The 57158-nt window shown below is 59.0% G+C and carries 56 protein-coding genes (1 of these 56 running past the window's edge); 6 read left to right on the top strand and 50 right to left on the bottom strand.

Annotation, left to right across the window (positions count from 1 at the left end):
• The 13 genes from EOM25_00945 to EOM25_01005 form a co-directional block, all read right to left on the bottom strand.
• Positions 1–348: 1-(5-phosphoribosyl)-5-((5-phosphoribosylamino)methylideneamino)imidazole-4-carboxamide isomerase (locus EOM25_00945; GenBank protein NCC23754.1), on the bottom strand; the 348-nt coding region annotated here is incomplete at its 3' end.
• Positions 345–983, bottom strand: a complete 639-nt coding sequence (locus EOM25_00950; GenBank protein NCC23755.1) for a hypothetical protein — start codon at positions 981–983, stop codon at positions 345–347. The genes EOM25_00950 and EOM25_00945, both read right to left, overlap by 4 nt.
• Positions 980–1564: an imidazoleglycerol-phosphate dehydratase HisB gene (gene hisB / locus EOM25_00955; GenBank protein ID NCC23756.1), complete on the bottom strand. Its 585-nt coding sequence runs from the start codon at positions 1562–1564 to the stop codon at positions 980–982. The genes EOM25_00950 and hisB overlap by 4 nt, the downstream gene beginning before the upstream one ends.
• A gap of 7 nt (positions 1565–1571) precedes the next feature.
• Positions 1572–2462 (bottom strand): twin-arginine translocase subunit TatC, encoded by an 891-nt coding sequence (tatC, locus tag EOM25_00960; GenBank protein NCC23757.1) that lies wholly within the window; start codon positions 2460–2462, stop codon positions 1572–1574.
• Positions 2459–2761, bottom strand: coding sequence for a twin-arginine translocase subunit TatB (gene tatB / locus EOM25_00965; protein NCC23758.1), 303 nt, complete (start codon positions 2759–2761; stop codon positions 2459–2461). The genes tatC and tatB overlap by 4 nt, the downstream gene beginning before the upstream one ends.
• 58 nt (positions 2762–2819) lie before the next feature.
• Positions 2820–4367 carry a glutamine-hydrolyzing GMP synthase gene (locus EOM25_00970; GenBank protein NCC23759.1) on the bottom strand — a complete coding sequence of 516 codons (1548 nt, stop codon included), beginning with the start codon at positions 4365–4367 and terminating at the stop codon, positions 2820–2822.
• 37 nt (positions 4368–4404) lie between these two features.
• Complete coding sequence (guaB, locus tag EOM25_00975) at positions 4405–5871, bottom strand: IMP dehydrogenase (GenBank protein NCC23760.1); 1467 nt, start codon at positions 5869–5871, stop codon at positions 4405–4407.
• Between the two features lie 73 nt (positions 5872–5944).
• Positions 5945–6652 (bottom strand): ABC transporter ATP-binding protein, encoded by a 708-nt coding sequence (locus EOM25_00980; GenBank protein NCC23761.1) that lies wholly within the window; start codon positions 6650–6652, stop codon positions 5945–5947.
• Positions 6645–7442, bottom strand: coding sequence for an ABC transporter ATP-binding protein (locus tag EOM25_00985; protein ID NCC23762.1), 798 nt, complete (start codon positions 7440–7442; stop codon positions 6645–6647). The genes EOM25_00980 and EOM25_00985 overlap by 8 nt, the downstream gene beginning before the upstream one ends.
• Before the next feature lie 45 nt (positions 7443–7487).
• Complete coding sequence (locus EOM25_00990) at positions 7488–8708, bottom strand: branched-chain amino acid ABC transporter permease (protein NCC23763.1); 1221 nt, start codon at positions 8706–8708, stop codon at positions 7488–7490.
• Positions 8709–8774: 66 nt separating this feature from the next.
• Complete coding sequence (locus EOM25_00995) at positions 8775–9677, bottom strand: branched-chain amino acid ABC transporter permease LivH (GenBank protein NCC23764.1); 903 nt, start codon at positions 9675–9677, stop codon at positions 8775–8777.
• 129 nt (positions 9678–9806) lie between these two features.
• A complete protein-coding gene (locus EOM25_01000; GenBank protein ID NCC23765.1) occupies positions 9807–10931 on the bottom strand; it encodes a branched-chain amino acid ABC transporter substrate-binding protein in 1125 nt (374 codons plus the stop codon).
• A gap of 139 nt (positions 10932–11070) precedes the next feature.
• A complete protein-coding gene (locus EOM25_01005; GenBank protein ID NCC23766.1) occupies positions 11071–11562 on the bottom strand; it encodes a hypothetical protein in 492 nt (163 codons plus the stop codon).
• A gap of 648 nt (positions 11563–12210) precedes the next feature.
• Between EOM25_01005 and EOM25_01010 the strand changes: the two genes are divergently transcribed.
• Both EOM25_01010 and EOM25_01015 read left to right on the top strand, forming a co-directional pair.
• The gene (locus EOM25_01010; GenBank protein NCC23767.1) at positions 12211–12648 is read left to right on the top strand and encodes a hypothetical protein; all 438 of its coding nucleotides are present in this window, start codon (positions 12211–12213) and stop codon (positions 12646–12648) included.
• Between the two features lie 225 nt (positions 12649–12873).
• Positions 12874–14394 (top strand): peptidase M23, encoded by a 1521-nt coding sequence (locus EOM25_01015; protein ID NCC23768.1) that lies wholly within the window; start codon positions 12874–12876, stop codon positions 14392–14394.
• A 6-nt stretch (positions 14395–14400) separates the two neighbouring features.
• Here EOM25_01015 and radA read toward each other — a convergent pair whose 3' ends face one another.
• The 35 genes from radA to EOM25_01190 all read right to left on the bottom strand — a co-directional run bounded on the left by radA (position 14401) and on the right by EOM25_01190 (position 49594).
• On the bottom strand, positions 14401–15753 hold the full coding sequence (radA, locus tag EOM25_01020) for a DNA repair protein RadA (protein ID NCC23769.1): 1353 nt from the start codon (positions 15751–15753) through the stop codon (positions 14401–14403).
• Between the two features lie 19 nt (positions 15754–15772).
• Positions 15773–18106: a cysteine synthase gene (locus EOM25_01025; GenBank protein NCC23770.1), complete on the bottom strand. Its 2334-nt coding sequence runs from the start codon at positions 18104–18106 to the stop codon at positions 15773–15775.
• An 11-nt stretch (positions 18107–18117) separates the two neighbouring features.
• A complete protein-coding gene (recJ, locus tag EOM25_01030; protein ID NCC23771.1) occupies positions 18118–19812 on the bottom strand; it encodes a single-stranded-DNA-specific exonuclease RecJ in 1695 nt (564 codons plus the stop codon).
• 67 nt (positions 19813–19879) lie between these two features.
• Positions 19880–20725, bottom strand: a complete 846-nt coding sequence (locus EOM25_01035) for an HDOD domain-containing protein (protein ID NCC23772.1) — start codon at positions 20723–20725, stop codon at positions 19880–19882.
• A gap of 2 nt (positions 20726–20727) precedes the next feature.
• Positions 20728–21516: a hypothetical protein gene (locus EOM25_01040; GenBank protein NCC23773.1), complete on the bottom strand. Its 789-nt coding sequence runs from the start codon at positions 21514–21516 to the stop codon at positions 20728–20730.
• Between the two features lie 73 nt (positions 21517–21589).
• Positions 21590–22261, bottom strand: coding sequence for an orotidine-5'-phosphate decarboxylase (locus EOM25_01045; GenBank protein NCC23774.1), 672 nt, complete (start codon positions 22259–22261; stop codon positions 21590–21592).
• On the bottom strand, positions 22254–22910 hold the full coding sequence (locus EOM25_01050) for a guanylate kinase (protein ID NCC23775.1): 657 nt from the start codon (positions 22908–22910) through the stop codon (positions 22254–22256). The genes EOM25_01045 and EOM25_01050 overlap by 8 nt, the downstream gene beginning before the upstream one ends.
• Complete coding sequence (locus tag EOM25_01055) at positions 22882–23160, bottom strand: DUF370 domain-containing protein (GenBank protein ID NCC23776.1); 279 nt, start codon at positions 23158–23160, stop codon at positions 22882–22884. Before EOM25_01055 ends, EOM25_01050 begins: the two co-directional genes overlap by 29 nt.
• Before the next feature lie 25 nt (positions 23161–23185).
• On the bottom strand, positions 23186–24070 hold the full coding sequence (locus tag EOM25_01060) for a YicC family protein (protein ID NCC23777.1): 885 nt from the start codon (positions 24068–24070) through the stop codon (positions 23186–23188).
• A complete protein-coding gene (locus EOM25_01065; GenBank protein ID NCC23778.1) occupies positions 24067–24612 on the bottom strand; it encodes a DUF4416 family protein in 546 nt (181 codons plus the stop codon). Before EOM25_01065 ends, EOM25_01060 begins: the two co-directional genes overlap by 4 nt.
• Positions 24609–25913: a MiaB/RimO family radical SAM methylthiotransferase gene (locus EOM25_01070; protein NCC23779.1), complete on the bottom strand. Its 1305-nt coding sequence runs from the start codon at positions 25911–25913 to the stop codon at positions 24609–24611. Before EOM25_01070 ends, EOM25_01065 begins: the two co-directional genes overlap by 4 nt.
• Positions 25903–26742: an LpxI family protein gene (locus tag EOM25_01075; protein ID NCC23780.1), complete on the bottom strand. Its 840-nt coding sequence runs from the start codon at positions 26740–26742 to the stop codon at positions 25903–25905. The genes EOM25_01070 and EOM25_01075 overlap by 11 nt, the downstream gene beginning before the upstream one ends.
• A gap of 10 nt (positions 26743–26752) precedes the next feature.
• On the bottom strand, positions 26753–27562 hold the full coding sequence (locus EOM25_01080) for an acyl-ACP--UDP-N-acetylglucosamine O-acyltransferase (protein NCC23781.1): 810 nt from the start codon (positions 27560–27562) through the stop codon (positions 26753–26755).
• Positions 27562–28023, bottom strand: a complete 462-nt coding sequence (fabZ, locus tag EOM25_01085) for a 3-hydroxyacyl-ACP dehydratase FabZ (GenBank protein ID NCC23782.1) — start codon at positions 28021–28023, stop codon at positions 27562–27564. Before fabZ ends, EOM25_01080 begins: the two co-directional genes overlap by 1 nt.
• The gene (gene lpxD / locus EOM25_01090; GenBank protein ID NCC23783.1) at positions 28020–29057 is read right to left on the bottom strand and encodes a UDP-3-O-(3-hydroxymyristoyl)glucosamine N-acyltransferase; all 1038 of its coding nucleotides are present in this window, start codon (positions 29055–29057) and stop codon (positions 28020–28022) included. The genes fabZ and lpxD overlap by 4 nt, the downstream gene beginning before the upstream one ends.
• 2 nt (positions 29058–29059) lie before the next feature.
• Positions 29060–29596 carry an OmpH family outer membrane protein gene (locus EOM25_01095; protein ID NCC23784.1) on the bottom strand — a complete coding sequence of 179 codons (537 nt, stop codon included), beginning with the start codon at positions 29594–29596 and terminating at the stop codon, positions 29060–29062.
• An 88-nt stretch (positions 29597–29684) separates the two neighbouring features.
• Positions 29685–32369 (bottom strand): outer membrane protein assembly factor BamA, encoded by a 2685-nt coding sequence (bamA, locus tag EOM25_01100; GenBank protein NCC23785.1) that lies wholly within the window; start codon positions 32367–32369, stop codon positions 29685–29687.
• A 37-nt stretch (positions 32370–32406) separates the two neighbouring features.
• A complete protein-coding gene (locus EOM25_01105) occupies positions 32407–33111 on the bottom strand; it encodes an ABC transporter ATP-binding protein (GenBank protein NCC23786.1) in 705 nt (234 codons plus the stop codon).
• Complete coding sequence (locus EOM25_01110) at positions 33104–34333, bottom strand: lipoprotein-releasing ABC transporter permease subunit (GenBank protein ID NCC23787.1); 1230 nt, start codon at positions 34331–34333, stop codon at positions 33104–33106. Before EOM25_01110 ends, EOM25_01105 begins: the two co-directional genes overlap by 8 nt.
• Positions 34334–34389: 56 nt before the next feature.
• Positions 34390–35988, bottom strand: a complete 1599-nt coding sequence (gene lysS / locus EOM25_01115) for a lysine--tRNA ligase (protein ID NCC23788.1) — start codon at positions 35986–35988, stop codon at positions 34390–34392.
• Positions 35989–36854: 866 nt separating this feature from the next.
• Positions 36855–37202: a hypothetical protein gene (locus EOM25_01120; protein NCC23789.1), complete on the bottom strand. Its 348-nt coding sequence runs from the start codon at positions 37200–37202 to the stop codon at positions 36855–36857.
• An 84-nt stretch (positions 37203–37286) separates the two neighbouring features.
• Complete coding sequence (locus tag EOM25_01125) at positions 37287–38723, bottom strand: cobyrinate a,c-diamide synthase (GenBank protein ID NCC23790.1); 1437 nt, start codon at positions 38721–38723, stop codon at positions 37287–37289.
• Positions 38724–38795: 72 nt separating this feature from the next.
• The gene (locus EOM25_01130) at positions 38796–39038 is read right to left on the bottom strand and encodes a dissimilatory sulfite reductase-asociated protein DsvD (protein NCC23791.1); all 243 of its coding nucleotides are present in this window, start codon (positions 39036–39038) and stop codon (positions 38796–38798) included.
• Positions 39039–39101: 63 nt separating this feature from the next.
• Positions 39102–40262, bottom strand: coding sequence for a dissimilatory-type sulfite reductase subunit beta (dsrB, locus tag EOM25_01135; protein NCC23792.1), 1161 nt, complete (start codon positions 40260–40262; stop codon positions 39102–39104).
• Positions 40263–40276: 14 nt separating this feature from the next.
• Entirely contained in the window at positions 40277–41590 is a 1314-nt protein-coding gene (gene dsrA, locus EOM25_01140) for a dissimilatory-type sulfite reductase subunit alpha (GenBank protein NCC23793.1), read from the bottom strand.
• A gap of 222 nt (positions 41591–41812) precedes the next feature.
• The gene (locus EOM25_01145; protein ID NCC23794.1) at positions 41813–42424 is read right to left on the bottom strand and encodes a tetratricopeptide repeat protein; all 612 of its coding nucleotides are present in this window, start codon (positions 42422–42424) and stop codon (positions 41813–41815) included.
• Between the two features lie 14 nt (positions 42425–42438).
• Positions 42439–42798: a hypothetical protein gene (locus tag EOM25_01150; protein ID NCC23795.1), complete on the bottom strand. Its 360-nt coding sequence runs from the start codon at positions 42796–42798 to the stop codon at positions 42439–42441.
• A gap of 4 nt (positions 42799–42802) precedes the next feature.
• The gene (locus EOM25_01155) at positions 42803–43498 is read right to left on the bottom strand and encodes a YkgJ family cysteine cluster protein (GenBank protein NCC23796.1); all 696 of its coding nucleotides are present in this window, start codon (positions 43496–43498) and stop codon (positions 42803–42805) included.
• A gap of 132 nt (positions 43499–43630) precedes the next feature.
• On the bottom strand, positions 43631–43819 hold the full coding sequence (locus EOM25_01160; GenBank protein ID NCC23797.1) for a 4Fe-4S dicluster domain-containing protein: 189 nt from the start codon (positions 43817–43819) through the stop codon (positions 43631–43633).
• Positions 43820–44035: 216 nt separating this feature from the next.
• Entirely contained in the window at positions 44036–45193 is a 1158-nt protein-coding gene (locus EOM25_01165; GenBank protein ID NCC23798.1) for a menaquinol oxidoreductase, read from the bottom strand.
• Positions 45194–45204: 11 nt separating this feature from the next.
• Complete coding sequence (locus EOM25_01170; GenBank protein ID NCC23799.1) at positions 45205–45999, bottom strand: 4Fe-4S dicluster domain-containing protein; 795 nt, start codon at positions 45997–45999, stop codon at positions 45205–45207.
• Complete coding sequence (locus EOM25_01175; GenBank protein ID NCC23800.1) at positions 45996–46382, bottom strand: cytochrome C; 387 nt, start codon at positions 46380–46382, stop codon at positions 45996–45998. The genes EOM25_01170 and EOM25_01175 overlap by 4 nt, the downstream gene beginning before the upstream one ends.
• Positions 46382–48013: a (Fe-S)-binding protein gene (locus EOM25_01180; GenBank protein NCC23801.1), complete on the bottom strand. Its 1632-nt coding sequence runs from the start codon at positions 48011–48013 to the stop codon at positions 46382–46384. Before EOM25_01180 ends, EOM25_01175 begins: the two co-directional genes overlap by 1 nt.
• Positions 48006–49037, bottom strand: a complete 1032-nt coding sequence (locus EOM25_01185) for a menaquinol oxidoreductase (protein NCC23802.1) — start codon at positions 49035–49037, stop codon at positions 48006–48008. Before EOM25_01185 ends, EOM25_01180 begins: the two co-directional genes overlap by 8 nt.
• Positions 49038–49072: 35 nt before the next feature.
• A complete protein-coding gene (locus EOM25_01190; GenBank protein ID NCC23803.1) occupies positions 49073–49594 on the bottom strand; it encodes a hypothetical protein in 522 nt (173 codons plus the stop codon).
• A gap of 381 nt (positions 49595–49975) precedes the next feature.
• On the opposite strand from EOM25_01190, the gene EOM25_01195 reads away from it, so the two are divergent.
• The 4 genes from EOM25_01195 to purE are packed head-to-tail and all read left to right on the top strand — an operon-like array spanning position 49976 to position 55972.
• The gene (locus EOM25_01195; GenBank protein NCC23804.1) at positions 49976–52336 is read left to right on the top strand and encodes an LPS-assembly protein LptD; all 2361 of its coding nucleotides are present in this window, start codon (positions 49976–49978) and stop codon (positions 52334–52336) included.
• Between the two features lie 2 nt (positions 52337–52338).
• Positions 52339–54138, top strand: a complete 1800-nt coding sequence (mutL, locus tag EOM25_01200; GenBank protein ID NCC23805.1) for a DNA mismatch repair endonuclease MutL — start codon at positions 52339–52341, stop codon at positions 54136–54138.
• A gap of 52 nt (positions 54139–54190) precedes the next feature.
• Complete coding sequence (purD, locus tag EOM25_01205) at positions 54191–55462, top strand: phosphoribosylamine--glycine ligase (GenBank protein ID NCC23806.1); 1272 nt, start codon at positions 54191–54193, stop codon at positions 55460–55462.
• Between the two features lie 24 nt (positions 55463–55486).
• On the top strand, positions 55487–55972 hold the full coding sequence (gene purE / locus EOM25_01210) for a 5-(carboxyamino)imidazole ribonucleotide mutase (GenBank protein ID NCC23807.1): 486 nt from the start codon (positions 55487–55489) through the stop codon (positions 55970–55972).
• A gap of 25 nt (positions 55973–55997) precedes the next feature.
• On the opposite strand, the gene EOM25_01215 is transcribed toward purE, so the two are convergent.
• Entirely contained in the window at positions 55998–57149 is a 1152-nt protein-coding gene (locus tag EOM25_01215; GenBank protein ID NCC23808.1) for a tetratricopeptide repeat protein, read from the bottom strand.
• A 4-nt stretch (positions 57150–57153) separates the two neighbouring features.
• Positions 57154–57158 carry the 3' end of an energy transducer TonB gene (locus EOM25_01220; protein ID NCC23809.1) on the bottom strand. 712 nt of this gene lie beyond the right edge of the window, so 5 of the gene's 717 nt are visible here — the last part of the coding sequence; its start codon lies off the right edge, out of view; the stop codon is at positions 57154–57156.

A 57158-nucleotide genomic window follows, 5' to 3' on the forward strand; every position in this document is an offset into this window, starting at 1 on the left:
GAGGCCTGCGAAGGCATCCCTGTCCTGCAGGGCCAGGGTCCCGATGATCAGCCGTTCCACCCCGCTGTCCATGTAGGCCCGGGCCGTCTCCAGATCCCGAATACCGCCTCCGAGCTGGACCGGGACTCCGGTCCCGGCGCAGATCCTGCCCACGAGGGAGGCGTTCACCGGCTGGCCGTCAAAGGCCCCATCGAGGTCGATGACATGGAGCCACTCGGCCCCCAAATCGACCCAGTGTCTGGCCATGGCCACAGGATCGCTCGAAAACACCGTGACCTGATCTTTGACCCCCTGCCTGAGGCGAACGCATTGGCCACCCTTAATGTCCACCGCCGGAAAGATGATCACAGCCCCAGATCCTCCAGCCCCCTATGGATGCCCTCGCCGGCCAACTCCCTGGCCGTCAGCCATTTGCCGCCTCGGCGGACAAAGGTCGGGGCCTCCAGAATGTTCTGGCTCAGGGCGATCTGGGCCTCGTCGAAATGAAAACGCCGGACCGATTCGTCGGCCATGCCGATCAGGAACATGTCCAGCACGACCTTGGCCGGTTCGGCCGAACCCCATTGTCCACCCGCGCGCTCCCCCCATTCGAAGAGTTGGGGTACGAGCATATAGTCCGCCGACAAACAGCGGCCGACCTGCAACCAATAATCCAAGGCCGAAACCCGGGATGAACTGATATCCCTGTCCACGATCTCCACACATTGGCGGGTTAGGGTCGTACCCAGAAAGTTTCGTCCCAGTCGGGCCAGAAGGAGACTCTCCAAATCCGCGTCGAGATCGGTCAGGACCGTGGGCCCGACCAGAGGCTGATCCTCGGGAACATACCCGGCCAGGAGCTGGCCCATGTGACGGGGCTGAGTGAACGGGGCCACAGCCAGGATCATTCCCTGGGGAACCTTGAACCCTGGTTCCGGCCTCGTAGCGCAGGCTCCCAACAGCAACACGACCACCAAGGGCAGGAGGAAAAGGATTCTGTTCATGCCTGGAGGACGCCCTTTGTGCTGAAGACACCACGCTCGACCCTGGCAACGGCCTGGCGCAGGGCCAAGCCTAGGCCCTTGAAGGACGACTCGAGCAGATGATGTCCGTTCATGCCGTATCGAAAATCCAGATGGACGTTCATGCCCGCCGTGGTCGTCAAAGCCTTGAAGAACTCCCGCCAGACGTCCTTTTCCTCGCCAGCGATCACCTCCGGCAGGCAATCCTCCCGATAGACCAGATACGGCCTTCCTGACAGGTCCACCGTGGCCTCGACCAGGGCCTCGTCCATGGGCACCCGGGCCCAGCCGACCCGGCCGATGCCCTTGCGGTCGCCCAGGGCCTCCTTCAAGGCCGTCCCCAGGGAGAGACCCACGTCTTCGAGGGTGTGGTGGGCGTCCACATGCAGATCGCCGGAACAATTCAGGCGGAGGTTGAACCCGGCCCAATAAGCCATGAGGTCGAGCATGTGGTCGGCCAGACCGAAACCGGTCCGGATGGAGTTCTGCCCGTCCCCGTCCAGTTCCAGATGCAGGCTGATGTCCGTTTCCTTGGTCTTCCGCTCCAGGGTGTGCGTGCGCATGGGGTACCTATGTCTTCTTTTCAGGAGATTTCTTAGACTTCTTGGCCGCTACCTTGGCAGCCTTGGCCGCCGCCTTGGCTTCCCTGGCCGCGAGCTTGGCCGCCGCCCGCTCCTCGGCCTGTTTTTTTCTGCGCTCGATCCGCTCCTTGCCCAGATAATAGGCCACCCAGATACTGGCCTCGTAGAGAATGATCAAGGGACCCGCCATGAACACCTGGGAAACCATATCCGGCGGGGTCAGGATGGCCGAAACGATGAAGGATACCAGAATGGCGTACTTCTGCTTCTTGCGCAGCCCGGCCGAGGTGACCATGCCCATTCGGGCCAGGAAAAAAATGAACAGGGGCAGCTCGAAAACGAGACCGAAGGCGAACAGGAGCTTGACCGAAAAACTGAAATATTCCTTCAGGGAGGGCATGGGCCGGATCATGTCCGTGGCAAAGCCCATAAAAAACTCGAACCCGAAGGGAAAAACCACGAAATAGCCGAACATGGCCCCGGACACGAAAAACAGGGCCGAGAAAAAAGCCACCGGCACCAGGTAGCGGCGCTCCTCCGAGTAGAGGCCCGGGGCGATGAATCGCCACAATTGGAAGAAGATGTAGGGACTGGCCAGAAAGATACCGGCCAGAAAGGCCACCTTGATGTAGGTGAAGAAGCCTTCGGGCAGGCCGGTGTAGATCAGGGCGCTGTCCGGGGGCATGACCGCCACCAGGGGCCGCATGAGTATGTCGAAGAGTTCCTTGGCGAATCCGTAGCAGGCCAGAAAACCAACAAAGGAGGCGATCAGGCAGCGGACAATCCTGTTCCGAAGTTCCTCCAGATGGGCCGTAAAGGGCATGGCCTCCTGGGAATCTTCGGATTCAGGGGCCTTGGCCTGCTCCTGGTCCGTGCTCATTTTGAACCGTCCTTGGTCTCTTCCTGTTTCTCGACCGTCGATGCAGCGGGTGATTCAGCGCTGGTCTCGGGCTCCTTGTCGGCCTTGGCCTCGATCTTGGCCGCCTGGGCCGTGGTCTGTTTCTTCTCTTCTTGGGCCACCTCGTGCTCGATGGTCCTTTTGACGTCGTTGCTCATGCGACGGAACTCGCCCATGGCTTTACCCAGGGTTTTGGCGATTTCCGGAAGTTTTTTCGGGCCGATGACGATGAGAGCCACCAGCAGGATGATCATCAGTTCGGTGGTGCCGATGCCAAACATGTCGTACGCTCGTTGTTGTCTCTGGTTGAAGGGTGTTCCGGGCCGAAAGGATCAGGGATCATTCCCACTCGATGGTACTCGGCGGCTTGGAGGAAATGTCCAGAACCACCCGATTAACGCCCTTGACCTCGTTGATGATCCGGTTCGAAATTCTGGCCAGGACTTCGGACGGGACCCGGCTCCAGTCTGCGGTCATGGCATCCACACTGTCAACGATCCGCAGGGCCACCACATGCTCGTAGGTCCGCTCGTCGCCCATGACCCCCACGGTCTTCAAAGGCAAAAGCACGGCGAATCCCTGCCAGACCTTGTAGTACCAGCCCGATGCCATGAGCTCGTGGTGGACGATCCGATCGGCCTGACGAAGAATCTCAAGCCGCTCCCGGGTCACCTCGCCGACGATTCGGATGGCCAGCCCCGGCCCCGGAAAGGGATGCCTCCAGACGATGTAGTCCGGCAGGCCAAGTTCCTGGGCCACCTTGCGGACCTCGTCCTTGAAGAGCTCCCGCAGGGGCTCCACCAGACGCAGAGCCATCTTTTCCGGCAGCCCGCCCACGTTGTGGTGGCTTTTGATCACCGCCGAAGGGCCCTTGAAGGACACGCTCTCGATGACGTCCGGGTACAGGGTTCCCTGGGCCAGAAACTCCACGTTTTCGATGGCCTTGGCCTCGGCCTCGAAGACCTCGATGAAGGTTCGGCCGATGATCTTGCGCTTTTCCTCCGGGTCTTCGACACCTTCCAGACGATCGAGGAAGAGATCCTGAGCCTGAACCAACTTCAGGTTCAGGTCGAAGTGCTCCCGGAGGTACCCGGCCACTTCCTCGGCCTCGTTCATCCGCAAAAGACCGTTGTCCACGAAGATGCAGTGGAGCCTTGAGCCAATGGCCCGATGCAGGAGCACGGACACCACCGTGGAGTCGATGCCGCCGCTCAGGCCGCAAACCACCCTGGACTCCCCGATCAGGGCCGGAACGTCCCGAAGGACGCCCTCGACAAAGGAGGACATGGACCAGGTCGAACGCAGCCCGGCCACATGAAAGAGGAAATTACGGAGAATCTCGTTGCCATCCTCGGTATGGGCCACCTCGGGGTGAAACTGCAGGGCATGGAGCTTCCTGGACGGATCGGACATGGCCGCCACATCCACTGTCTCGGTCCTGGCCGTGACTGTGAATCCCGGAGGCGGCGACAGGACCTTGTCTCCGTGGGACATCCAAACCTGCAACGCCTTACCTCGGTCCAGGCCCTGCCACAAGGGCGAGTCCCCGGCCAGAGTCAGTTCCGACCGACCGTACTCACGATTATGGGCCGGAGAAACCTGCCCTCCCAGGAGATGGGCCAGAAGCTGCATGCCGTAGCAGATGCCTAGGACCGGAACTCCCCAATTCAGGATTTCCCGATCTAGACTCGGCGAAGTCGTGGCCGTGACGCTGGACGGCCCGCCCGAAAGAATAAGGGCCTTGGGATCCAGTGCCTTGAGTTCGGCCGTGGAGATGGTGCAGGGATGGATTTCGGAATAGATCCCGGCCTCCCGCACCCTGCGGGCGATGAGTTGCGTGTACTGCGACCCGAAATCGAGAATGATCACCCGTTCCTGAACCTGCATGCCTTTTTCACTCCTCGCCCGGATCCGGTCCGCGCTTCTAATTGTTGCCTTCAACCCTGTAGTTGGGGGCTTCCTTGGTGATGATGACGTCATGGACATGGCTTTCCCGGAGTCCGGCCGGGGAAATGCGCACGAACTGGGCGTGTTCCTGGAGATCAGCCAATGTCGGGCAGCCCAAGTAGCCCATGCCCGAACGGAGGCCTCCAAGGATCTGATCCAGAGTATCCATGACCGGGCCCTTGTAGGGTACCCGTCCGACAATACCCTCGGGCACCAGCTTGTGGCTCTCGGTCTTGTCCTGGAAATAGCGGTCACCGCTACCGGCCCTCATGGCGTCGATGGAACCCATGCCCCGATAAATCTTGTAGGTCCGGCCCTGGTAGAGGATGGTCTCTCCCGGACTCTCATCCGTTCCGGCCAGCATGCTGCCCATCATGACCGAATTGGCCCCGGCGGCCAGGGCCTTGACCACATCACCGGAGAACTTGACACCTCCGTCGGCGATGAGGGTCCGACCGAAGCGGCGGCAGACCTTGGCCGACTCCATGATGGCCGTGAGCTGGGGCACTCCCACTCCGGCCACCACCCGGGTCGTGCAGATGGAGCCTGGCCCGATGCCGACCTTGACCCCATCCACCCCGGCCTTGATCAGAGCCTCGGCCCCGTCGGCAGTGGCCACGTTTCCGGCAACCAGCTGACATTGCGGAAAGGCCGACTTGATGGCCTCCGCCGAACGGATAATATTTCGGGAATGGCCATGGGCGGAGTCAAGGACGATCAAATCCACCCCGGCCGACAACAGGGCCGCCACCCGCTCGTCCCGGTCACCGCCGACTCCCACGGCCGCCCCGACTCTGAGCCGTCCGTGGCCGTCCTTGCAGGCGTTTGGGTACTTGCGGACCTTCTCGATGTCTTTGATGGTCAAAAGGCCCTTGAGCTTGCCCGCGTCGTCGACCACGAGCAACTTTTCGATCCTGTTTTCGTGCAGAAGACGCTTAGCCTCTTCCTGGCCGATGCCCACCGGCACGGTCACCAGGTGTTCGCTGGTCATGACCTCGCTGACCTTGATCGAGGGATCCGTCACGAACCGGACGTCCCGGTTGGTGACGATGCCCACGAGGAGATCGCTTTCCACCACCGGCAGACCGGAGATGCGGTAACCCTCCATGAGTTCGAGAACCTTGCCCACCGTGTCCCCCGGAGCGACCACGATGGGGTCGATGATCATCCCGCTCTCGGACTTCTTGACCTTTTCCACCTCCAGACGCTGCCGCTCGATGGACATATTCTTGTGGATGACCCCTATGCCCCCGGCCCGGGCCAGATAGATGGCCATTCTAGACTCGGTCACCGTATCCATGGCCGCGCTCAACAGGGGCACGTTCAGAGAAATCTCGGGCGTGACCAAGGTGGAGATGTTGACTTGGTCCGGCAGGACCTCGGAGTACCTGGGAAGGAGAAGAACGTCATCGAAGGTCAAACCCGTGCCAACAATCTTGTCCATGAAATTGCTCCTGAGTTGACGGATCCGGAGTCAGGCCCCGAAAAAACGGGTGGAGCTCCGATCCGTTGAATTCTTAGAGTCCGAGGTAGGCCTTCTTGACGTCCTCGTTGGCCAGGAGATTTTGGGCCGTGTCGACCATGGTCACCCGGCCGTTCTCCATGACATATCCCCTGTGGGCTACCTTCAGGGCCTGGTTGGCGTTCTGCTCCACGAGGAAGATCGTAGTGCCATGTTCGGTGTTCAATTGGGAGATGATTTCAAAAATCTGCCTGATGACCAGCGGAGCCAGTCCAAGGGACGGTTCGTCCAAGAGGAGGAGCCTCGGCCTGGCCATCAACGCCCTGGATATGGCCAGCATCTGCTGTTCCCCGCCGCTGAGCGTCCCCCCGGCCTGGTGTCTCCGTTTGGCCAGGATGGGGAAGAGGCCAAAAACCATGTCCAGATCCTGCTTGATGCCGATCTTGTCTCGACGCAGATAGGCTCCCATGTCGAGGTTCTCCATGACCGTCAGGTAGGGAAAAATGAGCCTGCCCTCGGGAACCTGGGAAACCCCCATGGCCACGATGGCGTCAGCCGTCTTTCCCGTCAGGGAGCGGCCTTCAAAGACGATATCGCCGGACCGTGGAGGAACCACCCCGCAGATGGACATGAGGGTCGTGGTCTTGCCGGCCCCGTTGGCACCGATCAGGGTGATGATCTCGCCTTGCTCGACGCTGATGGACACGTCTTCAAGGGCCTGGATGTTGCCGTAGAAGGTGTCGATGGATTTGACCTCAAGCATCGGCGTCCTCCCCCAGATAGGCCTTGATCACCCGTGGATCCTTGGCGATCTCCTGCGGGGTGCCGACGGCGATGCCCTGTCCGTACTCCATGACATAGACTCGGTCCGACAGGCTCATAACCACCTTCATGTCGTGTTCAATGAGCAGGATGGAGATGTCCTCTTCGTCCCTGATCTTTCGGATCAGAACATTCAGGCTGGCCGTCTCCTGCGGGTTCATGCCCGCGGCCGGCTCGTCCAGCAGAAGAAGGAATGGGTCCGTGGCCATGGCCCGAGCTATCTCAAGACGGCGCTGAGCCCCATAGGGAAGATTGCAGGCCGTCTCGTTCACGAAGCGCTCCAGGCCGACCTTTTCCAGGAGATGATAGCTGGCGTCCACCGTGGCCTGTTCCTCGCGCATCGTCGTAGGGCCCCGGAGGACCGCACCGAGAATCCCGCTTCTGGTCCGGGAGTGACGGCCGATCATGACGTTCTCCAGGACCGTCATGTTTGGGAACAACCGGATGTTTTGGAAGGTTCTGGCCATGCCCTGGGCAGTGACCAGATTTGGTTTCATCCCGTTGATCCGTTTTCTGTCTCCCTTGCGCGACCGGATAAAGATGTCCCCATCCGTCGGGACATAGATGCCCGTGATGCAGTTAAAGAAGGTAGTCTTGCCGGCTCCGTTGGGCCCGATCAGGGCCACGATCTCCCCACGGTCGACCCGGAGGGAAACCCCGTCCAGGGCCCGAAGGCCTCCAAAGTCCATGGCCAGACCCTGGACGTCCAGCATGGTCGTTGCAGTATTCATGTCCGTGTCTGTCCTTGTTCGCTTTCGTCTCTGTCCTCGACGGACCTAGGCCTTGGCGCCGGTCTCTTTGGCCTGGCCCTTGTAGGTGTAGTGTCGTTTCGGGGTGGAAATGAGGCCCTGGGGTCGAAAGACCATCATCAGGACCATGGCTGCTCCAAAAATGAGCATCCGATATTCGGAAAAAGCCCGCAGATATTCCGGAAGCAGGATCATGATGAATGCCGCCAGGATAACACCGAGGATGGATCCCATGCCGCCCAGAACGACGATTGAGAGGATAATAGCCGATTCCAGAAAGGTGAAGCTGGCCGGATTGATGAACGTCGTCTTGGCGGCGAAGATGACCCCGGCAAAGCCCGCCCAGGTCGCCCCCAGGGAAAAAGCCATCAGCTTGGTCTTCATCTTGTCGATGCCCATGGCCTGACAGGCGATCTCGTCCTCGCGCAAGGCCATCCAGGCCCGGCCGATCCGCGAGTCCTGCAGGCGGTTGACCACGAAGATGGTCACGATGACCATGGCGATCATCAGATAATAGATGTAGACTGAGGCCTGAGTCACGCCCATCTCCATGCCGAAGAAGCCCGGGCGGCTTATGTTGGCGATGCCGCTCGGGCCCTGGGAGAACTCGTTCCAGTTTTCAAGGATCAGGCGGATGATCTCGCCGAAGCCCAGGGTGACGATGGCCAGGTAATCCCCCCGCAGCCTGAGGACCGGAAAGCCCAGCAAGATGCCGAACAGGGCCCCCAGAGCTCCGCCCAGGGGCAGAACCAACCAGAATCCGAGTCCGAAGTGGTAGTTCAGCAGGGCGTAGGTATAGGCCCCCACGGCGTAGAAGGCCACATAGCCCAGATCGAGCAGCCCGGCCAGCCCGACCACGATGTTCAGTCCCAGGCCCAGCATGACGTAGATGAGGGCCGTGATCATGATGTTCACCTGATAGGTTGACGTGATCAGCGGAAAGACCGCGGCCGCGGCCAGAAGAAATGCCCCGGCCGGCAGGAAAAATCTTGGCTGGGTCATGATCTGCCTGATCATCGTCTGGACTTTGCCCCCCTGGTCCCCGTCCGAGGACCCGCCTCGATTCCGGCGCTCCATGAGGTACCGCCAGACAAAGGACAGGACAAAGCTCCCCAGGCCGATCCAAAGGACGTTTTCCCATCGCCACTCGATGGTCTTGTTGACCGTGTTCACCCGAATGACCATTATCGGAAAGGTCAGAAACATGAACCAGATGGAGACGAGAAGGGATTTCTTGAGACCGTTCATGCGATAGTCACCTTGCTTCGCTGTTCGTGATCGTCGGCCCGGCAAAAAGCCCGCCGGGCCAAGCCGTCAGACCTTCTGGGTGGTCGAGCGCCCCAGGATGCCCGCCGGCCTGAAAATGAGGATCAGGACCAGCAGTGAAAAGGCGAAGACATCCTCATAGTCGCTTGAGATGTACCCGGTTCCGAAGCTCTCGGTCCAGCCCAGGACCAGACTGCCCAGAACCGCCCCGGGAATGGATCCGATCCCGCCGAGCACGGCCGCGGTAAAGGCTTTGATGCCGGCGATGAATCCGATGTAGAAATTGATCTGCCCGATGTGCGAGGCGATGAGCACCCCCCCCAAAGCGGCCAGGGCCGAACCGATGATGAAGGTCGTTGAGATGATGCGGTCCACGTTGACCCCCACGAGCATGGCCATCTTCCGGTTCTGGGCCGTGGCCCGCATGGCCTTGCCCATCTTGGTGAACTTGATGAGCATGGTCAGAAGAATCATGGCCACCGCCGCCACCAGGATGATGAGCAGATCCGATTCGGCCATGGTGCTGTAGTAGGGCTTCATGAACTCGAACTTGGGGATCAGCCGAGGAAAGGGCAGGAAGTCGGAGGTCTGGGCCAGCAGGACGTAGTTCTGCAGGAAAATGGACATGCCGATGGCGCTGATCAGGGGGGACAGCCTCGGGGCATGCCGCAGGGGCCGGTAGGCGATCTTTTCCAGGGTGAAGCCGTAGGACATGGAATAGATGACCGCCACCAGTGAGGCCAGGACCAGGATCGATATCCCGCTGAAGCCCATCATGGACAGGACCCCGGCCACGATCAGAGCCGTGAAGGCTCCGATCATGTAGATCTCGCCGTGAGCGAAATTGATCAGTTCGATGATGCCGTAGACCATGGTGTAGCCCAGAGCGATGAGCGCGTAGATGGCTCCCCTGGTCAGACCGCCGAAGAAAAGTTCCCAGAAATAGTCCATTGTCGATCGCCGTGGGCTTGAGCGTGAATCCGCGGGCCAAGGCCGCGGTCAAAATGGCAGGGACAGGCCATGGGCCTGTCCCTGCGGATCGTGACGGAGATGAGGACGGTTGCGGACTCCGTCCCGGAACTAGTTGAGTTCCTTGTAGACCCCATTCTGGACCTGATAGACCGAGAAACCGGCCCCTTCGGCGTCGCCCTTGTCGTCGAACTTGATCTTGCCGATGGGGGTGTCGACGTACTCGGTGCGCAGGGCCGTGACCAGCTTGTCATAGTCGGTACCGCCGGACTTCTCGATGGCGTTCAGCAGGGCCAGGGCCGCAGTGTAGGCCTGGTCGAAAAAGGCGCCCGGCTCGGACCCGAAGGCGGCCTGATGCTCGTCGCGGGCCACTTTGTACAGGGGATTGCTCGAAATGTCCTTGGGACCGGTGGCGTACACGCCCTCGGCATCCGGACCGGCCACCTTGATGAAGGTGTCATCCTTGACGCCGTCGTCGGACAGGAACGGGGTGTCCATGTTCTTCTTGCGCATGGTGCCGACGATCTTGGAGGCCTCGGGATGGTAGCCGCCAAAGACCACGCAGTCTGGCTTGGACCGGCCGACCTTTTGGACTACGGCCGAGTAGTCGACGGCCCCGGGGGTCACGCCTTCAAAAAGAACGACTTCGCCCTTACCGGTCAGATAGTCCTGGACAAAGGTGGCGAATCCCTTGCCGTAGTCACCTTTGTCATGGATGATGGCGATCTTCTTGGCCCCGAGTTTGTCAATAATGAAGTCAACGGCGACCTTGGCCTGGTCATTGTCAGGGGCGATGGTCCGGAAAAAGTTCGGGTACTCGCCACTCTGGGTGAGGGGCGGATTAGTGGCCGAGGGGGACATGCAGACCTTCTTGGCGTCGCGGTAGATGCCCATGGCCGCCTTGGTTGCCCCGCTGCAAATGTGGCCAAGGATGACGTCGGCCTTGTCGGAGACCAGCTTGGTGGCCGCGTTGGTGGCCATCTCGGGCTTGCACTGATCGTCCTGGGCCACGACCACGATTTTCTTGCCCAGCACACCACCCTGAGCATTGTACTTGTCGGCCACAAGCTTGGCGGCATTCAGGGTCGGCAGGCCATAGGAGGCCAGGTCACCGCTGTGGGCTCCGGCAACGCCAAGGATAATCGTGTCCTGGGCCAAAGCCGGACCGGCCAGACACCCGAGGCAGAAGGCGGCCAGGACGAACCTGCCCAGCAAGGCACGCAACGAACTTTTCATGGAACCCTCCCGAAGAAATTGAAAAAAGTTTGAGAAACCATGCCCGCCCCGATAGAACCGAACCTTCGACGCGAAGGACCGGGCGAAAGAAACCGGACCGGGCTCGATACCGCTTTAGAATAAGCGACGTTAGGTATCATCAAGCCTTTTGGGCTGTCAAATCCCGATCCGGTCCGGTCTTCGCATCGGATGAGACAGATTTCCTTCCCGGACGTTTTTTGGAGATCAGACCTTTTAAGTCGTCAGCCGCTTCGTCCTCGGATCCGGCCGGGGCCAGGAAATGCATCACCCCCTTCGGTGAAATCCAATGCCAGCCTTTGGGTTCCTTCAAAAGCTGAGCCCCCCGGCTTTCGAGATACTCGACATTCAGAGCCTCGGCCGCGCCCTGCTCGATCTCCCGCAAAAGATCCTGCCCCTCGAAGACCATGCTCGCCGAACGCTGGATCTCCAGGGCGGCCTGCACGATGTCCAGCAGGGCCACCCCCGGCTCCGCCTTTTTGGCCGTCAGAGCCTTCTCGAGGTTCTTCAGGTCGGAGGCAAGATTTTTTATCTCCCCCAAAGTCAAGACCCTGGCCCGCTCGGCTCGTTCCGTGACTACACGGGTCAACCGCTGCTGCATCTGTCTACCCATGACTTCTCCCGCTGTTCGTGATTGAATTCCTTGCCTAAAAACACGGTCTCGGTCTGGATTTGTCCAGTATTCCCATTTTGGCAGGAGCGACCGGACGATCGTCCCCTTGAGGAATTACGATGATTCCGTGCAAACGATTGGGCATGAACACCCAATCGTCCAATTTGATTGGAAAGCGAATTCTGGACGTCTTCACCAATTTATCCGTCGCCACCATCCTAGCCCAGTCCATAACATCTTTAGCAGGCTACCCGGTCCGGGTATAATCATAGCCGACGGCCAAGGAAACGAACCGGCAGAGATGCATGCGGAAATCGAATCTCGTCGACCCGCCTTTTCATGCATATCAGACTGGGAAAAAAGCTTGTGTGCACAAAATGCCATCAATCTTTCTATAATTGGTGGACCGATCTGACTTCTCGTCAGATGTGCATATTTCCACGAAGCATGGCGGTCAACACCGTAACGCATCGCCAACCGTGGCCGTGATGTCAAATAATTGTCCGAAGACGAGCCTTTCCTCGATTCCGAACCTCCGCACCACATCTTCAAAACCCCACAAGCCCCTTGCCCTGAAAGCCGGATCGTGGAAGAAAGGCCCATGCCCGTTGGGCCGAACCATCCAACTCCAAGCAAGGAGAACCCGCCATGAAACATTGCCTGACCATCCTGACCGTCCTTGTTCTGACTTTGACCCTATCTCTGCCGGCCATGGCCGACGATATCCCGGACCTGACCGGTACATGGGAGGGAACCAGGAGCAGCATGGTCCACCATGGAGACAAGACCGTCTTTGTCGAGGAAAGCCCGGGCATGACCTATGTCATCGAGCGTCAGGAAGGCCGATTGATCATGGGCCGCAAAATCACCGTCCGCAAGGTCGACGGCCAAAAACACGACGAGCCCTTTGTCGGTGTGATCAGCGCCGATGGCTCGGCAATCAGCCTGGCCGACTTTGAGGCTGGATACGCTTTCGGCCGAATCCTCGGACCGGCCGACCTGGAAATAACCTATCTGTCCGACGGCACCAGCCCGACGGACAAGAACATGGTTGCCGGAATCCACCGCCTGAAGCGGACACAATAGAGGAACCGGACGTTGATCGACCACCGAAACGGAAACGACCGGACAAGGGCCAGTGGATTGCGCCTCCCTTGCTTTTTCCACGAGTTGGACCCAACCCTCGAAGCCACCCTCGCTTCGAGGGCGGCCCGTTTTCGGGTTGACATCGGCCCCTGATACCTGTCAGGAAATCAAACCATCTGACCGCAAGACGAAACCTTAACAACACCCGGGGAACGAACACCGCCCATGCACCTTCACGTGAACCCCAAGCCACGGAAGAACCGTTACCGCAGTCGTTCTCGAGCTCCGTTCATTCCGAACCTGAAACGACTGATCAACGGTCTGGGGAAGGTCCGGCCCTCACTTCCGACCTGGCGGCCCCGGCCCTGGTCCGTACCCCGGCTTTCCTGGTCGGCCTTCGACCTGCCCCGATTTCGGCCCCTGACCGCCCGTCTGGTCATGCCTCTGACCGTCGCTGCCTTGATCTTGGCCTTCACGGCCCTGGCCGTGGCACTTCTGACCACAGACCCGACCCAGGAAACGGCCGTGGCCGCCGTACCTCCGATCCCCCCGCCGGCTAGACAGGAAATTCTGACCCAGACCCCTCTCGAACCCCAGCACCCGGTTGTCTCGGGTCCGGAGACCACGACAATTTCAGAAACCGTCCATCCAGGCCAGACCCTATCGGACATTCTGAACCCCTACCTTAATGTTGCCGATATTCACTCCACGGCCGCCCGTTGCGCCGAGGTCTTTCCAGTCACCCGGTTCAGGGTTGGCCAGCCCTATACCATCACCCTTTTGGACGATCTCATCTCCGAATTCATCTACGAGATCGACTCTTCGGAACAGCTTGTCATGAATTTCGGTTCCTCCGGCCTGCAAGGCGTTGAACGCCAGGCCATCGCCTACGACCTGTCGATCAGATCCGTGGCGGGGACCATCACCTCCAGCCTGTTCGGGGCTGTGGACAAATTGGGAGAAAAACCCGAACTGGCCATCAGACTGGCCGACATCTTTGGATGGGACATCGATTTCGTCCGGGACATCAGGGAAGGGGACGGTTTCCGCCTTGTGGTGCAGGAGCGGTTCCGGGAAGGGGAATTTTCGGGCTACGGCCCCATCCTGGCGGCCACCTTCACCAACCAGGGAAAAACTTTCCAGGCCTTTCGCTTCGAGGACCGGGCCGGTCGGGCCGACTACTACGACGAAAACGGCCGCTCCATGCGCAAGGCATTCCTTAAGGCGCCATTGTCCTTCACCCGCATCTCGTCGGGCTATACCAACAGCCGATTTCACCCGATTCTGAAAACTTGGCGGCCCCATCACGGCATCGACTACGCAGCCCCCACGGGCACGCCAATCATGACCGTGGGTGACGGGGTGATCTCGGCCCGAAGCTACGACAACGCCGCTGGCCGTTACGTCAAGGTCCGACACTCCAACGGGTACGAGTCCATCTACAACCACATGTCTAAATTCGCTTCAGGGACGAACCCGGGCTCCCGGGTCAAGCAGGGTCAGGTCATCGGCTACGTCGGGACCACAGGCTACGCCACCGGTCCACATCTGGACTTTCGGGTCAAGAAAAACGGCGAATACGTGAATCCGCTGACAATCAAGTCACCTCCGGCCAATCCGGTCCCTGCCGAGCACATGGCCGCCTTCCAAATGGAGCGGGAACGCCTCCTGGCCCTGATCAACGTCGAGGACTCTCAAGATCTGGCCGCGACCACGGACCGGCCAAGGTCCGGGTCCGGATCCTGACCCACCTCAGCCGAACAGACAGCGACTGACGTCGCCGATTCTGGTCCACCCCGCCTGATCCTGTTGCCCGGCCTTGGGATGAAAAACAGGGGTGTAGCCAAGTCTCCCGGCCTGACGAAGCCGAAGGGCATGGCTGAACACCGGACGGACCTGCCCGTTTAGATCCACTTCCCCCCAGAACACCGCTCCCTCGGGCAGGGCCCGGTCCCGAATGGACGACAGAATGGCCACGGCCAGACCAAGATCCAGGCCTGGATCGGTCAGCTTGAGTCCCCCGCCGATCTTCACGTAGATGTCCATCTGGGACAAATTGAGCTTAAGCCGTTTTTCCATCACCGCCAGGATGAGGTTTAGGCGATTGGCCTCCAGGCCCACTGCCGTCCGGCGGGGAAAGGCCAGGTAGGATTTGCACGCCAGGGCCTGAACCTCCACGGCGAAGGTTCTGTGCCCCTCGGCGGCCATGACCAGAGCCGTGCCGCTCAGGCCAGGATCCCGGGCCTGGAGAAAGAATGTCGCCGGGTCGTCCACTATTTTAAGCCCTTCTTTGGCCATCTCCAGGACCAGAAGCTCGTCCGAGGGTCCGAACCGGTTCTTGATCACCCGCAACAGCCGGTAGAGATGCTGGCGATCCCCTTCCAGATAGAGGACCGTGTCCACCATGTGCTCCAGAATCTTGGGTCCGGCGATCTGGCCGTCCTTGGTCACATGGCCCACGAGGACAACGGCCGTGCCGGTCTCCTTGGCCTTGTCGATAGCCTGCACGGCCACGGACCGGACCTGGCCGACGCTCCCCGGCAAACCCGGAGCCTGGGACGAGGTCATGGTCTGGACCGAATCCAGAATCAGAAGATCGAGACCCGGATTCTGGTCCATAAGCTGCAGAGCCTCGTCCAGCCTGTTCGTGGCCAAGGCCGTCAACCCTGGCCCCAGAAGGCCTAAGCGGTCGGCCCGGCCGCGCAGTTGCGCCAGGGATTCCTCTCCGGAGACATAGGCCGCCCGTCCCTGCCCCCTGGCCAGAGCGTAAGCCAGTTGCAAAAGCAGGGTCGATTTCCCGATACCCGGCTCCCCGCTGAGAAGAATGGCCGCACCAGGTTCCAGTCCACGCCCCAGCACAGCGTCCAGGCCCGACATCCGGGTCGAAATGGCCTCGCTTTCAGGGTCGAGGGCCTCCTCCAAAAGTATGGCCCCGCTCGAACGGCCCTCCTGCCCTCCTGCCGGACCGGCGACTCCAAGCTCCCTGGCCAGGGTATTCCACTCGCCGCAGGCCTTGCACTGGCCCTGCCAGCGGGACGTTCCTTGGCCGCAGGCCGAGCATACATACCATTCCTTTTCCCGTCCTTCTTCGCGGGTCTTGCCCATGTCCGCTCCCTGTCGCCCTTCAGAACAAGGACGGCCCAAAAATTCTCGGCCCGGCCGGGCCGTCCTCGAGTCTGAAACCCAGGCCTTCAATTTCTGCCCGAAGGCCGTCGGCACCCGAAAAATCCCTGCTCTCCCGCAAAAAGCCCCGCCGAACCACCAGATCCCGGACCTCGGCCGGGACGTCGGTCCAGACTAAGGGCAGGGCCCTTCTGTCCAAAATTCCGAGGACCTCGTCCACCTGGAAGAGGGCATCCAGACAGATCCGGGCCTCCCGGTTCCACCCGGCCCGGCCTGCGGATAGGCGGTTGATCTCCCGGCAGAACTCGAACAGGGCCGGCCAGAACTTGAAGATCCCCAGGTCCGCATCCAGGGTCTGACGGAAGGACCGATGCAGATCGAACGCGGCCTGCCTGACTTCAGCTCCGGCCTCTTCACGAAATTCCACGGCCCCAGCCTCTTCATGACCGGAACAGGCCCGAAGCATGGCCGCCGTCTCCTGGACCCGCTTCTGGTTTTTGGCCCACATGGCCAAGGTTTCGTCTCCGGCGTCGAGGCTCCGCCTCCAGGCTGCCGACAAAAGCCACATCCGCAGCGCATGGGCGGACCATCCCTGGGCCAGTAGACCGTCTAGGCCCGAGTCCTGATCGGATCCGCCCCGCACCGGACCGCTGGCGCACCAACACCCCGGAACCAAGCCCAGGGCCCGCCAGATGCCCCCAACATTTTCGATATGGGGAAAGACCTGATCAGACCCGGCCATGAAGAGCCGTATCCGCTTCGGGGCCAAAAGCCCGGCCCAGGCCATCTGCAGATGCCAGGACGGGCGAACATTGCCCCATTTCGTCTTAAAGACCGTGCCCTCTTTCAAATCCTGGAGAGTGGCCCGCTTGAGCAGAGTGAAGTCCCGTGGATCGTCCTTGGCGTAGCGTTCCAGGTCGACGGTCTTGCCCGGGCTCAATTTGTCCGTATCCATTCCGGACAACTCACCGTACCCGGAGTCACGCTGAACGTCGTAGTAGAGGGACCTGAGCTTCTCGTAGGCCAAACCCTTGTTTAAGAGTTCCGTGCAGACCCCTGTCATTCCCTCGGCGTCGCTGCCTCCGAAAATCAGGGCCGAATTCGAGGCCACGCCCATAATCCCGCAAAGCTTAGCGATCCGGTCCCTTTGCCCGTGACAAAAGACCTCCCGGGTCTGTCCGGCAGATCTGGCCGCAGCCACGGCCCGATCGTCGAAATCGGCCAGGCCCACCGCCGTCTGGGCCGTGAAACCCTCACGGCCCAAATACCTGGCCAGCACGTCCAGATGAAGCAGTCGTCGCCAGAACTCCAGATCGCCGGTCCTGTCCAGGCTGGGTCCAGGGGTGTAGAGGACATTGACGTCCCGTGAAGAAAACGGGCGGACCGTCCGGGATTCGTCGAGCCCGCCCAGGGCTGGGCCCTCGTCCTCCCTGCCCGCGTAGAGAGAAGTGCTCAGGTAGCGGTCCCCGGCGTCGGGAAGAATGACCACCACAAGGCCTTTGGCCATGTCGGCGGCCACATCCAGTGCCCCGGCCAGGGCGGCACCTCCGCTCATGCCGATAAACAGCCCTTCCTTGCGTGCCGCATCCCGGCACAACCCGAAGGCCCGCTCATCCTCGACGTGAACGACCTCATCGAGAACGCTCCGGTCGTAGATACCCGGAGGATAGGACTCCTGCATGTTTTTAAGTCCCTGAATCTTGTGGCCGGCAAAAGGCTCAACCCCCACCACCCTCACTGCCGGGTTCAGAGTCTTGAGCCCCCGACACAGGCCCATGGCCGTGCCCGTGGTTCCCAGGCAGGCCACCACGCAGCTAACCCTTCCCTCGGTCTGCTCCCAAATCTCCCTGGCCGTTCCAAGGCAATGGGCTTCGATGCTGGCCGGGTTGTTGTACTGGTCCATGAGCACGTAGCGGTCGGGTTCCTCCCGAGCCAGACGATAGGCCTCCTCAATGGCCCCGTCCGTGCCGAACCGGGCCGGAGTCTGGATGAGTTCGGCCCCGTAGGCTCTCAGGATGCTCTTGCGCTCCTCCGAGGCCGCCTCGGACATGACCAGAGTGATGGCATAGCCTTTCACAGCGCAGACCATGGCCAGACCGATACCCGTGTTCCCTGAAGTGGCCTCGATGACCGTCTTGCCAGGTGCGAGTTCGCCGCTCTTCTCGGCCGCCTCGATCATGGCCAAGGCCACCCGATCCTTGATGGATCCGCCGGGATTAGCGGACTCGAGCTTGGCGGTCAGAGTCACGTCTGGATTCCGGTTCAACCGTCCGATCTTGATCAGCGGAGTGCGCCCGATGGCCCCCAGCACGTTTTCAGCAATGTCCACGCCCATTCCTCCCTGGATCAGTCCCCCGCCCGGACGCCCAAAACGGCCTTGATCGTCAACTGGATCCGCATCAATCCTTCGTAGTTCGATTTCTGGGGACAGAAGGCCACCTGGAGTTCATGTCCCTTCAGGTCTGTGGCCGTCCACTCCGGACCGGCCCTCCAGAACTGGGCCTGCATGGTCGTTCCGCACTCCGGATCCCTCAGTGTCAACCCGAGGTGCAGGCGGTCTCGGCCCAAAAGTCTGGAATCCCGGACCTCCAGCCATCCAGACCTGAAGACCGGTCGGGGATTGCCCGGACCAAAGGGCTGCATCAATTCGATCTCATCCAGAAGCACCGGGGTGATGTCTTGAAACGGCAAAGCCATATCCAAAACGATTTCCGAAGGACCCGGACGGCGACCCAATTGCTCCAGGACGACCTCAGAAAAGAGCCCCTCGAAGGCCTCCAGACGCTCCGGGGGCAGACTGCAGCCAGCCGCGTGTCGATGGCCTCCGAATCTTGTCAAAAGTTCCGAGCACCTGGTCAATCCTTGGAAGAGATCGAAATCGCCTGCGCTGCGGCCAGAGCCCTTGAGACCCTCGTGGTTGGCGGTCAGGACAATGGTCGGAACGTGGAACTCCTCCACGATTCGTGAGGCCACGATGCCGATAACCCCCTGATGCCAATCCGGGCCGTACAGAACAAATCCAGCCCGGCCCAGAGCCGTCTGCCCCATGGCCTGGACCCGGGCCTCGTCCAGGATCCTAGCCTCCTCGGCCCGGCGATTGGAGTTGAGAACGTCGAGCTTCCGGGCCATCCGTCCGGCGGCGGCCTCGTCTTCGGACAAGATCAGGTCCAGAGCCATTTCCGGATCGTCAAGCCGACCGGCCGCATTGAGCCTCGGGGCCAGGCCGAAGCCGATGGAGCCGGTGCCCACGGATGCGTCCGTCTCCATGCCGCAAACCCGCTTCAGGGCCCGGATACCCGGCCTCGGGGAATCCTTGAGCAGGAGCTGGCCATTCTTGACCAGAATCCGGTTTTGGCCCTTCAGACTGACAACGTCGGCCACGGTTCCCAGGGCCACCAGGTCCAGGAATTGACGCATGTCCACGACCGGTCCCGGCAATAGACGATTGAGGGCCGCCGCCAGAAAAAACACCACGCCCACCCCGGCCAGGGACTTGGATGGCCAGTCCAGGACCAGGGGATTGATGAGGACGTCGGCCGGAGGCAGCTCCGGACCCGGGGCATGGTGGTCGGTCACGGCCACGAACAGGCCCAGTTCCTTGGCCCGAGCGATGGGTTCCAACGCATTGGTCCCGCAGTCCACCGTCAGCAGAACCTTGGCCCCGGCCTCGGCCAAATTCTCGATCCCGTGGACGCTCAACCCGTAACCGTCGTCCCGGCAGGGCAGGAAATGCTTAGCAACCACCCCCCGCCTGGCGCAAAAATCCCTGACCAGGGCCGTGGCCGTGACTCCGTCCACGTCATAATCTCCCCAGACGACCAGTGCCCCTCTCTCTTCCAGGGCCATGGCCAGACTCCTGGCTCCTTCAAGGAGCCCCGGCCACTCCTCCAGGGGTTTGAGCAGGGAAAGATTCGGGCAGAGAAAACGACGGATATCCTCCGTCGATGTCAAACCCCGCAGAGAGAGAATCCGGGCCAGGATCGGGGAGATGCCCAAGGTGTCGGCTTGTGGACCATCCATGGCCCTGGACTCTGGCCGCATCGTCCATTTGGTGCATGTGCGAGTCATTTTCTGATACGGGAAGTGGTTGGGGTTTGGCACGTGAAGGCTAGAAAAGAACGCCGTGGACCGAGGCTCCACCGTCCAGACACTCTGCCGCCGCGGCCACGGCCGCGTCCGTTCGGTCCTTGCCAGTCAGGGAAGCCAAGATGCGCCGTTCGTCGTCCACTGCGTCCGGCCCGGTCAGGACCAGACCGTCAGCCAAGCAGAGGATTGCAGACGCCTCCTGAAAGGCCGGAGCCGAGAGCGGGGCGTGGTGCCAGCTGATGGGTTCGGTGATCTCGTCCGGCAGGTTCCAGCTCCGCAGGGCCAAGGCGCCGATCAGGGCGTGGTCGATGCCCCAGTGGGCCTCCTCGGCCTCGAGCAGGGGTACCCCATCCTTGACCGCCAGAACGTTGATGGCCCGCCAATGATCGGGCCGCAGAAGGACCGTGAAGAGCTTACCCATGTCGTGGAGCAGGCCAGCCGTGTAGATGATGGATGGATCCCGGTGTTCCAGGACATTGGCCACGGTTCGGGCCGTCAGGGCCACGGCGAACCCGTGACGCCAGAAACTCTCCAGGTCGAAATCGTTCGGATCGATCCGTTTGTTTACGGAGCGCAGGGCCACGAACAAAACCATGGTCCTAATTTCTTTCATCCCCAGAATCGACACGGCCCGGTCCAGAGTCGATATCTGGGACTGCAACCCGTAGTAGGCCGAGTTGGCCGTCTTCAGAATCGCAGCGCTCAGACCAGGATCCCGGTTCACGGCCCGGGCCACGTCGGCCAGGGAGCCCAGGGAGTCTTCCGCCGTCAGGATGAACAGATCCCTAATCAGGACTGGGGAAAAGGGCAGAATAGATTGGACCTCGGACAGGCCGGCCAGGAAATCCTGCCCCTGCTGAAAATCCACCGCTACTCCTTGGCCTGATCCAAAAGCTCGAGAGCCTTCTTGTAGTCCTTGGGAACCAGGTTGTGCTTCTGGAGGTAGGCCACGAACTGTCTGGCTTCCTTCAGCTCCGGGTTGAGCTTGAGTGCCTGGAGAAGGTGGTCGATGGTCTTGGGAACGTCGTCCTGGGCGAAATGGGCCCTGGCCATGTTGTAATGAAGGTTCTCGTCGTGAGGGGCCAACTCACTGGCCCGGGAGTAATATTCCAGGGCTTGTTCGATCATCTTGTTCTTGCGCAGCTTGATGCCGAACTCGTTGAAGAGGTGCTTGTGCTCGGCCTCGAAGGCCGCATCCAAGTGAACGAGACGGTTGAAGATGTCGTTGCCCTTGTTCGTCTCGCCCCGGTCGAGATAGGTAAGCCCTAGGCCGAAGTTGGCCCTGATGTTCTCCTCGTCCACCTTGATGGCGTTGTTGTACTCGAACTCGGCGCTGAACGACTCCCCTCGGGTCCTGTGGCGGTCGGCCTTGGCAATGGTCTTGGTCAGCTCCCGCATCTTCGGATACACGGTTTGGGTGTAGAACTCGGGTTCCGGGGCAAACTTGTCGAGAAAATCATCCTTAGGCACCAGTTGTTTAGGGCCCGAAGGCACGTAGTTCACGTTCAGGGGCTGAACCTCGACGTTACCGTCCTCGATCTCTTTGACGAACCAATAGGTCTTCTGGACGGTCTTGCGGACCGTGGTCCCGGTCCCGACCTTGGCCACAGCCTCGGTGGAGAAAACCCCGCTCAGAAGTTCCCGGGGCTTTTCCTCCAGCCCATCGCCCTCGTTCGTCCCGCCGCTTTCGACTTCCTGATCCATGTGTCGCTCCTCGATCCTGATGTCCGGATCAAACGCCTCTCATGCTCTCGACAAAGTCTTGAACCGCCCGCGCCGGGTCATCGGCCCCGATGATGGGTCGACCGACCACTAAAAAATCTGATCCCTCTCGGACGGCCTGCTCCGGAGACATGGTTCGGGCCTGGTCTCCGACCTCGTCGCCCGGTCTTCTGATCCCCGGAGTGAGGACTAGATGCCCCGGACCGCAAAGGGCCTTGACCTTCTGGGCCTCGCGGGCCGAACAGACCGATCCGTCCAGCCCCATCCGCAGGCCTTCCCGGGCTAACCCGGCCACCTTCCCTGAATCGGCCGTATCAGGGTCCGCGACGCTGGTCAAAACGGTCACCCCCATGAGCAAAGGCCCTGGCTTTGCTACCTCGTTCCTGGCCGAAACCGCTGCTCTGAGCATGTCAGCCCCCCCCAGGAGATGGAGAGTAAGCATGTCCGCTCCACTAGCCGCCCCGCTGCGGACCGCTCCGGCCACGGTGTTGGGAATGTCCAGGAACTTCAAGTCCAGAAACACCTTGAAGCCCATCACCTTGAGTTCGGCCACGATATCCGGGCCACTTCGCACGAAAAGCTCCAGCCCCACCTTGACCCAAGGGACCAGTCCCCGCAGGGACCGGGCCACGGTCTGGGCTCGGTCCGGCGTCAGATCCAGAGCCACCACAAGTTCAGCCACGACACGCTCCCATCCCGGTCGCCCAGCCCGCAAGGATTCGGTCCATGAGTGTGGGATCGTATACCGGCCTAGTCTTTTCCGCAAGGCAGACGGCCCGCAGTGTGTCGTAAGCCCGGTCCAGATCGTCGTTTACCAGCCAATGGTCGAAGATACCCGCCCCGGAAATCTCCCGGGCAGCGTTCCGGAGCCTGACGGAAACGGCTTCGGGCCGGTCGGTGCCCCGCCCCGAGAGGCGAGCTTCCAAAGCCGCCTTGGATGGAGGAAAAACAAAGACGTAGCATCCCTGATTGAGGCTCTTTTGCAGTTGCCCGGCACCCTGGACGTCGATGTCGAAAATCACGTCCTGACCATTGGCCAGCATGTCCTGAACCTCGGCAAGAGGGGTTCCGTAGAGATTGCCGTGAACCTCGGCCCATTCGGCAAAAAAACCGGATCGCAGCCGAGACTCGAACTTCGTTCTGTCCCAAAAATGGTAGTCTACGCCGTCTGTCTCACCGGCCCTAGGGAGTCTGGTCGTGCAGGAGATGGAGAATCTGAAGGCCGGAAACTCCCCCTTCAATCGCTTGACCAGGGTGCTCTTGCCCGTCCCCGAAGGCCCACTGAGGATTAGGGCCATCCCTCTATGTTTGATCCGGTCCAAGGCTCTCATCCTCGGTCTCAAAACGCTGGGCGATGGTCTCGGTATGAATGGCCGAGAGAATGCAGTGGTTGGAGTCCATGACGATGATCGACCGCGTCTTGCGTCCCTGGGTGGCGTCGATGAGCCGCCCATCCTGACGGGCGTCCTCCCGCAGTCGGCGCATAGGGGACGAATTGGGGTTGACGATGGCTACCACCCTGGAACTTACGGCGGCGTTCCCGAATCCGATGTTCAGCAGTTTACTGTTTTTCATGCCCATGATTGGTGTTTCCCCGTCTTCGATCTTACTCCAGATTCTGAACCTGCTCCCGAATCTTCTCCAGACCGGTTTTAAACTCTACGACCATGACTCCCACGTCCTGACTCTGAATCTTGTTCCCGCATGTGTTTATCTCTCTAAAGCACTCTTGAAGCAGGAAATCAAGCCTGCGACCCAGTTCTCCCCCGGCCTTCATGGTCCTGTCGATTTCCGTGAGATGGACTTCGAGCCTAGTTAGTTCCTCGGAAACGTCGACCCTGTCCGAAATAATCACCAGTTCCTGAACCAGACGGGTATCGTCCATCTCCACCTTGAACCGGTCAAGCATGGACTCGACCCTGATCCGCATGGCTTCAAACCGATCCTGGGCACTGTTTTCGGCCCCGTATCGAATTTTGACCAGCAAACCTTTCAGAGCCTCAATCCTCGCGGCCATGTCCTCGAAAAGGGCCTGTCCCTCCCGAATCCTGGATTCGTCCCAGACGTTCACGGCTCGCCCGAACCAGTCAAGAAGGTCCTTGCGCAGCCCGGGGTCGAGTTCCTTTCTGCTTTCGGACCACAGGGAGGGAATCCTCAAAAAAACGTTCGGGTCCGGCTCCCAAGCCCTCTCCCCGGCCTCGCCGGCAAACTCCCGCAGCCCCTTGACCATGGCCATGGCTTGGACTCGGTCAAACCTGATCTCCACCAGTTCGGGGTCCAGAAGCTGAAGATCGAGATAGACGTCCACCCTCCCCCTGTTGGCCGTCCGCCGCAGGATCGTCTCCAGCTCGGCCTGCAGTCCGTTCAGGGCCTGGGGCAACTTCCATTTGACGTCGAGATGGCGGCCGTTGACGCTCTTGATCTCCCATCGAATGGACCAGGACCGGGAGTGCTCCACGGCCTGGCCGAATCCGGTCATGCTTCTGCTCATCCCTTCCTCCTCACCCAGGCCTTGACCTGGACCGCAAAGACCGCCCTGATGGCGGTCAGTTCGTTCTGGATCACCGCTCCGGCATAGTCGGGAAAAGTCCAGGGCTGAACGATCCAGCCGCCGCGCCCGTAGACGAGGGTCAAATCGGCCCAGACTCCCTTGCCGAGATAAACGCGGTGAGAAAAATTCTTGCCGGTGGCCAAAACTAGACGCTCCAAGGTCAAGAGGCCGGGATCCAGATTGACGGCCCGTTTTCCGTCCTGGCTCCAGGCCATCTCCAGGGCGTTGGTCCAATGTTTGACCTCGACCAGGGAGTCCATCCGTACCAATGGCCGGAAGGAGACCAGGCGGCGAAGGATAGGCTGCCCCAATTCCCGATCGTAGTAGGTCGTCTGGTCAAAGGGTAACGGATCGGAAACATGGTCCATTTCTCCAAACCGGGCCGCGAGGATCTCCTGCAGCTTCGTCCAGATCCGGTCCATCCCGGACGAAAGAATCGACATGCAGATCTTGGCCGGTCCCGGGTCCGCCAAGCTACTCATCCCTCTTCTCCATCACAGCGGACGAGGCACGCGTCATTATGGACTCCGCATGGCCGGACATCGACAAGGCGCCCCTTGGACATGGGACGCTCTCCCTCGTGCAGGACACAGGTCATGTATCGGCCGCAGACCCCCTTGCGCCCGGTTTCCGGCACAACACACATCCGAGGCAAAGAGGAAATCCGTTCCAAAAACGACTGTTTCCGTCCGGCCAGGATCTCCCGCAAAATTTTCGCCCGCTCTTTCTTCATTTTCTCCCCAACCTGCCCCGGCATGGTCGCCGCCGGAGTCCCGGGTCGGGGGGAAAATGGAAAAACATGCCCATAGGTCACGGGAAAAGAAAGGCAAAATTCCCTGGTTCGAGCGAAGTCTTCCTCTGTTTCGCCCGGAAATCCGACCAGAAGATCGACGCCGATTGCCGGACTGGGCCAGAACCGTTCGAGGTTCCGGATGAAATCCCCCACGGTCTCGGCGGTGTAGTGTCCCCGATTCATGGCCTTGAGTACGCGTGGGCTGGCGCTCTGAAGAGAAATATGCAGGTGAGGACAAACTAGGGTATGGCCCTCAAGGGTGTCCAGGGCCTTGGCTCCCAGTTCCGACGGCTCCAGCGATCCAAGACGAATCCTGGCCCGCCCGGCCCATTTCGGACTGAGCATCGAGCCCAGATCTGCCACCAGATCCCAAAAATCGATTCTGGGATGAAGATCCATACCAAACTGTCTGAGATTGATGCCGCTGAGGATGACCTCCGGAACGCCCCGCGAAAAGAGCCGATCCACTTCGTCGATCACTTCGTACGCCGGACGGCTTCGGGACGGACCTCGCGTTTCCGGAATGATGCAATAGCTGCATCGGTGCGAGCACCCATCCTGGACCTTAACCACGCCCCGGGCCCGGACTGATCCCTGCACGGCCAGGGGGGCAAACGTGTCTGCGAACTTCGGCACATCCGACGAATCTTCGTACCCATCCACTCCCCGGAGCAGATCAACCTTGCGGCCCTGGGGGATGGTCAAAACCCGGAAATCATCCCAGGCCCTTTTTGGCAGGGAAGCAGCACACCCTGTGGCCACCACTTTGGCCGTGGTTTTGGCCGCCAGGCTGCGTACCAGACGGGCCGACTCGTCCTCGGCCCGGGCGGTGACCGCGCAGGTGTTGATTAGGATCACGTCAGCCCTGCCGGGATCACGAACCTCATGCCAACCGAGCCCGGCCCAAGCTTCCCTCAAGGCCTGGCTCTCGTATTGGTTGATCTTGCAACCCAGGGTGTGGATATAGAAACGCATCGGCTCATGGTCCAAGAAATGTGGTCACATCTCCCTCTCCGAGCCCGACGATGGAGATGCCGACCTCGTTGGCGAAGGCCAGAGCCTCGGCCGGGTCAAAAAAAAGACTGCGCCCAGACTCCACGGCCAAGCAAGTGGCTCCGGCCCGGTGCATGTGATGCAAGGTACCCAGCCCCACGGCCGGCATGTCCAGACGGTGGTCCTGTCCGGGTTTGAAAACCTTGACCACAACACATCCCGGCCCGGCCAAATTTCCGGCCCGAAGGATGGTCGCGTCCGTGCCGTCTATGCCCTCCACGGCCACGACCATCCGTTCCCGGACGACCAGACACTGGCCGATGTCCAACCGCCCCAGTTCCTTGGCGATGGGCCAACCGTAGATCACGTCGGCCCTTTCCCGGGTTCCTGGAGAAAACTGGGTCAAAATTCCGGGGCGGGTGGCCAGCTCGGGCACGATATCCAGGGCCGAGGCCACGGCCATACCCTCGCCCTCGAACTCTCTGGCCACGGCCCGCAGAATGCTGTCGTCGCTACGTCCGGCCAGACGAAGAAGCAGCCTTGTCGCCCTGAAATCCGGACGGATGTCCAAAGCTCGGGGTTTGTTCACCGGTCCGGCAAAAACCACGGTCTCGACGCGATGTTTCTTGAAGAAAGAGATGATCCGGCCCAGTTGGCCGAGACGAAAAAACCGGAAGACATCCACGTCCTCGGCCAGTTCTGCCCGGGTTTCCCTGACGAATCCGGCGGCGATCACGCCCAGCCCCCGGTCTTTGCCGGCCCGGGCGACCATGGCCGGAAACTGCCCTCCTCCGGCCACGATGCCGAGTCGGCGGGCCCCGGTCATGGATTCAAGCCTATTCAGGATCGCCTTCACCCCGCTTCCCGGGTCCGGCCACCCCCCGCTTGGTAGTTCGCAAAAAATCGAGCAGGGCGACTATGGGGCCAAGATTCCCGAATTCGGCCTCCACGGCCTCCACGGCCGACTCCTTGCGCTGACCGCTCCGCCAGATGGTCTGGTAGGCCTTTTTGAGGGCTGAAATTTCTTCCCGGGTCAATCCGGCCCGCTTCAAACCGACCACATTAGGCCCATGAAGCTTGGCCCGGTCCCCGTTGGCCAGCATGAAGGGCGGGATGTCCTGGCTCACGGCGCTCTTGCCGCCGATGAACGCCATGTCGCCGATCCGCGTATACTGATGCACCGCAGCCAGACCACCGATCACGGTCCGCTGGCCGACATGCACGTGCCCTGCCAAGGTGGCCCCGTTGGCCAGAACCACTCCGTCCGCCAGACGGCAATCGTGGGCGATATGCGCATAGGCCATGACAAAACAGTCGGATCCGATCACGGTCTTGCCGGCTCCGGATGTTGAACCCCTGTTCAGGGTCGTGAACTCCCGGATCCGGTTGCGATCCCCGATCACCAGCCAGGTTTCCTCACCGTCATACTTGAGGTCCTGGGGATCGTCCCCCAGAGATGCGTAAGAGTGGACCTGGTTGTCTTGCCCGAGCCTCGTGTGGTGACGGATCAGGCTGTGGGAACCGATCATGGTCCGGTCGCCGATTTCACTATCCTCCTCGATCAGAGTAAAGGGGCCCACGACCACCCCCTGACCGAGCTTGGCCTTGGGGTGGACGATGGCCGTCGGGTGAATCGTCGTTTTCATCAGTCCTCCCGATCCACGATGGCTGCGGTCAGTATTCCCTGAGCCACGAGGCCTCCGTCCACTTTGGCCTCGGCCTGAATCTTCCAGAGGTTCAGCTTGTGTTTCATGTGCTCGACATGCAGATTGATCACATCTCCGGGAAAAACCGACCTTCGAAACCTAACCTTTTCGATCCCGGTGAACAGAAAGAGTTTTGTGGCGGCCAGATTCGGGATGCTCTTGGCGACAAGAATCGCCCCGGTCTGGGCCATGGCCTCTAGTATCAGTACTCCGGGCATGACCGGATAGTTCGGAAAATGGCCTTGAAAAAAAGGCTCGTTGATCGTCACGGCCTTGATGGCATCGGCGTATTTCAGGGATTCATAGCGGAGAATCCGGTCCACCAAGAGAAACGGATATCGATGAGGTAGCAGCTCGAGTATCTCGGTGCTGACGATTTCCCCGGTCAAATCTCGATTCATGCTCGCTCCTTCCCGTCATCTGTTGTCTGAAGGGTTTCCATCTTCTTTTCCAACTGCCTGACCCGTCGGGCCAGCTCCGGCAATTTGGCAAGAATGGCCGCCGTTCGAAGGAATTGTCCATGCTCCATGGGCGGAATACCCGCGCCGTAGTCCTTGCCCCCCTCCAGAGATCTGTTCACCCCGGTCTGTGCACCCACCCGACATCCCTGTCCCAGGGTAAGATGCCCGGCGACGCCCACCTGGCCAGCCAGGACCACGCTGTCCTCCAACACGGTGCTTCCGGCAATGCCCACCTGAGAGACGAGAATACAGCCCTTCCCAACCTGTACGTTGTGTCCGATCTGAACCAAATTGTCGATCTTGGTTCCCCGACTGATCCTGGTCTGACCCAAGGCGGCCCGATCAATGGTCGTGTTGGCCCCGATCTCCACATCGTCGTCGATGACCACGACTCCCACCTGGGGAAACTTCTCCAGTCCGGTCTGGGCCTGGGCGAACCCGAAGCCGTCGGACCCGAGGACAACCCCGGCATGAAGGACCACCCTTCGACCGACACGCGTACCGGCCATGATCGTCACGTTGGGATAGATCAGGGTATCTTCGCCCAGGATACAGTTCTCTCCGATATAGACCCCGGGGAAAATCCGGACCCTGGCCTCGACCACGGTTTCAGCCCCGATATAGACTCCCGCCCCCACATGCGCCTCGACCGATACCCGAGCCGTGGGATCAATGACCGTTCTCGGATCGATTCCCTTGAACCGTCCCTGCTCCACGGCAAACATCTTCACCGCCCGGGCGAAATCGACATAGGGGTCCATGCTCACAAGCGGGTTGACCACTTTGTCCGCATGGTCAGGATGGATAAGAACCGCCCCCGCTTTAGTCCCGGCCAACTGGGGAGCATACTTTGAATTGACGAAGAAACTCAGCTCGTTGTCCCGGGCATCGACCAGGGTGTTCACGCCGACGATCTCGAGATCTCTGGCGGACTGGGAAAGGCCCAGGCGGTCGGCAATCTCCGAGAGCAGCATGCCTACTCCTTGGCCCCACCAGACTTGCCCTTTTGAGCCCTCCAGACCCGGTTGAACTCGGCGACGATGGCCCCGGTCAGATCGACAGATTCATCGGCGTACAGCAGCCCGCTGCCCTTGGAGTCGAAAATGGCCGTAAATTTGTTCTTCCTGCCGAATTCCTCGATGATCTTGGCTAACTCCTCAATGACCGGCTTGCTGAGCTTCTCCTCCTCCTGCTTGATCTTGCGCTGGTATGCCTGGTAACTGTCTTGGAAATCCCGGACCCGACGCTTGAACTCCAGTTCTTTGTCTTCCTTGGCTTCCTGACTGAGTACCAGGTTCTGCTTCTGCAGCGATTCTCTCAAGTCTTCCAGATCCTTCTGCTGCTTGTCGATATCCTTCTTCATGTCCTCGAACTTCTCACGCAGAACGTCCATGGCCTCGACTCCAGGCTCCGACACGGAAATTACCTGCTGCATATCAATGGTCCCGATCTTCAATTCCGCGGCCCAGGTCTGAGCAGACCCGAGCGTGATCATCGTGACGGCCAGAGCCATCCATATCCTTTTCATCTCATTTCACTCCTTTTCGTTACGCCGTTTTGGCCCGCGTGGTCCATCAAAAAATCCGCGGGTCGTGTGATCGTCAATAGAACTGCCCAATCGAAAATTCGAGTCTGGTCCCGCCCCCGGCCTTGTTGTCCCGGTCTAGGGCATAGCCCAATTCCAGGCGCAGGGGCCCCAGGGGTGAATACCATCTGATCCCAGTGCCAACGCTCTTGTACAGGTCGGTATTGACCCACTCGTCGTCATCCCAGCTCTGGCCGGCGTCGAAAAACAAAAGGCCGACCAATCCAATGTCCTTGTTCAGCGGAAAGAGATATTCGAAATTGGTGAAAAACTCCTTGTTGCCTCCAATCCTGGTGCCTTCGTCGTTGCGGGGGGAGATATACAGGCCCTTGTACCCGCGGACGCTGTCCATGCCTCCCAGGTAAAATCGCTCGAAGTCCGGGATCTGGTCCGCGCCGTTGCGCATGACGTAACCCACCTGGCCATGCCAGTGGAACACCGTGTCCCACCACAGGGGCCGATAGTAGCTGCTGTCGTAAATGTACTTGACGAACTGGTCGTCTCCACCCACCAACCCCCCGGCATACTCCACGGAGAGCCGGTTGATCGTGCCCGTGGAGGGGTTGAGCCTGCGGTCTGTGGTATCCCGGGTCACGGCCGCGTACACCGCGCTGGCCAGATTCTTCCCTTCACGGTCCTTGATCCAGTCAGTTGCGTCATCGTCGATGTTGCTAATCCGGTATTCCTCGATCCGATAGTTCCAGGACAAATAGGTGTACTCACCCAACGGATAGGCAAATTTGGCGATGCCGCCTATGGCCTTCTTGTCATAGCTGAAATAGTCGATATTCCGGATGTAGGCCGTGGCCCCGGCCCCGAGCTCCGTGTCGTAGACCCTTGGGTTCCAGAAGGTCAGGTCGTACCTGGTGCTCGCCGCCCCGAGCATACCGCTGAGGGTCAGGGAGTAACCCTTGCCGAACAGGTTGCGTTCTTCCACCCCGCCGGTGATGAACACCTTGTCTATGGTCGAATACCCCGCCCCTGCGCTGATCCTGCCCGTGGTCTTCTCCTTGATCTGAACCACCAGGTCCAGTTCGTGTGGTTCCGGGGTGGGCACGGACTCAATGTTCACGGTCTCAAAAAAGTCGAGCTTCACCAGCCGTTGATTGGAGCGCCTGATACCGTATCCCCTGAACACGTCGCCGTCGGCCAGGCGCATCTCCCGGCGGATGACGTTGTCACGGGTCTTCTCGTTGCCCTGAATCTTGACCCTGCGGACATAAATCTTCGGACCCGTGGACATGATATAGGCCACATCAATTGTCAGACTCTCTTCGTCCCGCCTCAGATCGACGTCGGACTCGGCAAAGGCGTACCCGAAATCGGCATAATAGTCTGCCAGGCCCTGGAGGTCCTCCCGGAGCTTGGAGCGATCAAACCAGCCCTGGGCGTCGAACTCGAGATCGTCCAGCTTGGTGACCAGTTTGAGTCTGTCCGGACTCTCCAGCATATCCCCGCGAAAGGTCACCTCGCCGACCCGGTATCTGGCCCCTTCCGATACCTTGAAGACGATCGTGATTCCGTCCTCATGGTACTGGACCTCGGGCTGGGCGACCTTGACGTCCATGAACCCTCGATTCCCGTAATACGCCTCCAGAGCGGCCGCGTCCCGATCCAAAAGCTCCTCTTTGAGGACCCCGGTTCCTGTCAGCCAAGAAAACATGCCCCGGACCTTTAAGGCCAGCTGATCTCTGAGGTCATCCACATCCAGGCGTTCGGCCCCTTCGATCCGGATCTCCTTGATATAGAGCTTCTGGCCCTCGTCGACCTTAATCATCAGCCTTGCCTGCCGGGGGTCGGTCTGCTCCAGGTCGTAGGATACCTTGGCGTTGTAATACCCGTCCTTGCGATACATTTCCCGGATCTTGGTCATGTCGTCGGCCAGGACCTTGGGATTGATGACCGATCCGGCCTTGCTGCTCATGGCCTTCAGGATGTCGTCGGAGTCAATAGCCTCAGCACCCTCGACCCCGATGGCCTGAATGAGCGGTTTTTCCCTGACCTCGAAGGTCACCAGCTTTCCGTCCTGGAGGTCCTCGGCCTTGATGAGGATGTCATCGAAGTAGCCCAGGGAATAGAGGCTGCGAAGCTCCTGGTTCATGCGCTCCGGAGTATAGTCGTCCCCTTTCTGGATGCTGAGGCGCATGAGGACGACGTCCTTGTCCAAAATCCTGTTGCCCTCGACCCGGATCTCGGCGATGCGCTCCTTCCTCAGAAGCTCAAGGCGGACCTCCGTCGCCAGATCCTTGACCGCCGGCAAAAGATTGATGAGTCCCTTGCGGACCGCAAACAGAGCCTTGGGTTCCTTGAGGCCAAAGGCCTCCACGAGGCGGGCGTCGATGCTCAAGGACTCGCCCACCTGACTAAAGCTGCCGTACAGAGCGTACTGGGCTCCGGACAGCAGGGCCATATCCTTGGAAACGGCCAAGTCGAGGTATTGCACATCGTGCTCGGTGAGCAACCTTTTGACTTCGACAAAGGGAACCACCGGAATGCCCGCCTCCACAAGTTCCTGAATGATCAGTTCAGGAAGTCCCTCCCGCAGATACTGCAAATCAGGCGAGGCATTGATCTCGAAGGGAAGCACGGCAACCCTCGGGGCTCCGGGCTCGCCGTTTTCGGCCTGACTCATCCCCGAAAAAACAGCGAGGACCAGCCAAAAGGTCAGCATGACGATCGCCGACAGGCAATCGAGACGCATCATCCCGACCGAGAGCCGCGCCCGATAGGCGACCCGCTCAATGGACGAGGTCCGGCCTGATGGTGACTTCATGAAGTTCTCCGGCATGTAGTTCCAAGTGACGATTCATTCGGGCGGCCAGTTCTCGGTTGTGGGTGACTACAACCAAGGCCATGGACAGTTCCCGGTTGAGACGGACGAGCAGTTCGGCCACACGGGCCCCGGTTGCCTCGTCCAGGTTTCCTGTGGGTTCGTCGGCCAAAAGGACCTTGGGATCCATGAAGACGGACCGGGCGATGGCCACCCGTTGCCGCTCTCCTCCGGACAGGGTGTTTACCCGGTGCGAGATCCGCCCCTCCAAGCCCACCAGGGCCAAAAGATCCCTGGCCCGCTTCAAGGCCTTCGCTCGGGCCATTCCCCCGATGATTCCGGGCATGGCCACGTTCTCCTCGGTACTGAACTCTGACAGTAGATGGTGGAACTGAAAAACGAATCCGATTTCTCGGTTTCGAATCCTGGCCCGGTCCGTCTGACCCAGTCCCTGAAGATCCCGGCCGTCGAATCGGACCCGGCCTTGAGTGGAGGTATCCAGTGTTCCCATAATATGCAACAATGTACTTTTACCGGACCCCGACGCTCCGACGACGGCCAGAGAATCTCCTGGGTTGATCTCGAGGTCGACGGACTTCAGGATCGTCAGGGTCTCGGCCTGGCCCTGGTAGTCCTTGCCCACCCCTTCCAGCCTGTAGAGCGGTTCACTCATAGCGCAAAGCGTCGGCAGGCTGCATTCTGGCCGCCTGCCGGGCAGGGTAGATGGTGGCCAGGAAGCAGAGGACCATGGCCGAGATGCCGATCAGGGTAAGGTCTGTCCAGCGCAGGTGGACCGGAAGATGATCGAGATAATAGACGTCCAAGGGCAGCTTGATGAACTGGTAACGCTTCAGGGCTAGGCTGACCCCCACTCCCAGAATGAAGCCCGCGACCGTCCCCACGACTCCGATGGTCGTCCCCTGGAGCATGAAGATCCTGCGGATTCTCTCCGGCGTCGCTCCCAGGGAAACGAGCACCGCGATGTCCCTAGTCTTTTCCATGACCATCATGACCAGGGTGGTGATAATGCTGAACGAGCCGACCAGGACGATCATGACCAAAATGACTGCCATGGCCGTCTTCTCCAATTCCAGGGCCGAGAACAGGTTTTGGTTCATCTCGATCCAGTTCCGGCCGTACAGGGGATATCCCCCAAGTACATGCAGCAGATTCTTTTGAACCTCTTGGACAGCGTAGACATCGGCCACCCGAAGTTCCAGCCCCGACACCAGATCCCCGGCAAAACCAAGCAGATTCTGGGCGGCCGCAAGGCCCGTGTAGGCCAGGGTCGAGTCATACTCGAACATCCCGGATTTGAAGACCCCGACCACGGTGAAAAATTCGATCTTGGGGGTGAAGCCCGCCGAACTGACCTTTCCGCTCGGAGCCAAAACACTGATCCTGGATCCGACCCCCAGCCCCAGCCGGTTGGCCAGATCGGCCCCGACGATGACACCTGGAAACTCTCCCTCGAGATCCAGATCCTCTAGGCGCCCCTCCCGCATGTCCCGGCCGATGCTCAGAACATCGCCGGCCGTTTTAGGATCGATTCCCCTGAGGACCACGCCCTTGACCCCGGAGGGTGTGCTGAGCATGACCTCTGAGTAAATAAAGGGCGTCGCCGCCAGGATCCTCGGAACCTGGAGGCATTTTTCGGCAAGATCCCTGTAGTCGGGGATACCTTTTTCCATGCTGACCACGATCAGATGGGCGTTGACACCCAGGATCTTGTCCCTGAGGTTGTCGCTGAACCCGTTCATGACTCCAAGGACGACGATCAACGAGGCCACACCCAGAGCCACGCCCACGACCGAAATCAGAGAAATAACCGAGATGAAGGCCTGTTTGCGACGGGCCAGAAGATATCTGCAGGAGACGAACAGCTCGAAGGATATGCGCATGGGTTCTTGACCCGGCCAACACTCCCGATTCACGGGAGGGCCGGGATCTTCTAGTCTCTGCCCGCCTCCGGCCGAAGCAGGGGAAAGAGGATGACCTCACGAATGGAGGCCGAATCCGTAAGCAGCATCGTCAGCCGGTCGATGCCGATGCCCTCGCCGGCTGCCGGGGGCATGCCGTATTCCAAGGCCCGGATGTAGTCCTCGTCCATGGCGTGAGCTTCGTCGTCTCCGGCTTCCTTTTCTCTAATCTGCTCCTCGAATCTGCCCCTCTGATCTGCGGGATCGTTCAATTCCGAGAATGCATTAGCCAATTCCTTGCCGGCCACAAAGAGCTCGAAGCGATCCGTCAATTCCGGGTTGGCCTCGTTTCTGCGGGACAGAGGCGAAATCTCTGTCGGGTAGTGGTAGATGAAATGGGGCTGCACGAGTTTCGGCTCGACCAGGATGTCGAATATCTTGGCCTGGAGCTTACCGAGCTTTTCTCCGGCCATGGCCTTTTCCCCCAGACGCTCGACCAACGACTTGAGACGCCCGTAATCCTCGTAGTCCTCTCGGGTCAGGCCGCCGACCACCTCCAGAGACTCGTGAAAGGTCAGTCGCTTCCAGCCAGGCGAAAGGTCGATATCCGTCCCCTGGTAGGGAACCATCGTACTCCCGGTGACTGCCAGAGCCAATGTGGCGAACAGCTCCTCGGTCAAATCCATGAGATCCTTGAAGTCCGCATAGGCCCAGTAGAACTCGACCATGGTGAATTCCGGATTGTGCTGGGTGTCGATCCCTTCGTTCCGAAAATTTCTGTTGATCTCGTAGACCTTTTCGAGCCCGCCCACCAAGAGCCGCTTCAGGTAAAGCTCCGGCGCAATGCGCATGTACAGCGTCATGTCCAGGGCATTGTGATGGGTGACGAAAGGTCTGGCCGTTGCGCCTCCTGGCACGGGCTGCATCATCGGGGTCTCTACTTCGAGAAATCCCCGAGCATCGAAGAAGGCCCGCATAGACCGAGTGATGGCCGAGCGCTTCAAAAAGACATCCCTGGCTTTCTCATTGACGATTAGATCCACGTACCGTTGCCGGTAACGTGTTTCCACATCCTTCAGACCATGAAATTTCTCTGGCAAGGGACGCATGGACTTGGCGATGAGGCGGACCGAGTTTGCCCTGAGGGTCAATTCGCCGGTTTTGGTCCGAAACAGCCCGCCCTGAACGCCGACAATATCGCCGATGTCAAATTTTTTGAAAAGGGCGTAGTGCTCGGCGCCCAATTCGTCCCGCTGGGCGTAGGACTGAATTCTGCCCGTCCTGTCCTGAATATGGAAAAACGTGACCTTTCCGAAAGATCGAAGGGCCACGATCCTTCCGGCCAAACTGAAGGACTTCTGCTGGGATTCGAGTTCACCCTCGTCGAGGTGGCTGTTTTCCTCCAGAATTTCACGAATCGTGTTGAGCGGTCTGAAATCGTTCGGATAAAGCGGTACGCCCTCGGATTGAATGAAGGCGGCCTTCTCCTTTCGATGAACCAGGACTTGGTTCTCGCTCTGAGGTTGTGGTTGCTTTACTGACAAGAATCGTTTCTCCGACGAGTACGGAAAATGGGACGTCCGCAGAAAACAGGACGACGGTTCGCGGGTGGAGGGGGAGAACCCGGCCATTGGACACAAAGACAGACTGCGTATTGGAATTCCCCCAAAGCGTCAAGAATCGCTCCGGCCGGTCGCTCCCCCCGTTCATTTCTGCGGCTTGACGAAATACCGGTCATGATTGAGAAGCAGAGCAAGACGGCTGTCGGAGCGGTCCCAAAGCCCAATCCGGGTCAAACATACAGTTCAACCGCATATTATGTAAGGCACCCATGAGAACTGACCTTTCCGCCTGGATCCGTTCCGCTTCCCAGATCGTTCGCCAAAGCGGTATCCCCCCGCTCGCCCTTCTCGGCATCGTCATTTTTTGCATCTTCTTCCCGAGATTCTTCATTCTGATCCTCCTCGTTTTGGCAGGGTGGTGGGTGTACCGAAACGTCATCTCTAGCCAGAGAAAGTCCGGAGGAAAATTCGGCTCATTCGGCCAGGGGCGGAACGATGCTCGGGCCTGCGGTCGAGGCGGAAAAGGGAAACCCCGCTCAAGGCATGGCTAGAAAGCGCAAAGCACCCTGTTTAGCGGAAATGGCCCGCGCCGTTCGCAACCAATGCCTTTTTTGCCAGAATGGGCAGGCGTCTCTGGTTGCGTCCTGCGAGGACACTGACTGCCTTCTTCACCCCATTCGCCAAGGGCCCGGACTGACTTCGAGTCAGCCAACCCTTGACCGGATCATCGCCGCCTATTGCCGCACATGTTCCGACGATGTTGCCTCCTGCACAGGAGACAACCCACTCCCCGGACATGACCCCTGCCCCTTGGCTCCCTTCAGGGTTCTGATCGAGGGCGATCCGCCCTCGCTTCAGGTTAAAAAAAAGGGAAGGACCAGTCAGCTGGTCCTTCCCTTATGAAGCAACGGGCCACCGGCCCAAGATAATTTCCTTTATCCGTAAATCTTTACTTCCAGCCAGTCCCTGATCTCCGGATTGATTCCGTACACGCCCTTTTGATGGCCGACTGAATCCATGAAAGGCTTGGCCAGTTCATCAGGCAGCCGTACCTTTGCCAACTCCTCGGCACCGTCGGAATTTCTTCTCACAAGAAATACTGTCGGATGAGCCTGCCAAGTATCCACGACAAAGTATAACGACTCGTCATCCTTGCCCTTGACTCTGTTTTCGTATGATCCTCCGTAACCCGAATTGCCCCACTCCAGAAAAAGAGCCACAGCATCTTCCGGAGTCATCTCCCAGTCAAATATATGATTCCTGAAATCCTTAAAGCTGGCCATGGGTACCTCCTTTATTTCCAAATTATGCATAAGTTCATTTTAGGAACTATTAGCAGGAAGTCAAGGATTTTCGTGCGTACACTTTCAGGCACTCTTGGCGACGAATTTTTTCAATTTGTCGAAATTCTTTTTGGAACGCTGGAACGCTCTTGATGCATTGACAAAATTTACAGCCCAGCCGGGCACGCCTAATGCGTGGAGATGCGTGTAGGAGGCATAGGTGTTTTCGTGAACAAGTCCATCGTGACCGCTGTCCATGCCGACCCCCATGCTCATTTTAAGAACATATATCGGATTGATGCCGTCATGGAACTGACAGGTGGAATAGTGAAATTCATGGCCGCTGAATGTAAAACCGACCTGAAAGAACGGATTCGGGACCACGACCGAGGCCTCGGTGTATCCATGCCCCTGGGGCCGGTGACAGAGACGTGTCGTGACAGGAAAAACTCCAGCCATGGGGTAGGTCCGATCGCCATATACCAAAGACCGCCCGAGATACATGAAGCCGCCGCATTCAGCATAGATCGGAAGGCCTGAATCCGACAAATCCTTGACCCTTTGCCTGATGGTCTCCTGCTCGGCAAGCTTGTCGGCCATTGTCTCGGGAAACCCCCCTCCAAGATACAGACCGTCGAGTTCCGGCCATTCATTCGGCTCCAGCAGACTCACTTGAACAAGTTTTGCCCCCTGTGCCTCCAACGCCTCGAGGTTCTCCCTGTAGTAAAACCAGAGGGCTGCGTCCCGGACAAAGCCGATGGTCACATTTTGGTTCCTACCCACTGCCTCAGGGAAAAGAGATAGTTGCGAATCAAGAAATGGAGGAGCCGCACAGGCCACAGACCAGATGGCCTCAAGATCGCAGGTTTCGCGGATGATTCTGGCCAGATCAGAAAAAAGGACTGTACCGCTCTCCATTTCCCGGTCCGAAGTAAGGCCCATGTGACGTTCAGGAATGGGGTTGTGACGGATCTTGGGCAGAGCCCCGAGAACAGGCACATCGGTATAGGCTGTGATGCTGTCTCTAATGATCGCCCTGTGCCTGTCGCCGGCAGTTCTGTTAAGAATGACGCCAGCCAGGTGCATGTCAGGTTCAAAGGCCTGACAACCTTTGATGACCGCTGCCATGGTCCGGGTGATTTTCGTGCAATCGACAACAAGCAGAACCGGACAGTTTAGGATCCTGGCCAACTCAGACGTCGAACAAGTTCCAGATGTGTTCTTTCCGTCGAACACTCCGCGGTTGCCCTCGATCAGAGCCAAATCACAGGTGATGGTTCGAGCCTTGAACAAGGCCCGAATGAGATCGGAGGAGAAGAGAAAAGGGTCCAGATTAGATGTGCTTTCCTGGCAGGACAAGCCCAACCAATTGGCATCAATGTAATCCGGGCCCTTTTTAAAAGGCTGGACAATCTTTCCGGACTCAACAAAGGCACGCCCCAGACCAAGACTGACAATAGTCTTGCCGGAGCCGCCGCTGAGTCCGGCCACGATCAGCCGCGGGCACATCCTGGAAGGCATGAGCTTTTCGGCCGATTCGTTATCGTTCGACCACGGCTTGAGGCACCCTGGTCTCGGAGTTCAAGTGGCGATCTAGCTCTCGCCTTCGGCACCGGCCTGCTTGCCGGCTCCGGGCAGTCCGTACATGGTCGTGCTCCCGCTCGACCAATAGACGAGGCGCTCTTCAGTGACCAGCTCGTTGACGATTTTTTTTACGTCACGCATTTTCCTGTCCGGAAAAAGGTTGGACAGATCATTGAAATAGAACTTCGATTTTGAACCTTCCTTGGACTTGATAAAATCAATGATGATATCTTTATCTTTGGGGTCGGCCATACAATTACCTCCACAGTTGCGGCATCAGGGGGCCCTTCAGGGCCCCCTTTCAGGCCATGTTCCTTAGAACTTGAAGTTCGTGGTCTGCCGCCAGGTGTAGTAGGCGGGATCACGGAAATCGTCGATCATATGTTCGCTGAATTCCAAACCAGTCTTCTCGAAGAACCGTTCCCAACCGATGCGCTCGGCCCAGTCGCCGACTCGCTCGTACTTGCGAGCGTCCTTGGCGTAGGTATCAACGATCTGCCGAATGACTTTGGCCAATGTGGGCCAGCGGGGCGGCTCGTTGGGAATGAAGGCCACGACAACCTTGGAGAACTTCGGATTGCTGATCCGGTTGGAGACCTTGCCGCCGGCCATGATGACCAGTCCGTCACCCTCGGTGTCGGCCAGGGGCAGGGACGGGCACATGGTGTAGCAGTTGCCGCAGAACATGCAACGCTCTTCCTTGATGGCCACGGTCTTGACGGTCTTAGCCTCGCCCTTCTCCGTGGTGATGTCCATCTTGACCGGACGAATGGCGCCAACCGGGCAGGCAGCCACGGCCAGAGGAATCTCGCACAGATTGTCGAGGTACTCGTGGTCGATCATCGGAGGCTTGCGGTGATAGCCGAGGATGGCGATGTCGGAGCAGTGAACGGCCCCGCACATGTTCAGGCAGCAGGCCATGGATATGCGGACCTGGGCCGGCATGCGCATCTCCTGAAACTCCTCGAACAATTCGTCCAGAACGACCTTGACCGTTCCGGAGGCGTCCGTGGCCGGGGTATGGCAATGGACCCAACCCTGGGTGTGGACGATGTTCGTGATGCCGGCACCGGTACCGCCGACCGGGAACTTGTGTCCGCCGGTGGACTGCTTCTGGTCGTTCAGGAACTTTTTAAGATTCTTGGCCTCGTCCAGGGTGGTGACCATGAACTCGATGTTGTTCCGGGTCGTGAACCGCATATGGCCGCCGCAAAACTTGTCGGCGATGTCGCAGATCTCGCGGATGTGGCCAACGCTCATCAAGCGAGCGCCGCCGCAGCGGACCGTGTAGACCTCGTCGCCGGACTCGGCCTTGTGCATGAGAACACCGGGCTCGACGATTTCGTGCCACAGCCATTTGCCCTTGTTCTTGGCGATGACCGGGGGCAGGAAATCGGTGAAGTGGCGGGGACCGATGTCCGTGATCCGGTTCTCCATCGGTTTGTCGGGATTGTATCCAGAAGAAATGAAAGCCATGTTCGCTACCTCCCTTATCTCAGATGGTGTTTCCGGAACTCGTTGATGTCACGCTTCCAACCGCCGGGCACGTCTTCTTCCTTCCAGAAGATGTACGGGTTGTGCCTGGGCTCCTGAACGTGCTGCGGAATTGCCTTCATGTTCACGGACTCGAGGAGCCTCTGGAAGCCCTGACGCTTGATCAGTTCGCCCAGACGCTCGCGGTTCTTCCCCTCTTCCATCCACCAGTCCCAGATGCCCTCAATGATCTCCTTGATCTCGTCGTAGGGCTCCTCGACCTTGATGAAGGGTACCAGCAAGGAACCCATCTGGGCGCCGTCCAGGATCGGGGCCTTGGCACCGACCAGGATGGACAGGCCGCGGTCGTTGCCGATCCGCAGGGCCCTGGGCATGACGTTCAGACAATGCATGCAGCGGGTGCACTCACGGTCGTTGATTTTCAGCTTGCCGTCTTCGATCCACATGCACTCGGTGGGACAGAGATCGATGACTTCCTTCTGAATATCGAACGGACCCCAGTCACGGCCGGCATGGGCGCCGCCGTTGGGGGCGATCTCACCGCCGATGTAGGCGGCCACGGCTTCCTGATCGATGCGAATCTGGTCACGCCATGTGCCGACAAAGGCCATGTCCGAACGGGCGATGGATGCCACACAGCAGTTGGGACAGCCGTCGAACTTGAACTTGAACTTGTAGGGGAAGGCAGGACGGTGGAGTTCGTCCTGGTATTCCTGGGTCATGGTGTAGCAGAGCTCTTGGGTGTCGTAGCAGGCCCACTCACAACGGGACTCGCCCAGACAGGTGGCCGGGGTGCGCAGGTTGGAACCTGAACCGCCAAGGTCTTGATTCAGGGTGTGGGTCAGTTCGAAGAAAATCTCTTCCAACTGGGGGGTGGTGGTGCCCAGGAAGACGATGTCCCCGGTGGCGCCGTGCATGTTGGTCAGACCTGACCCGCGGAACTCCCAAAGGTCGCACAGCTGACGGAGAAACTCACTGCTGTAGTATTTGCCGGCTGGCTGGTTGACCCGCATGGTGTGGAAGTGGGCCACGCCCGGAAACATTGTGGGCTGGTCGCAGTACCGGCCGATGACGCCGCCGCCGTAGCCAAAAACGCCGACGATGCCGCCGTGCTTCCAGTGAGTCCGGCCCTGTTCGTAGGACAGTTCCAGAACGCCCAGCAAATCGTCACAGACGTCGACGGGAATCTGAAACTCGACGTTCTTTTCGTTTTTGTGACGACGCTCGGCCTCTTCCTTGATGTCCGTGACAAAGCTCGGCCATGGACCGCTCTGCAGCTGGTCCAAAAGAGGGGTTTGATGTTTAGCCATTGCACATCCTCCTTTAAGAGTTAAAACCTGACTTCTCGGTTTGCGCGACCGAAGGCGGGCACGGCCCTTATTCGGCCACCTGACGACAAAACCATCGATCTATGTTCGTGGAGTAAACACCTGTGAAGAGTTGCTCAAAATGCCTGTTTTGTCAATGGAAAATCCGAAAGACTCTTCGCTGGAAAACCTTCTAGTCAATCTGACCCTAAGCCCCTTTCCTTCCTAGCGATACGGAGCGATCTCCTCGAGAAAACGCTCTTCGACCTCGTAGCCAGTTTCCACGGCCTTGTCGAAATATTCGATGGCCTTCTTCATGTCGTTCATCTCAAGATAGGCGATGCCGAGGTTGTTCCAAGCCGGACCGAATGTGGGCTCCTGGTCCACGACCCGCTCGCATTCCTGGATGCACGACGTATGATCGCCCTGAAGGAGATATGCCCCTGCGAGACTGGTCCGAGCCTGAATGAACTGCGGATCGAAAGACAGGGCCCGGCGCAGTGATCCGATGGCCTTGTCAATCTCCTTGCGCTGAAGATGAATGAATCCGATGTTTCCGTGCGGAACCGCAAAGCGAGGACGAATTTTGGCCGCCTGCTGGTTGAAACTCATACAGGCATCCAGATCCCCCCGATGCATAGCTATACCGCCAAGCTGGACATAGGCCTCGGACAGTTCAGGGTTGAGCCGGATGGCCTGGATCAGCGAAGACTCAGCCGAGTCCAAATCCCGCTTGCCGATATAGGCCACGCCGAGGTTGTAGTGCAGAGTCGAATTTTTGGGATCATTCTCCAGCTGCGCCTTGTATTCCTTGATCATCTTGTCGGCAACACTCATCTCTCGCTCCGTTCTCATGTTTCCCAGAAGGACTTTCCTTCCCGGTCAAGAAGTTCCTTGTACCAAAGGCAGAAATCGAAAACCCCCCGGCAACGCTCATCCCGGCTGACCAGAGTCAGACAAAACTCAAGCACGGACTGTCCATAGGCCGCACTATAATTATCCGGCTGTGTTTCATGCATAAAATCTCGAAATAATTGCTGAGTGGTCCTCCGAGTTACGTCTGTCCTGATCTCAATGGGATCCTTTGGGAGTTGAAACGGATCCCACTTGTCATAGCCAATCCGATCGATGAACTTCTTTCGACGAGGTGAAAGACGCTCGAAAATCGCTTTTTTTTGCTCTTCGTGCTCGGGGGTCATCGCGTTAGACATGGGCTCACCGATCTGCGCTTGGTATTGTGCCGGTTTCGTCGTCATTGTCACATTGACCCTGAACACCGAGGTATTCGGCGTCGTATTTGGTCAAAAGTGCCGTGGACACCGGAACCAAGTATTTCTCAAGCTCCGGGTAGATCGACCCGATTCTGGCCGCTAGATCTCGGCTCATTTCCATAAGTTGGTCGTGAAGCCGATCCATATTCACGGCCGGGTATCGTTCTCCGCCGACAAACCCGCTCATCCCGCAGGTTCTGGAATCGGCCCCTATCTGCATGGGCACCCCGTACAGTCGGCAGGTCAATGGTCTTTCGTCGTACAATTCGCAGGAATTGTCCTCGGACAAGAGCGGACACCTGATCCTAGCCTCACCGGCCTCGCGCAGAATCTCCTCGGTGGAGACCCCTGCTTCGGATTTCTTAAACAATTGCTTCTTGATCTTGTATGCTTGCCGGTCGGCCTTATCGGCCCGAATCAGGATATCCTGTCTTCTATCCTCATCGAGACCAGCAAAGGCTCTGTTGAGATGCAAGGCCTCGATCAGGGACACGTCGAACATGGCGTGACAACAATCACTGCACCCCAGGGAACAGGAAACGCAACTCGGGTGATTCTGGGTCACCTGGACGAAAATTTGATCGACCCGACTTTGCAGAGCCTTGTAACGGTCGATAATATCATGACAATCTGAGAGCATATGCCACCCGGGAGCTATTCAATTTAAGAGAAAAACCCGGACATATCCTTGAGGAACCGCCGGAAAATGAACAAAAACGGCGCCCGCCATGCCGAGCAGAGGGCGAGCGCCGCGCTGATCGAAACAGGAGAACTAATTTTCGGTGACGGTGATGGCTTCCTGCTCGCAGACCTCGACGCATGACTCGCAGCCGAGGCACTCTTCTTCGTTCACTGGAACGGCCTTGCCGTCCTGAAGCTCGTAAACCTCTACCGGGCAGACATCCACACACTCGCCACAGCCAATGCACTTTTCATGATCGACGGAAACTTCGTAACCCATTGTGTACCTCCAATTGAAATCTTGAGAATCCGGTTTGCTTGGAAAACCCGGGATGCCCGGCCTTCCGGGCAAAACCGCTGTTCCCATACACACGGTCGCGGCCGATGTAAACATAAAGATGCCCTGCCCGCGTCGTGGACCGGTTCATCATTTGAACCGGGGCAGCAATTCCACCTTCATACCCCAAGCCGGACCGTACAGCCTTTTTGCCTTCGATTAGGCTTCCACTTCCTGCTTGACCCCTATGGCCACCTTGTACATGACCGTAAGGACCAGGAATCCCGTGGCGTAGATTCCGAGAGAGACTCCCAGTTCAAGGGCCGTTGGCACATACTCGGTTACCTCGTGCAGAGGGTTGGGAACGAATCCGCCCCCAATCATGCCCAGGCCCTTGTCGATCCACGCCCCGATAAAGACCAGGATACAGCCAATGATCAGCATGTTGTCGCTCTTACGGTTCTTGGGGACCAGAAGGATGAGTATGCCCGACAGGCCCATGATCATGGCCGTCCACATCCAGGGCACCAAAACGCCGTGTCCGTGGTACCCGAAAAACAGGTACTGGAGGTGGGCCATGTGCGACGGTATCTGGCTGTAAGTCACTGTGAAGACTTCACACAGAAATAGGAAGATGTTGACGCTCATAGCGTAGACAACGGTCTTGCCCAGCACAGCCAGAACGTCCTTGCCCGGATCAAACTTGGTGAAAATCTTGGCGATGTAGGTCACCAGAATAAGGAAAGCTGGGCCGGCGGCAAAAGCTGAAGCCAGGAAGCGGGCCGCCAGGACAGCCGTCAGCCAGTACCCGCGGCCGGGAAGACCGGCATACAGAAAAGCTGTGACCGTGTGGATGCTGACCGCCCAGGGAATGGACAGATAGATGAAAAACTTGATCCAGTTCGGCGGAGCCACTTCCTTGCGTTCGGCCTGCAGAGTTACCCATCCTACAAGGATGTTGATAAAAAGATATCCGTTCAGCACGACCATGTCCCAGAACAGGATAGAGTTGGGCGTCGGATGCAGGATCACGTTCATCAGTCGCTGAGGAGAACCCAGGTCCGCCACGATGAACAAAAGGCAGAGAATGACCATGGCCACTGCGTTGAATTCCCCAAGGATTAGAATCTTGCCAAATTTCTGGTAGTGATGAAGGTATTTTGGAATGACCAGCATGACCGCCGAGGCGGCCACGCCGACCAAAAAGGTGAACTGGGCGATGTAGAAGCCCCAGGACACGTCCCTGCTCATGCCGGTGATGGTCAGTCCCTGGGTGAGCTGCTGCCAGTAGCACAGACCGCCCACGGCCATCAGAACCAGCAGGAGGGACAACCAGCCCCAGTAAATTTTTCCGCCTGTAAGTGCCTTCTCAAGCATAGCGTCCCCCTCTAGATCAGATAGTAGACACAGGGCTCGGTCCCAAGTTCAGGCTTACGCCTGATGGAGTACCTAGCCCCAAGAAGTTTCCTGACATCGGACCCGGGATCGTCGAGATCACCAAAGGCCATGGCCCCTTCGGACACCTCGACACAGGCCGGAAGATGTCCCTCGGCCAATCGCTCGGCGCAAAACTCGCATTTTTCCACCACGCCCTTTGTTCTAGTGGGGAACTCCATGTCGATATTCTCGATGAACGGCCTGGGGTCCTGGAAATTGAAGCTCCTGGACCCGTAGGGACAGGCCGCCATGCAGTACCGACAGCCGATACAGCGATGAAAGTCCATCATGACGATGCCGTCTTCCCGCTGGAACGTGGCCTTGGTCGGGCAGACCCGCACACAAGGCGGGTTGTCGCAATGGTTGCAGAGGGTCAGCGTCGGCCTCTTGGTCAACTTTTCGAGATAAGGATGACTCTGCTCGGCGAACACGTCGCTGAACTGAGCCGTCCAAAGCCACTTGATCTCCTGCTTGGTGGGTATGCTGGGCACATTATGGGTCTTGTGACAGACCTCGATGCACTTCTTCTGAATCTCCGGGGTCATCTTGCTCGTATCGATGACCATGGCCCACCGCCCGGCCTTGAGGGCCTTTTCGCCCGTGGGGGCCCCATGCCTGGAAGCGAAAAGAATCGCCTCCCTGGGCCCTGCACCACCTGCGGCAAAAACGGTCAGAGCCGGCTTGACGCTCCAGCCGAGGACGGCCAGGCCGGCGAACTTGAGCAGACTTCTACGGTTGGTGTTCATTGATTCTCCCCCTTCGGCGCTACGTGGCAGTCCCAGCAATACGGAGAAACGGCCAGCGAATCGTGGCATTTGTCGCAAAATTTCTCCTTGTCGTCGTGACATTTCATGCAGGTCTTTGACAGACTGACGAGGTACTCCTTGCCGTTGAACCGGCTATGGTATTCATGGGTACCCTCGCGGACGACCATGTCACGCCAATCGTTCAGGAGTTGCATGTGCTCGGTCTTCATCCACTCGACCGACTCGACACAATTTTTGGCGTCCTTGGGTTTGGCCAACTCCGGGGCTTTGAAGGGGGTCGCCCCAATGTTAAACCAGAACGGAAAAGTCATGAAGACCACGAATACCGCCAGGCCGGCGAGCACTTTACCCTTGTCGTACATTATTCGTCCTCCTTCCCTGGCAGAGGTTCGCCCCTGAGGTCGGTCTCACGCTCGGACTCACCCGGAAAAACCAGGGCATTGGCCACGAGCTCGTGAAGGCCACAAACCTGGACTTCCGGGCACCAATACTCCATCAAGGGGGGGAATACAGCCCGATCGATGGCGCACACGCAACCGAGCATGTTCACCCCATGCTTCTCATGGACATATCTGACCGCATTGGCTCTGGGCAAGCCACCCATCATCCGCAGTTCGTCGTTCTCTCCGGCGTTCAGACCCGCGCCTCCGCCGCAGCAGAAGGTCTGTTCGCGGATGGTGTTCTCGGGCATGTCGTAGAACTTATCCACCACGGCCCTGGCCACATAGCGGGGTTCCTCGAGAAGGCCCATGCCCCGGGCCGGATTACACGAGTCGTGCCAAGTCAGACAGATGTTCGAATTTCGACTCTTGTCCAGATTGAGCTTGCCGTGCTTGATGAGGTCGGCCGTGAACTCGGCAATATGGACCATTTTTGTGGACGCGGCGTTGTGAAAGGTCGTCCCGGTTATGGGATTGTAGGGTGTGATCATATGGCCCTTTTGGAAGTCCGGGCCATTCAGGGTGTCCATGTACTGGTTGATGACCCGCCACATGTGACCGCACTCCCCTCCCAGAATCCACTTGGCCCCCAAGCGTTCGGCCTCCATGTACATCTTGGAGTTGAGGCGCTTCATGGTCTCGTGGGAGGTGAAGAACCCGAAGTTGCCACCCTCGGATGCGTAGGTAGACCAGGTAACTTCAAGCCCGTACTCACGCTTCAGATACTCGAAAAGCATCAGATAGCCCATGCAGGTGTAGGTGCCGGGATCGGCGAAGACGTCTCCCGAGGGAGTCACGAACAAAATGTCAACGCCCTTCTTGTTGAAGCTCGGCTCGGGTCTGATGCCGGTGATCTCCTCAATGTCGTCGCAGAAGAATTCAAGCATGTCCTTGAAGGCGTGAGGCTGGATGCCCAAATGGTTACCGGTTCGGTAGCAGTTGGCCACCGGAGTGGCGATCCAGTCGATGTTCAGACCGACAAGATTCAAAAGTTCCCGGCCAAGAATGGTGATCTCGGCCGTGTCGATCCCGTAGGGGCAAAACACTGAACAGCGTCGGCACTCCGAGCATTGAAAGAAATAATACCACCACTCCTTGAGAACATCGAGAGTCAGCTTCCGTGCCCCGGCAAAGCGGCCTAGGATCTTTCCGGCCTTGGTGAACTCGCCCCGGTACACAGACCGCAGCAGTTCCGCACGAAGCACGGGCATGTTTCTGGGATCGCCGGAACCGATGAAATAATGACATTTGTCGGCGCAGGCTCCGCATCGCACACAGATGTCCATGAACACCTTGAAGGTCCGATACTTGTCCAGACGCTCGCGCATGCCGTTCAGGATGATCTCCTGCCAGTTCTCGGGCAGCTTCCAGTCTTCCTCCAGAGGGTTCCAGGGTCGCGCATTGGGCAGTCCAACATACTCGACGCTGGCCGGGTTCGAGGCGTAGCAATACCGGCCTGGCTTGATATCCGTTGGAAGGTCCATCCAGTCCTTGGACGGCGGTTCGTAATGGACTCTTTTTGCCAGATCATCTGGCCGAGGCAGATTAGACATTGCTCGCTCCTTCTTCCGCAGATTCAGGTCCTTCCTTGTCCACTGGCAGGTCGGCCTCGATCATCTTCTCCCGGAATTCGTCCTCGTACTCGTCATAGGTGTGATAGTGGACATTCTCGAACTTCCAGGGATTGACGTGGCGCACGGCGCGGTTGGTATTGGCCAAGTTCCTGGTCGGACTCATGAACACTCCGCCCATGTGCATGAGCTTGCTCAGAGGGAAGTACACGAGAAGTACCGAAACCAGGAAGAGGTGTACGAAGAAAATCGGCCCGATGCCATCAGGAATTACCGGATGGAAAGTGACCAGGCCCATCGTCAGGACCTTCACGTCGATGATGCTCACCTTGGTGAAGTACCGCATGGAGATCCCGCTCAAGGCGATGGCCAGAATGAGGAACAGCGGAAAGTAGTCGGCGGCCTGAGAGATGAAACGGATTTGGGGGACGACCACCCGTCGCAGAAAGAGATAGGACGCCGCGGCCACAAGAACGAGGTCCGACATATAGAGCGTCGGAGCGCCGATCTGAAGAATGGTGTCCAGGGTCTCCAGCATTCCGATGGGCCACGGGATCGGCTCGGTAAAAAGCCGCATATGGCGAAGGAATACGACCAGGAAGGCATAGTGAAAGGCCAGACCGCCGAGCCAGAGCCACTTGCTGGACGTGTAGCGGACCTTGGGGCCGTCATACATTTCGACCTTGGTGTTCCGGAACAGAGAGCGGAAGAAGAGGATTTCCAGCAGCATCCTGACGATGACTCCCCCGGTCGAAGAGGGGTTTTCGATCTTGGCCTGGGGAATCCAGGGCAGGGACTTCTGCTGGCCGCACGTTGTTGGAATGCGGAACGGAACGGGAGACCGGGCCCATTTGACCACCCTGAGGCAGAAACCGACCACGAACACGACAGCGGCAACGTAGGGGATGACCACCCCGAACGCGTACTGCCACCCAGCCGCCCCTGCCCCTAGCAGCGCGATCAGGACAAGTGCGAAGACCAGGAAGAGGGAGTAGAGTGCTTTCATGAAACCATTACCTCTTGTTGAGTTGAGAACGGAAGCTACCCCAGCCTGTTGTCTTGTATGAGTTGAGCCCTTTCCAAGAGCTTATGGGTCCGGTTGTAGAGATGATTCGCCTTGAGTTCCCAAAGCTTTTCCCGGCAGTCCATATAGATGTCGAATGCCATGGCCTGGGCCCGATCGATGCGCTCGCACAGATACTCCCAGGCTTGGGAGTTCTGAGGTTCGAGCACGGCCGGCCCCAGAACGTCCTTGACCGCCCCCTTGAGTTCGGAAACGAAAATGACGGCCCTTGACGGAGCAAAGCCCTGGACGGCCCTGATACGGACGATGCCGTCAATCAGCATCCGAATCTCATCGGAATCGACGCCTTCGGCCTCGGCAAGAAGGGGAAAAATGGATTCGAGATTGCGGTGAAAGGTATGACCCACAGGATTGGCGAACTGATCTTTCTTGGAGGCGAAAAACTTGGCGCCTTCACTGGCATAGGTCGAGAAAAGCATTTCCGACCATCGGGCGATGATCTGTTTTTTGTTTTTGGCGAGCAGGACTTCGATGGTCATCGGCAGGTTTTTCCGGCCCGGCACTCCGGGCGATTGATAAAAAAATCGACCAAGAACCGGCTTGTTCAGGGACACCCCCCAAAACCCGCTCGCTGGCTCCGGTCAAGGCTCGGACCGAATCCGGTCCGACGAATGGGTGGCTTTGTAAATCACCCCCCCTGTATCGTCAAGCCAATTGGGAAATATCGAACAAGGGCCGAAACGGGGAATTTCACCTGCCCAACTGGCTTAATATCTAATTGAAATAAAAAGTTTTTATATTTTTCTGTTGTTTTCTTCTGCCCTGTGCTAGGGGCCGCCGGACCGGTCAATGACGTCCATGCAAACCGGGATCTCAATGCCCCCGAAACGAGCCCTACGCCAAGGATCAGCCAGCAGCTCATGCCCTTTTCAAGACCAGTCCTCGTAACTGTCCTCATCTCGATCTTGCTGGCCGTGCGATTCGTTGAGGCTTCGACCTTTGAAGGCGTTGACGAGGAGTGGCGACTTTTGGCCGACACCATCAGGGCCGATCGAGCCCTCGGCATCCTGGAGGCCGAGGGAAACGTCGTACTCTTCCACGGTGACGACTTCCTTCAAGCCGACTACGCCCGCTACTACATGGGCACTCGGTGGGTCTATCTGCAAGGCCATGTCAAGGCCAAGTGGGAAGGCGACTATCTCGAAGCCCGGACGGCCGAGTTCGACCTGGAAAACCGCTTGGGTTGGCTCAAGGATGGCGAGGTCTTCATGGCCGATCCCCACATGTACTTCAAAGGACATCAGATCAGGAAAACCGGACAGAGCACCTACTCCTTCGTCAGGGCCACGGTTACCGCCTGCGACGGCGCGTCTCCGGCCTGGTCCCTGGAATGCAGTTCAGGAAACGTGACCATCGACGGCTACGCCCGGATCCACGAACCAAAATTTCGAATCAAAGACCGGCCCGTTCTCTACTCCCCATACCTCGTCGTCCCGGTCAAGACCAAGCGACAGAGCGGCTTTCTCCTCCCTGAAATCGGCCAGAGCAGCAGGCTCGGCTTCCAGTTCAACCAACCCTATTATCAGGTTCTTGACGAAGAGACCGATCTCACGGCCTACGCCAACCTCATGACTAGGCGGGGCCTCATGACGGGCCTTGAATACCGCCACACCCCGGACCTCCGTTCTAAAGGCCTTTGGAAGATCGACTACCTCTACGACCATGTCGTGGCTAAGACCAGAGGCGAGCTCGACTCGCAGTTCCAAAACGACGCCCCGCTTCTTCTCAGGCCTCACCACAACCGTTACTGGCTAAGAAACAAGTACGACGGGTATCTGTCCGACCCCCGCTGGAAGATTAAGTTCGACACTGATTTCGTTTCCGACGCCCTCTACCTTCGGGAATTCAAGAACGGCATCACCGGCTTCAACGAGAGTCGTCGGACTTTTTTGGACCAGTTCGGTCGGGACATCGCCGACGACGACGCCCTGGAGCGCACCAGCCAGTTCATCCTCTCCCGCAACTGGTCCGGATTCGGCCTAGACGCCCGGGTCAAGTACACCCAGAACCTCAGGTATTTCAACGACGCCAGCGAACTCTATCCGGCCGAGGACAACCCCACGGTCCAGAGCCTGCCTGAAATAAATTTCAACACCTACAAAACGGCCCTCATGGATGGACCCCTGGAATGGCAGAGTCAGAGCCAGCTGGTCTATTTCTGGCGGGAATTCGGCACCACTGGGACAAGGCTCGAGACCAGCCCGAGTCTCAGTCTGCCCCTGAGCTCGGATTTCGGGGCACTGATTGGCACTGTCGGATGGCGGGGCACTGGGTACGCCGTCGACCGTCACCAAGCAGATCCAGACAATGCCGAACTCGACCCGGATCGAAGCTTTTATTCCCGCAGTCTGCCGTTCGCCCAGGCCGTGGCTTCGACCAGCCTCTTTAAGGTCTACGACCTGGGCCTTTCACCGGAGGATCCCGGTCAAGGGCGATGGACCAGGATGAAGCACCAACTCCTGCCCAAACTGACCTACGATCTGATCCCCAACGAAACCATGGATCAAAGGGAGAACCCCTATTTCGACGAACACGACCGGATCAAACCGGCCAGCAATCTGACCTATTCCCTAACCAACACCTTCACCCGAAGAATGGACACTCGAGTCGGAGACGCGTCGGCCGAAGGCAACGCCACCACCCTCGCGGCCGATTATCTGGACTTCCTCTGGATCAAGATCGAGCAGAGCTTCGATTTTCGGGAAGCCGACCGGACCGAGGAGACCGAACGCTACGAACGCCGCCCCTTTTCGGACATCATGGCCCAGATAAGCTGCACCCCCAAGCGGTACCTCAACCTCCAGAGCAGAACCTATTTTTCCCCGTACCTGCATCGCCTGACCAGCCATGAGCATGAACTCCGCGCCTTTCTCCCCAAGGGATTGGGCAATGTTTTCTGCGGACTGGACTTCCGTGACATGGCCGACGACGAGTATCCGGACAAGACCAACTACAGGAATCCGGACACCGAGAACGGCGAGTTGGGGGACCTCCGCCAGCGGATCCTGGCCCTTGGAGCCGTCCTGGACCTGAGCCCGGCCTGGCGGATATCCACCCTGTACCGGGCCGACATGGAAGATGGGGTCGATCTCGAAAAACGGATCGATCTTCTCTATCGGCATCAGTGCTACTCCTGGCAACTGACCGCCCAGGAAACCGATTACGACACTAGGTTCTCCATCCAAGTCAACCTCCTTAACCTCGGATCCGTCGGCAACTGATCATGGCACCTGTCAGATCGCCCATAGCCGTTCTTCCCCCGGCCCTGCAGAACCAGATCGCGGCCGGTGAAGTCGTTGAGCGCCCCTCCAGCGTAGTCAAGGAACTTATCGAAAATAGCCTGGATGCTGGCGCCGACATCGTCCGGGTCGAGCTCGAAGGCGGCGGCCGGACCTTGATAATGGTCCAGGACAACGGCCACGGCATGTCCGATGAGGAACTCCCCCTGGCCCTGACCAGACACGCCACCAGCAAGATATCGGATCTGAATGGGCTGTCGCATGTTTCGAGCTTCGGGTTCCGGGGTGAGGCTCTGCCGAGCATCGCCTCGGTTTCGAACTGCACGCTGACGTCCCGGACACTTGGAACCGACAACGCCTTTTTCGTCCGGGTGGTCAACGGGAAAACCATCGGCCGGGGCCCGGCCGCCCTGGCCGCAGGCACCCGAGTCGAAGTCCGGGATCTGTTCTCCGTCGTCCCGGCCCGCCTCAACTTTCTCAAGACCGAGGCCACCGAGAACCGTCGTTGCGCCGACATCTTTTCACGCTTGGCCCTAGCCGCCCTGGAAGTCGACTTCGAGCTCCTCCAATCGGGCCGCCAGGTCCTGCACTATCATAAAGGTCAGTGTCTGCTTGAGAGGCTGCGGATTCTTTGGCCCCCGACCATCGTCCAGAGTCTTCTCGAGGTCGAGCATCGAGACGAAAAAATCTCCGTCAACGGATTCTGCGGTTCCCCGTCTACGGCCCAACCCAGACCGGATCGCGTCCTTTTTTTTGTCAACAAGCGCCCGGTCCAGGACCGTCTGCTTCTCAAGTCCCTGCGCGAAGCCTACCGAGGATTTCTGCTCCGAAACGAGCACCCCCAGGCAGTTCTCTTTCTTAAGCTCCCCCCGGAGGCCGTCGACGTCAACGCCCACCCGGCCAAGGCTGAAGTCCGGTTCAGAGATGAAAAATCCATTTTTTCCGGCTGCTACCACGCCGTTCGCAACGCCCTCGAACGGGGAGCGAATCTTGGTTCCCCACACGTCGAAACCGATCACGGAACACCCTCTGGCCCGCTTCTGCCCGTTCAGATCTATACAACTGCACCCCCTGTCGATCACAAACCAGGCTTCGTCGGCAAAAAATTCCAGGCATTCCAAGAAACTGCGGCCATGTTCGCATCAAGCCGTCGACCTGCCGATAGCGGGCTTCATGTTCGCTCTGACGAAGGTGGTTCCCAAAAACAGGAGTCTTCTGGTATCTCCAGGCCTTTGGACCTTGGTCGGGAGTCCATCTATCTGGGGCAGGTGGATCGGACCTACCTGATCATCTCCGAACCCGACGCCCTGCTCATCGTTGACCAACACGCTGCGCACGAGCGCATTCTCTATCACTCCATGCGCTCCGGCCCTGTCGAGAAGCGCCTTCTGGCCATGCCCCGGCCCCTCGATCTGCACCCGACAGAACTGGAGGAATTGGACCGAATTTGTCCCGAATTGGCCCGGGCCGGCTTCGACTTTGCCAGGGAAGAAAACGACCGTACCGTTCTCCTGGCCGTACCGGCCTGGCTTTCACCCTCGGAAGCCTCAGAAGCCCTGAGGGCCTTGCTGATCGGGCAGAGCCGGACCCTGGACGAAATGCTTGTTTCACTGTCCTGCCGAAGGGCTGTCAAGGCAGGCGATCTGCTCGGGCCGGAAGACGCCGCCCATCTCCTCGAACAATGGGGGAAATGCCCCGATCGCTTCCACTGCCCACACGGCAGGCCCACGGCCATACGCCTTGGCCGCACCGAGCTTGACAGGCTCTTTAAACGTTCAGCATGACTTAAGGCATTTCCACGACAATACCTCCAACCCCCGAACAGGAGGCCCTCGCATGAACATTCTCGTCATCGGCTCCGGCGGCCGGGAGCACGCCCTGGCCTGGAAGATCCGCCAAAGCCCATTGTGTACCAACCTCTACATCGCTCCCGGCAACGGGGGCACGGCCCAAGAGGGGCAAAACATTCCGGTCAAGGATGATGACATCCCGGCCATCCTCCAACTGGCCAAGGACAAGGCCATCGACCTCGTGGTCGTCGGCCCCGAACTTCCCCTGGTTCTGGGACTCAAGAACGCCCTGGATCGGGAGCGTATCCCCTGCTTCGGCCCGGGGGCCTATTGCGCCCAGCTCGAAGGGTCCAAGGCCTTTGCCAAGTCTCTCATGCGCGAAACCGGAGTACCCACGGCCGATTTCGCCGTGTTCGACGACTACGATCTGGCCTGCTCCTGCATCAGGCAGCATCCCCTGCCCATGGTCGTCAAGGCCGACGGCCTGGCCGCCGGCAAGGGCGTGGTTGTCTGTCAGACCCGCGAGGAGGCCCAGACCGCCGTCAAAAGCATGATGATCGACAGGGTCTTCGGCGCCGCCGGGGACCGGGTCGTCATCGAGGAGGCCCTTCAGGGTGAAGAAGCCTCCTTTCTCGTCTTTTGCGACGGAAGCCACGTCGCCCCCCTTCCTTCCTCCCAGGACCACAAGAGGGTCGGGGACGGCGACACCGGACCCAACACCGGAGGCATGGGAGCCTACAGCCCGGCTCCAATCCTGCCCGAAGCTCTTTTCGGAGAAATCTGCGATTTGGTCATCAGGCCCATCGTCAGGCGACTGGCCAGCAAGGGCCACTTTTTCCGAGGAGTTCTTTACGCCGGGTTGATGATGACAGAAGAGGGGCCCAAGGTTCTGGAATACAACGTCCGCTTTGGTGATCCAGAATGCCAGCCCCTGCTCATGCGGCTGAAAACGGACATCGTCGAAATCATGAGGGCCTGTCTGGATGGACGACTGGACAGTGTCCCTGTTGAAATCGATCCCCGTTCGGCCATGTGCGTGGTCATGGCCGCCAAGGGTTATCCCGGAGATTACCCCAAGGGCATGGCCATCTCCGGCATCGCCCAGGCCGAGATGAATACGGCCGTCAAGGTTTTCCAGGCCGGGACAAGACTCGAGGGAGAGACCATTCTGACTTCAGGCGGACGGGTCCTCGGAGTCACCGCCCTGGGAGAGGGTCTTTCCGAGGCCCGCGACCTGGCCTACGATGCCGTCCGGGCCATTCGATTCGAAAACTCGTACTGTCGCAACGACATCGGGGCCAAAGGGCTCCGGACCTGAAACCCAAACAAGGAGGAAGAACACATGGCCGACGTCGCCATCTTCATGGGCAGCATCTCGGACAAGGACAAGGTTCAGCCTTGCGCCGACGTCCTGGCAAGCCTTGGCATCGAATACACCATGACCGTTACCTCGGCCCACCGGACCCCGGAGCGAACCGAACGTCTGGTCAGGGAACTGGAGGATCTGGACTGCCAGGTCTTCATCTGCGCCGCCGGCCTGGCCGCCCACCTGGCCGGGGCCGTGGCCGCCCGAACCATCCGGCCCGTTCTGGGCATCCCGGTGGCCGCCTCGGCCCTGGGAGGGATGGACGCCTTGCTGGCCACGGTTCAGATGCCTCCGGGATTTCCCGTCGGCACCCTGGCCTTGGATGGTGTGGGGGCTCGCAACGCCGCCTGGTTGGCCGCCCAGATCCTGGCCCTGAACGATCCGGCCCTGGCCGAGCGCATCCAGGCCGCCCGGGCCAAGATGCGGGCCGACGTGGAGGCCCAGGCCGCCGGTCTGGCCTGAGATTTAATAGACATTTCGTCGCCCCTCACCTCTCGGGAAGGAGGTCCAGAAGTTTATCGGCGTACTCCGCATGCCTCGACTGCCTTCCAACGCTGGATAAACTCTTGCGGGCCGTCGGATAATCCTCGACCAAGAGGGCGCAGTGCGCGGCCAGAATCCGAAGACGGTCATCCGCTGGATCGGCTTGCAGGCCGTCCAGGGCATAGACCATGGCCTGTTCGGGCCGGGCCAGTTCGAATGACAAAAAGGCCATGGTCTTGAGCCGTTCCGTCGAGGGCTCGATCTTCTGGGCCTCTTTCAGGGCCGACAGTGCCCTCTCAATATCTCCGGCCCGGATGAAAAGAAATGCGACCTGTTCCAGGTCCTCGGCCTTCGAGGTCTCCATGACCCGGGCGGCCCGGCCCGGCAGACCGGCCCGGTCGTAGAGAAAGACCAATTTTCGATTATCGTCCAGTGTGATGTTCGTCAGGACCCTCTCCGTCTCCATGACTGCAAGGGCCCGAACGGTTTGCCCTTCGTCAATGGCCACTCCGGCCAACAGGCTCCAGAGAACCTGCTCGTCCGGTTTCCGAGCCAGGGCCTGGAGAACGATCCGTTCGGCCTGATCCAGTCGGTCGGCCTTCGTTGCCATGTACAGCCGAAGACGGACGAGGTTCACATCCAGCTTGGCCATTCGCTCCGCGGCCATGGCCGCGACCCGTTCACCTCGAACCCAGTCCTCGACCTGGGCCCAGGCCTGAGCGGCATGCACGAGCAGGTCGGTCTCCTCCTCGCCCCCCAGGGCCCAGGCCCGCCTAAGGGCTTCAGCAGAGGGGCCGAACTCTTCCAAACGGTACAGGGTCAAGGCCAAATTACGGACCATGTCGGGGTTGTCCGGCTCCGAGGCCAATGCGGTCTGATAGTGGATCTTGGCCTGTCTGAACTCCCCATCCTGGTAGCAGATGTTCCCGAGCAGATAATGCAGAAAGTGATGCGGTTCGTCGGCCTCCTGAAGTCTAGCTTCCAAAATGGCCTTGGCTCTATCCCGTTCGCCATGTTCCATGGCCGCGGCGGCCTCGGTCAAGGCCTTGTGATCCCCGCGATTCGGATCCGGCGCGGCCACGGCCGGACAAACGCACCGGCACCAAAATATCATGACCGCCAGCATCGCCATGCAACATTTCGATTTGGAAATCATGGGATCAAT

The organism is Deltaproteobacteria bacterium (assembly GCA_009929795.1).
Classification (GTDB): domain Bacteria; phylum Desulfobacterota; class Desulfovibrionia; order Desulfovibrionales; family Desulfomicrobiaceae; genus RZZR01.

What these genes read in the sequence shown, in the direction of transcription:
- EOM25_00950 (NCC23755.1), bottom strand. Translation starts at nt 983, where the DNA reads ATGAACAGAATCCTTTTCCTCCTGCCCTTGGTGGTCGTGTTGCTGTTG.
- hisB (NCC23756.1), bottom strand. Translation starts at nt 1,564, where the DNA reads ATGCGCACGCACACCCTGGAGCGGAAGACCAAGGAAACGGACATCAGC.
- tatC (NCC23757.1), bottom strand. Translation starts at nt 2,462, where the DNA reads ATGAGCACGGACCAGGAGCAGGCCAAGGCCCCTGAATCCGAAGATTCC.
- tatB (NCC23758.1), bottom strand. Translation starts at nt 2,761, where the DNA reads ATGTTTGGCATCGGCACCACCGAACTGATGATCATCCTGCTGGTGGCT.
- EOM25_00970 (NCC23759.1), bottom strand. Translation starts at nt 4,367, where the DNA reads ATGCAGGTTCAGGAACGGGTGATCATTCTCGATTTCGGGTCGCAGTAC.
- guaB (NCC23760.1), bottom strand. Translation starts at nt 5,871, where the DNA reads ATGGACAAGATTGTTGGCACGGGTTTGACCTTCGATGACGTTCTTCTC.
- EOM25_00980 (NCC23761.1), bottom strand. Translation starts at nt 6,652, where the DNA reads ATGCTTGAGGTCAAATCCATCGACACCTTCTACGGCAACATCCAGGCC.
- EOM25_00985 (NCC23762.1), bottom strand. Translation starts at nt 7,442, where the DNA reads ATGAATACTGCAACGACCATGCTGGACGTCCAGGGTCTGGCCATGGAC.
- EOM25_00990 (NCC23763.1), bottom strand. Translation starts at nt 8,708, where the DNA reads ATGAACGGTCTCAAGAAATCCCTTCTCGTCTCCATCTGGTTCATGTTT.
- EOM25_00995 (NCC23764.1), bottom strand. Translation starts at nt 9,677, where the DNA reads ATGGACTATTTCTGGGAACTTTTCTTCGGCGGTCTGACCAGGGGAGCC.
- EOM25_01000 (NCC23765.1), bottom strand. Translation starts at nt 10,931, where the DNA reads ATGAAAAGTTCGTTGCGTGCCTTGCTGGGCAGGTTCGTCCTGGCCGCC.
- EOM25_01005 (NCC23766.1), bottom strand. Translation starts at nt 11,562, where the DNA reads ATGGGTAGACAGATGCAGCAGCGGTTGACCCGTGTAGTCACGGAACGA.
- EOM25_01010 (NCC23767.1), top strand. Translation starts at nt 12,211, where the DNA reads ATGAAACATTGCCTGACCATCCTGACCGTCCTTGTTCTGACTTTGACC.
- EOM25_01015 (NCC23768.1), top strand. Translation starts at nt 12,874, where the DNA reads ATGCACCTTCACGTGAACCCCAAGCCACGGAAGAACCGTTACCGCAGT.
- radA (NCC23769.1), bottom strand. Translation starts at nt 15,753, where the DNA reads ATGGGCAAGACCCGCGAAGAAGGACGGGAAAAGGAATGGTATGTATGC.
- EOM25_01025 (NCC23770.1), bottom strand. Translation starts at nt 18,106, where the DNA reads ATGGGCGTGGACATTGCTGAAAACGTGCTGGGGGCCATCGGGCGCACT.
- recJ (NCC23771.1), bottom strand. Translation starts at nt 19,812, where the DNA reads ATGCGGCCAGAGTCCAGGGCCATGGATGGTCCACAAGCCGACACCTTG.
- EOM25_01050 (NCC23775.1), bottom strand. Translation starts at nt 22,910, where the DNA reads ATGAGAGCCTTGGACCGGATCAAACATAGAGGGATGGCCCTAATCCTC.
- EOM25_01055 (NCC23776.1), bottom strand. Translation starts at nt 23,160, where the DNA reads ATGGGCATGAAAAACAGTAAACTGCTGAACATCGGATTCGGGAACGCC.
- EOM25_01060 (NCC23777.1), bottom strand. Translation starts at nt 24,070, where the DNA reads ATGAGCAGAAGCATGACCGGATTCGGCCAGGCCGTGGAGCACTCCCGG.
- EOM25_01065 (NCC23778.1), bottom strand. Translation starts at nt 24,612, where the DNA reads ATGAGTAGCTTGGCGGACCCGGGACCGGCCAAGATCTGCATGTCGATT.
- EOM25_01075 (NCC23780.1), bottom strand. Translation starts at nt 26,742, where the DNA reads ATGACCGGGGCCCGCCGACTCGGCATCGTGGCCGGAGGAGGGCAGTTT.
- EOM25_01080 (NCC23781.1), bottom strand. Translation starts at nt 27,562, where the DNA reads ATGAAAACGACGATTCACCCGACGGCCATCGTCCACCCCAAGGCCAAG.
- fabZ (NCC23782.1), bottom strand. Translation starts at nt 28,023, where the DNA reads ATGAATCGAGATTTGACCGGGGAAATCGTCAGCACCGAGATACTCGAG.
- lpxD (NCC23783.1), bottom strand. Translation starts at nt 29,057, where the DNA reads ATGCTGCTCTCGGAGATTGCCGACCGCCTGGGCCTTTCCCAGTCCGCC.
- EOM25_01095 (NCC23784.1), bottom strand. Translation starts at nt 29,596, where the DNA reads ATGGCTCTGGCCGTCACGATGATCACGCTCGGGTCTGCTCAGACCTGG.
- bamA (NCC23785.1), bottom strand. Translation starts at nt 32,369, where the DNA reads ATGCGTCTCGATTGCCTGTCGGCGATCGTCATGCTGACCTTTTGGCTG.
- EOM25_01105 (NCC23786.1), bottom strand. Translation starts at nt 33,111, where the DNA reads ATGAGTGAACCGCTCTACAGGCTGGAAGGGGTGGGCAAGGACTACCAG.
- lysS (NCC23788.1), bottom strand. Translation starts at nt 35,988, where the DNA reads ATGGCCGGGTTCTCCCCCTCCACCCGCGAACCGTCGTCCTGTTTTCTG.
- EOM25_01120 (NCC23789.1), bottom strand. Translation starts at nt 37,202, where the DNA reads ATGGCCAGCTTTAAGGATTTCAGGAATCATATATTTGACTGGGAGATG.
- EOM25_01125 (NCC23790.1), bottom strand. Translation starts at nt 38,723, where the DNA reads ATGCCTTCCAGGATGTGCCCGCGGCTGATCGTGGCCGGACTCAGCGGC.
- EOM25_01130 (NCC23791.1), bottom strand. Translation starts at nt 39,038, where the DNA reads ATGGCCGACCCCAAAGATAAAGATATCATCATTGATTTTATCAAGTCC.
- dsrB (NCC23792.1), bottom strand. Translation starts at nt 40,262, where the DNA reads ATGGCTTTCATTTCTTCTGGATACAATCCCGACAAACCGATGGAGAAC.
- dsrA (NCC23793.1), bottom strand. Translation starts at nt 41,590, where the DNA reads ATGGCTAAACATCAAACCCCTCTTTTGGACCAGCTGCAGAGCGGTCCA.
- EOM25_01145 (NCC23794.1), bottom strand. Translation starts at nt 42,424, where the DNA reads ATGAGTGTTGCCGACAAGATGATCAAGGAATACAAGGCGCAGCTGGAG.
- EOM25_01150 (NCC23795.1), bottom strand. Translation starts at nt 42,798, where the DNA reads ATGTCTAACGCGATGACCCCCGAGCACGAAGAGCAAAAAAAAGCGATT.
- EOM25_01155 (NCC23796.1), bottom strand. Translation starts at nt 43,498, where the DNA reads ATGCTCTCAGATTGTCATGATATTATCGACCGTTACAAGGCTCTGCAA.
- EOM25_01160 (NCC23797.1), bottom strand. Translation starts at nt 43,819, where the DNA reads ATGGGTTACGAAGTTTCCGTCGATCATGAAAAGTGCATTGGCTGTGGC.
- EOM25_01165 (NCC23798.1), bottom strand. Translation starts at nt 45,193, where the DNA reads ATGCTTGAGAAGGCACTTACAGGCGGAAAAATTTACTGGGGCTGGTTG.
- EOM25_01170 (NCC23799.1), bottom strand. Translation starts at nt 45,999, where the DNA reads ATGAACACCAACCGTAGAAGTCTGCTCAAGTTCGCCGGCCTGGCCGTC.
- EOM25_01175 (NCC23800.1), bottom strand. Translation starts at nt 46,382, where the DNA reads ATGTACGACAAGGGTAAAGTGCTCGCCGGCCTGGCGGTATTCGTGGTC.
- EOM25_01180 (NCC23801.1), bottom strand. Translation starts at nt 48,013, where the DNA reads ATGTCTAATCTGCCTCGGCCAGATGATCTGGCAAAAAGAGTCCATTAC.
- EOM25_01185 (NCC23802.1), bottom strand. Translation starts at nt 49,037, where the DNA reads ATGAAAGCACTCTACTCCCTCTTCCTGGTCTTCGCACTTGTCCTGATC.
- EOM25_01190 (NCC23803.1), bottom strand. Translation starts at nt 49,594, where the DNA reads ATGACCATCGAAGTCCTGCTCGCCAAAAACAAAAAACAGATCATCGCC.
- EOM25_01195 (NCC23804.1), top strand. Translation starts at nt 49,976, where the DNA reads ATGCCCTTTTCAAGACCAGTCCTCGTAACTGTCCTCATCTCGATCTTG.
- mutL (NCC23805.1), top strand. Translation starts at nt 52,339, where the DNA reads ATGGCACCTGTCAGATCGCCCATAGCCGTTCTTCCCCCGGCCCTGCAG.
- purD (NCC23806.1), top strand. Translation starts at nt 54,191, where the DNA reads ATGAACATTCTCGTCATCGGCTCCGGCGGCCGGGAGCACGCCCTGGCC.
- purE (NCC23807.1), top strand. Translation starts at nt 55,487, where the DNA reads ATGGCCGACGTCGCCATCTTCATGGGCAGCATCTCGGACAAGGACAAG.
- EOM25_01215 (NCC23808.1), bottom strand. Translation starts at nt 57,149, where the DNA reads ATGATTTCCAAATCGAAATGTTGCATGGCGATGCTGGCGGTCATGATA.